55 protein-coding genes (1 of these 55 running past the window's edge) are annotated in these 57,671 nt (G+C 48.3%); 47 read left to right on the forward strand and 8 right to left on the reverse strand.

Annotated features, from left to right (window positions below; all coding sequences use genetic code 11):
• Positions 1–224: 224 nt before the first annotated feature.
• Together AN477_RS24875 and AN477_RS22685 are read right to left on the reverse strand one after the other, a co-directional pair.
• Positions 225–368 (reverse strand): hypothetical protein, encoded by a 144-nt coding sequence (locus AN477_RS24875; protein WP_157062133.1) that lies wholly within the window; start codon positions 366–368, stop codon positions 225–227.
• A 106-nt stretch (positions 369–474) separates the two neighbouring features.
• On the reverse strand, positions 475–1,098 hold the full coding sequence (locus tag AN477_RS22685; protein ID WP_054971453.1) for a recombinase zinc ribbon domain-containing protein: 624 nt from the start codon (positions 1,096–1,098) through the stop codon (positions 475–477).
• 209 nt (positions 1,099–1,307) lie between these two features.
• Here AN477_RS22685 and AN477_RS22690 point away from each other — a divergent pair, with 209 nt between their 5' ends.
• The 4 genes from AN477_RS22690 to AN477_RS22705 all read left to right on the forward strand — a co-directional run bounded on the left by AN477_RS22690 (position 1,308) and on the right by AN477_RS22705 (position 5,989).
• A complete protein-coding gene (locus tag AN477_RS22690; protein WP_169787945.1) occupies positions 1,308–1,931 on the forward strand; it encodes a primase-like DNA-binding domain-containing protein in 624 nt (207 codons plus the stop codon).
• 310 nt (positions 1,932–2,241) lie between these two features.
• Positions 2,242–3,369, forward strand: a complete 1,128-nt coding sequence (locus AN477_RS22695; protein WP_054971455.1) for a glycosyltransferase — start codon at positions 2,242–2,244, stop codon at positions 3,367–3,369.
• A 71-nt stretch (positions 3,370–3,440) separates the two neighbouring features.
• Positions 3,441–4,826 carry a glycosyltransferase family 87 protein gene (locus AN477_RS22700; RefSeq protein WP_054971456.1) on the forward strand — a complete coding sequence of 462 codons (1,386 nt, stop codon included), beginning with the start codon at positions 3,441–3,443 and terminating at the stop codon, positions 4,824–4,826.
• A gap of 206 nt (positions 4,827–5,032) precedes the next feature.
• Positions 5,033–5,989: a glycosyltransferase family 2 protein gene (locus AN477_RS22705; RefSeq protein WP_054971457.1), complete on the forward strand. Its 957-nt coding sequence runs from the start codon at positions 5,033–5,035 to the stop codon at positions 5,987–5,989.
• 268 nt (positions 5,990–6,257) lie between these two features.
• On the opposite strand, the gene AN477_RS22710 is transcribed toward AN477_RS22705, so the two are convergent.
• The 5 genes from AN477_RS22710 to AN477_RS22730 form a co-directional block, all read right to left on the reverse strand.
• On the reverse strand, positions 6,258–6,590 hold the full coding sequence (locus AN477_RS22710; RefSeq protein ID WP_054971458.1) for a hypothetical protein: 333 nt from the start codon (positions 6,588–6,590) through the stop codon (positions 6,258–6,260).
• Between the two features lie 1,411 nt (positions 6,591–8,001).
• A complete protein-coding gene (locus AN477_RS22715; protein ID WP_054971459.1) occupies positions 8,002–8,487 on the reverse strand; it encodes a VanZ family protein in 486 nt (161 codons plus the stop codon).
• A gap of 55 nt (positions 8,488–8,542) precedes the next feature.
• On the reverse strand, positions 8,543–8,731 hold the full coding sequence (locus tag AN477_RS25980; protein WP_054971460.1) for a small, acid-soluble spore protein, H family: 189 nt from the start codon (positions 8,729–8,731) through the stop codon (positions 8,543–8,545).
• Positions 8,732–8,805: 74 nt separating this feature from the next.
• Complete coding sequence (locus tag AN477_RS22725; protein WP_054971461.1) at positions 8,806–9,468, reverse strand: YveK family protein; 663 nt, start codon at positions 9,466–9,468, stop codon at positions 8,806–8,808.
• A 32-nt stretch (positions 9,469–9,500) separates the two neighbouring features.
• On the reverse strand, positions 9,501–10,178 hold the full coding sequence (locus AN477_RS22730; protein ID WP_054971462.1) for a CpsD/CapB family tyrosine-protein kinase: 678 nt from the start codon (positions 10,176–10,178) through the stop codon (positions 9,501–9,503).
• Between the two features lie 381 nt (positions 10,179–10,559).
• Between AN477_RS22730 and AN477_RS22735 the strand changes: the two genes are divergently transcribed.
• The 43 genes from AN477_RS22735 to glnA all read left to right on the forward strand — a co-directional run bounded on the left by AN477_RS22735 (position 10,560) and on the right by glnA (position 57,330).
• The gene (locus AN477_RS22735; protein ID WP_054971463.1) at positions 10,560–11,753 is read left to right on the forward strand and encodes a glycosyltransferase family 4 protein; all 1,194 of its coding nucleotides are present in this window, start codon (positions 10,560–10,562) and stop codon (positions 11,751–11,753) included.
• 78 nt (positions 11,754–11,831) lie between these two features.
• Positions 11,832–13,022, forward strand: coding sequence for a glycosyltransferase family 4 protein (locus tag AN477_RS22740; protein WP_054971464.1), 1,191 nt, complete (start codon positions 11,832–11,834; stop codon positions 13,020–13,022).
• Positions 13,023–13,042: 20 nt separating this feature from the next.
• Positions 13,043–14,188 (forward strand): glycosyltransferase, encoded by a 1,146-nt coding sequence (locus AN477_RS22745; protein WP_054971465.1) that lies wholly within the window; start codon positions 13,043–13,045, stop codon positions 14,186–14,188.
• A gap of 89 nt (positions 14,189–14,277) precedes the next feature.
• Complete coding sequence (locus tag AN477_RS22750; RefSeq protein WP_054971466.1) at positions 14,278–15,720, forward strand: hypothetical protein; 1,443 nt, start codon at positions 14,278–14,280, stop codon at positions 15,718–15,720.
• Positions 15,721–15,772: 52 nt separating this feature from the next.
• On the forward strand, positions 15,773–16,951 hold the full coding sequence (locus AN477_RS22755; RefSeq protein ID WP_245631940.1) for an acyltransferase family protein: 1,179 nt from the start codon (positions 15,773–15,775) through the stop codon (positions 16,949–16,951).
• A gap of 236 nt (positions 16,952–17,187) precedes the next feature.
• Positions 17,188–18,066, forward strand: a complete 879-nt coding sequence (locus AN477_RS22760; protein WP_054971468.1) for an SP_1767 family glycosyltransferase — start codon at positions 17,188–17,190, stop codon at positions 18,064–18,066.
• Positions 18,067–18,671: 605 nt separating this feature from the next.
• Positions 18,672–19,841, forward strand: a complete 1,170-nt coding sequence (locus AN477_RS22765; RefSeq protein WP_054971469.1) for a mannosyltransferase family protein — start codon at positions 18,672–18,674, stop codon at positions 19,839–19,841.
• Between the two features lie 91 nt (positions 19,842–19,932).
• Positions 19,933–20,472 (forward strand): acyltransferase, encoded by a 540-nt coding sequence (locus AN477_RS22770; RefSeq protein WP_054971470.1) that lies wholly within the window; start codon positions 19,933–19,935, stop codon positions 20,470–20,472.
• A gap of 220 nt (positions 20,473–20,692) precedes the next feature.
• Positions 20,693–21,802, forward strand: coding sequence for a glycosyltransferase family 4 protein (locus AN477_RS22775; protein WP_054971471.1), 1,110 nt, complete (start codon positions 20,693–20,695; stop codon positions 21,800–21,802).
• Between the two features lie 44 nt (positions 21,803–21,846).
• The gene (locus tag AN477_RS22780) at positions 21,847–23,142 is read left to right on the forward strand and encodes a glycosyltransferase family 4 protein (protein WP_169787947.1); all 1,296 of its coding nucleotides are present in this window, start codon (positions 21,847–21,849) and stop codon (positions 23,140–23,142) included.
• Positions 23,143–23,241: 99 nt separating this feature from the next.
• A complete protein-coding gene (locus AN477_RS22785; RefSeq protein WP_054971473.1) occupies positions 23,242–24,423 on the forward strand; it encodes a glycosyltransferase family 4 protein in 1,182 nt (393 codons plus the stop codon).
• A gap of 194 nt (positions 24,424–24,617) precedes the next feature.
• Positions 24,618–25,988, forward strand: coding sequence for a lipopolysaccharide biosynthesis protein (locus tag AN477_RS22790; protein ID WP_054971474.1), 1,371 nt, complete (start codon positions 24,618–24,620; stop codon positions 25,986–25,988).
• 226 nt (positions 25,989–26,214) lie between these two features.
• The gene (locus AN477_RS22795; protein WP_054971475.1) at positions 26,215–27,438 is read left to right on the forward strand and encodes a glycosyltransferase family 4 protein; all 1,224 of its coding nucleotides are present in this window, start codon (positions 26,215–26,217) and stop codon (positions 27,436–27,438) included.
• Positions 27,404–28,474, forward strand: coding sequence for a glycosyltransferase family 2 protein (locus AN477_RS22800; RefSeq protein ID WP_054971476.1), 1,071 nt, complete (start codon positions 27,404–27,406; stop codon positions 28,472–28,474). The genes AN477_RS22795 and AN477_RS22800 overlap by 35 nt, the downstream gene beginning before the upstream one ends.
• The gene (locus AN477_RS22805; protein ID WP_054971477.1) at positions 28,471–29,511 is read left to right on the forward strand and encodes a glycosyltransferase family protein; all 1,041 of its coding nucleotides are present in this window, start codon (positions 28,471–28,473) and stop codon (positions 29,509–29,511) included. The genes AN477_RS22800 and AN477_RS22805 overlap by 4 nt, the downstream gene beginning before the upstream one ends.
• Before the next feature lie 353 nt (positions 29,512–29,864).
• Positions 29,865–30,089 carry a GtrA family protein gene (locus AN477_RS25985; protein ID WP_157062135.1) on the forward strand — a complete coding sequence of 75 codons (225 nt, stop codon included), beginning with the start codon at positions 29,865–29,867 and terminating at the stop codon, positions 30,087–30,089.
• 198 nt (positions 30,090–30,287) lie between these two features.
• On the forward strand, positions 30,288–31,277 hold the full coding sequence (locus AN477_RS22810; RefSeq protein WP_054971478.1) for a glycosyltransferase family 2 protein: 990 nt from the start codon (positions 30,288–30,290) through the stop codon (positions 31,275–31,277).
• A 282-nt stretch (positions 31,278–31,559) separates the two neighbouring features.
• Complete coding sequence (locus tag AN477_RS22815) at positions 31,560–33,503, forward strand: asparagine synthase-related protein (RefSeq protein WP_054971479.1); 1,944 nt, start codon at positions 31,560–31,562, stop codon at positions 33,501–33,503.
• Positions 33,504–33,521: 18 nt separating this feature from the next.
• Positions 33,522–33,659 carry a paeninodin family lasso peptide gene (locus tag AN477_RS24885; protein WP_157062136.1) on the forward strand — a complete coding sequence of 46 codons (138 nt, stop codon included), beginning with the start codon at positions 33,522–33,524 and terminating at the stop codon, positions 33,657–33,659.
• 147 nt (positions 33,660–33,806) lie between these two features.
• Positions 33,807–34,742, forward strand: a complete 936-nt coding sequence (locus AN477_RS22820; protein ID WP_054971538.1) for a phosphoenolpyruvate carboxykinase (ATP) — start codon at positions 33,807–33,809, stop codon at positions 34,740–34,742.
• On the forward strand, positions 34,714–35,004 hold the full coding sequence (locus tag AN477_RS22825; protein WP_054971480.1) for a lasso peptide biosynthesis PqqD family chaperone: 291 nt from the start codon (positions 34,714–34,716) through the stop codon (positions 35,002–35,004). Before AN477_RS22820 ends, AN477_RS22825 begins: the two co-directional genes overlap by 29 nt.
• Before the next feature lie 38 nt (positions 35,005–35,042).
• Positions 35,043–35,474, forward strand: a complete 432-nt coding sequence (locus tag AN477_RS22830; RefSeq protein WP_054971481.1) for a lasso peptide biosynthesis B2 protein — start codon at positions 35,043–35,045, stop codon at positions 35,472–35,474.
• Between the two features lie 461 nt (positions 35,475–35,935).
• Entirely contained in the window at positions 35,936–37,768 is a 1,833-nt protein-coding gene (locus AN477_RS22835; protein ID WP_054971482.1) for an ABC transporter ATP-binding protein, read from the forward strand.
• A gap of 158 nt (positions 37,769–37,926) precedes the next feature.
• Positions 37,927–39,033, forward strand: coding sequence for a nucleotidyltransferase domain-containing protein (locus tag AN477_RS22840; protein ID WP_157062137.1), 1,107 nt, complete (start codon positions 37,927–37,929; stop codon positions 39,031–39,033).
• A complete protein-coding gene (locus tag AN477_RS22845) occupies positions 39,026–39,817 on the forward strand; it encodes a hypothetical protein (RefSeq protein ID WP_054971484.1) in 792 nt (263 codons plus the stop codon). The genes AN477_RS22840 and AN477_RS22845 overlap by 8 nt, the downstream gene beginning before the upstream one ends.
• Positions 39,814–40,089 carry a PqqD family protein gene (locus AN477_RS22850; RefSeq protein ID WP_054971485.1) on the forward strand — a complete coding sequence of 92 codons (276 nt, stop codon included), beginning with the start codon at positions 39,814–39,816 and terminating at the stop codon, positions 40,087–40,089. Before AN477_RS22845 ends, AN477_RS22850 begins: the two co-directional genes overlap by 4 nt.
• 76 nt (positions 40,090–40,165) lie before the next feature.
• A complete protein-coding gene (locus AN477_RS25990) occupies positions 40,166–40,561 on the forward strand; it encodes a signal peptidase I (RefSeq protein WP_425388205.1) in 396 nt (131 codons plus the stop codon).
• 27 nt (positions 40,562–40,588) lie between these two features.
• Positions 40,589–42,478 carry an ABC transporter ATP-binding protein gene (locus AN477_RS22860; protein ID WP_054971487.1) on the forward strand — a complete coding sequence of 630 codons (1,890 nt, stop codon included), beginning with the start codon at positions 40,589–40,591 and terminating at the stop codon, positions 42,476–42,478.
• Between the two features lie 70 nt (positions 42,479–42,548).
• The gene (locus tag AN477_RS24890; RefSeq protein ID WP_157062138.1) at positions 42,549–42,713 is read left to right on the forward strand and encodes a hypothetical protein; all 165 of its coding nucleotides are present in this window, start codon (positions 42,549–42,551) and stop codon (positions 42,711–42,713) included.
• Between the two features lie 131 nt (positions 42,714–42,844).
• The gene (galU, locus tag AN477_RS22865) at positions 42,845–43,744 is read left to right on the forward strand and encodes a UTP--glucose-1-phosphate uridylyltransferase GalU (RefSeq protein WP_054971539.1); all 900 of its coding nucleotides are present in this window, start codon (positions 42,845–42,847) and stop codon (positions 43,742–43,744) included.
• Positions 43,744–45,132, forward strand: a complete 1,389-nt coding sequence (locus AN477_RS22870) for a sugar phosphate nucleotidyltransferase (RefSeq protein WP_054971488.1) — start codon at positions 43,744–43,746, stop codon at positions 45,130–45,132. The genes galU and AN477_RS22870 overlap by 1 nt, the downstream gene beginning before the upstream one ends.
• A gap of 67 nt (positions 45,133–45,199) precedes the next feature.
• A complete protein-coding gene (locus tag AN477_RS22875; RefSeq protein ID WP_245631942.1) occupies positions 45,200–45,460 on the forward strand; it encodes a PqqD family protein in 261 nt (86 codons plus the stop codon).
• Between the two features lie 46 nt (positions 45,461–45,506).
• Complete coding sequence (locus AN477_RS22880; protein ID WP_169787948.1) at positions 45,507–47,342, forward strand: ABC transporter ATP-binding protein; 1,836 nt, start codon at positions 45,507–45,509, stop codon at positions 47,340–47,342.
• A 185-nt stretch (positions 47,343–47,527) separates the two neighbouring features.
• On the forward strand, positions 47,528–47,860 hold the full coding sequence (locus AN477_RS22890; protein ID WP_054971492.1) for a hypothetical protein: 333 nt from the start codon (positions 47,528–47,530) through the stop codon (positions 47,858–47,860).
• 5 nt (positions 47,861–47,865) lie between these two features.
• A complete protein-coding gene (locus tag AN477_RS22895; protein ID WP_245631943.1) occupies positions 47,866–49,926 on the forward strand; it encodes a YcaO-like family protein in 2,061 nt (686 codons plus the stop codon).
• Positions 49,927–50,073: 147 nt separating this feature from the next.
• On the forward strand, positions 50,074–51,066 hold the full coding sequence (locus AN477_RS22900) for an AAA family ATPase (RefSeq protein ID WP_054971494.1): 993 nt from the start codon (positions 50,074–50,076) through the stop codon (positions 51,064–51,066).
• Positions 51,063–51,683: a GTPase domain-containing protein gene (locus tag AN477_RS22905; RefSeq protein WP_054971495.1), complete on the forward strand. Its 621-nt coding sequence runs from the start codon at positions 51,063–51,065 to the stop codon at positions 51,681–51,683. Before AN477_RS22900 ends, AN477_RS22905 begins: the two co-directional genes overlap by 4 nt.
• Positions 51,664–52,491: a UbiA prenyltransferase family protein gene (locus tag AN477_RS22910; RefSeq protein ID WP_054971496.1), complete on the forward strand. Its 828-nt coding sequence runs from the start codon at positions 51,664–51,666 to the stop codon at positions 52,489–52,491. Before AN477_RS22905 ends, AN477_RS22910 begins: the two co-directional genes overlap by 20 nt.
• Positions 52,478–52,714, forward strand: coding sequence for a hypothetical protein (locus AN477_RS22915; protein WP_054971497.1), 237 nt, complete (start codon positions 52,478–52,480; stop codon positions 52,712–52,714). The genes AN477_RS22910 and AN477_RS22915 overlap by 14 nt, the downstream gene beginning before the upstream one ends.
• Before the next feature lie 73 nt (positions 52,715–52,787).
• Positions 52,788–54,191, forward strand: coding sequence for a GTPase HflX (hflX, locus tag AN477_RS22920; RefSeq protein WP_083486599.1), 1,404 nt, complete (start codon positions 52,788–52,790; stop codon positions 54,189–54,191).
• Positions 54,184–55,440, forward strand: a complete 1,257-nt coding sequence (locus tag AN477_RS22925; protein WP_054971498.1) for a methionine gamma-lyase family protein — start codon at positions 54,184–54,186, stop codon at positions 55,438–55,440. The genes hflX and AN477_RS22925 overlap by 8 nt, the downstream gene beginning before the upstream one ends.
• A gap of 108 nt (positions 55,441–55,548) precedes the next feature.
• On the forward strand, positions 55,549–55,941 hold the full coding sequence (locus AN477_RS22930) for a MerR family transcriptional regulator (RefSeq protein ID WP_054971499.1): 393 nt from the start codon (positions 55,549–55,551) through the stop codon (positions 55,939–55,941).
• Positions 55,942–55,992: 51 nt separating this feature from the next.
• Positions 55,993–57,330, forward strand: a complete 1,338-nt coding sequence (glnA, locus tag AN477_RS22935) for a type I glutamate--ammonia ligase (RefSeq protein WP_054971500.1) — start codon at positions 55,993–55,995, stop codon at positions 57,328–57,330.
• Between the two features lie 120 nt (positions 57,331–57,450).
• Here the strand turns inward: glnA and lexA are convergent, their stop codons facing one another.
• Positions 57,451–57,671, reverse strand: partial view of a transcriptional repressor LexA gene (gene lexA, locus AN477_RS22940; RefSeq protein ID WP_054971501.1) — the final stretch only. The gene runs 439 nt beyond the window's last position; the window shows 221 of its 660 coding nt (coding positions 440–660); the start codon falls outside the window, past its right edge — the gene reads right to left on this strand; its stop codon occupies positions 57,451–57,453.

The raw sequence follows: 57,671 nt of genomic DNA on the forward strand, positions 1-57,671 counted from the left end.
GAAGTCCCTGATACGAGCGGTTATAAAGAAAATTGAAGTCGAACCCAATCGGAAGGATATTAAGAAAATCACCTTCTGGTTCGACTATGACGACGCTTTACTACTTAGTAAGACGGGGGGAACCGTATCACAAGTAAATGCAACCCTTTTCGCGGTTGATGGCTCGCAAAAGCGGGAAGGCCCGATGCACGAGCCCAAACGGCATACACAGGTTTTGATGAACATTAGTGGAAGATTCTGCGAAGGATTCGGTCAAAGGCGTCCGAGACAGGCTGCTTGTCGTTTCTCACTTTCACCTTGGTAGGGCCAAGGCTGGCCGTCGCTTCGAACGTTTTCTTGGATTTCGGTGTGGGCTTACGTGTCTGCACTTTAGTCACCTCCTTTCCAGTACAATGGTTTCTCTTGTCACAGAGAGAGTGTCAGCGGAAACACCCCCTCACAATTAAACGCCCCCTCCGGCGAACCGGAGGGGCCTTATCTTAAAAAACTCTGTTGTATCCTTTCGTCAATCTGAAGCCCAATCTTGTCTATCTTGCCTCGGTCCACCGTGATCCTTCGGATGAGCAGGTGAAGCAGTGCCTTCTGCCTGTCCGGTGGGGAGGAGTCCAACAGTCGGTCAAAATACGAAAGGATGGCCTTCACGACAACCAGAGGAACAGGAGCGGTTCCGTGCCCGTCTAGCTTAAACGATAGCTCCGCCCTTCTCGATGACAAGCGGTCGAACTGTTCCTTGAGTTCGTTCAGCCGGGTCATTAACGCGTCCTTGTCAATTCCGTCCTCCTCAAAAAGGCTGTACAGTTTAGCCTGCTTCGCTTTGAGGCCGTCGAGCGTCTTTTCTACCGACTTCAATCCAAGCTCCAATGGCTTGGTTCCGGCGGATCGCTTCTCGTTAATCTTTCCGGCGACGTCACGCAGGATGGATGGTTTAGTCAGGGCCGAACGCAGTCGGTCTGTGAAAAACATCTCTGCATGGTCGGCGTTGGCTCCGTTTGACTTGCAGACCGCACTCCCTTTCGTGTGGAAACTGCCGCAAACGTAGTACCTCCGAATGACCACTGAGCCGTCTGCCCGCTTCTTCTTGTTCCTGTGTGCGACCATCCCTTAGCCGCACTGTGGGCAACGCATGATTCCGGTCAGAGGGTACCTGCCAGAGAAGACACGGGATGGCTTCCCACCCTTCACGTCGTAGAGGGGCCCGTACCTTGTCCAAAAGCTCCCGGTCGATGATTGGGGTGTGATTTCCCACGAGGATGGGGTTCTTGTTGGTTCCCTTTCGGAGCTTGGTCGACCAGCCCGGAGCGATCTCTTTGGCAAGCGACCCGATTCGTGCCAACGTCAAGTACGAGAAGGCGTTCACGTTCCGCCCGACGGTCAAGATGGTGTTTGCGGCAAACAACCTGCCTTACAGCCGTGACCGCTCCTCAGGTTTTCTGCAGGGCATGATCGTGCTCCCATTCAACCGCAAGTTCCTTGGCTCGAAGGCAGACAAGGGACTCACAGAAGCGCTGCTTCCGGAGTTTCCGGGCGTACGGAACATGGCACTTACGGGGCTGGCGAGGCTCCGGTCCCACGGCTACGTGTTCACCGAGTCGGCGGCGGTTGAAGCCGCACTGGACGAGTTCAAGGCCAATCTGAGCCTGGTGTTCGCGTTCGTGGGAGAGTGCTTCACGGTGAACCCGGAAGGGAGAGCCAGCCACAGGTCGGTGAGTGACGCGTACACGAAGTGGTGCCGCACGAACGGGCACGAGAACTCGGGCGGCATCCCTCACAAGAAGTTTTGGGAGAGTTTCCGGACGGCCTGCAGGGAGGAACGGATCGAAATCGGCCACGACAAGAGCAACGGAGCTGACCAAGTTGTCGGCGTCACGCTCAAACCAGAACGTAGCTGGAGCGATAGCGAAGTGCGACAACCTAGCAAAGAGATGGAATAGACGTTCCGAAGCGTCGAGGGGTTCGCCCAGCTCCGCCGAGGTCACACCAACAAAACGGAGATCTCCGAGTGGTGGAGGTTTTGAAAAAGAACGAAGGGAGTAACAAAAAGTCCCCCCTGCCCGAAAAAAACGTAGTCCAAGAAAAAGCCCACGGCGAACTTCCACTCTCCGCCACTGCATGTGGTTTGGGCATGAGCAGGAGGAACATAGACTTGTTGTTGTGCGAGCGCTCTAAACCCTGTTGTGTTCTATTGACAGTGTATTTTTGTTCTTTATAATGAACTATATGACAATGATTGGAGGTTAATCGTTGGACATCAGCGTGATTATTCCAACTTTCAATGAATTTGAGAATGTTGGTCTTATAACTACGAAGATACGAGAATCGCTTAGTGTATCGGAAAAGACATTTGAAATTTGGTTTATAGATGATAGCACAGATAACACGCAAAAGCGGCTAGATGAATTATCTAAGACTTACACAGAGGTTCATTACATTCACCGCGATTGCAAGTCCGGACTAGCTACTGCAGTCGTTGAAGGCTTTTCTCATTCATCGGGGACGTACATCGTCGTGATGGATGCTGATCTCCAGCATCCACCGGAACTTTTGCCAAAAATTCTTGAGACCCTGGATAAGGGAACAGAGGTAGTAATACCTAGTCGCTTTATTGATGGCGGTTCTGACGGTGGTTTGAACAACTTAAGGAAACTGGTCTCCTGGACCGCCAGAGTGATAGGGAGATTAACCATCCAAAGGCTAAGGAACATCTCTGATTGTACGGGTGGATATTTCGGCATTAACAGAAAGGTTATTGAAGGCGTGACTCTAGACCCCATCGGATGGAAAATCCTTATGGAGGTACTCGTTCAGGGAAACTACTCTACTGTTCATGAGGTACCCTATAAGTTCGTTCAGAGAAGCGTTGGCGAATCTAAGATGAGTCTTCAGGAACAATGGAACTATTTGAGACATGTAGTTCGAATGGTGCGACGTAGCCCGGAGGACCGTCGATTTTTAATGTTCTGCTTGGTTGGTGCGACGGGGGTATTAGTTAACTTAATTGTTCTAGCCATTCTACTTCGGCTCTTTCACCATCATTATGCCGCGTCTTCAGTGGGGGCCTCACTGATAGCAATGGGGAGCAATTTCTTTTGGAACGACAGATTCACTTGGAAAGGGTACACCCATAACACAATGTGGAGACGCATATTGAAATTCCCAACATTTGTTGCAATCTCAGCTTTGGGAATTGGGGTAACGGGCTTATTCGCCCAAATAGCGGTATGGCTCCACTGGAATGAACTTGTCGGGCAATTTGTTGGAATTATAGTTGCAACGGCTTGGAGTTACTGGGCAAATAATAGGTTTACTTGGTCGGGGAACGAAGGGAAGTTAAAAAAGATTATTGTAACAAGAAATGCCAGTTCCACTTAAAGGCTTATGTGTTACAAGTTGAGATTTCAATATTGGACTTTCATAAAAATCAATGCCATAGAGGTGTCAAAATGAACAGTAGTCTTCTAGTTCATAAAAAATCTCGAACTACAATAGTAACAATAGCTTTTCTTATCTTATTAGTTGGCTTCTTGGCCCGATTTATTCATAGTGCATTTTTTACGACTCGGGATTTCTCGGCATTTTGGATAGCTGGGAAAGCGCTAAACCTTGGTCTAGACCCATATAGTGCACTGTCCAAAATTCCGTTACCTATAGAATTAACTGGGCATACCATGGATTTCGTCAGTCCGATATTTCTGGCAGAGTTGATGCGTTTGTTTGCGTTCATGCCTTTTCACATTGCAAAGTTAATTTGGTTGGTCATTTCTTTGATTTTAATGATACTTAGTCTCTTAATCATCATGGAGATTTCCAATATACCGCGGAGTTATTTCTCTCTTATGATTGGAGTAATGAGCTTAATTTCGTTTAATCCCATCATATTTATCTTCGATAATGGACAAACAGACATGGTTGTAGTTTTCTCTTTGCTGCTGAGCTGGATGTTGATGCGGCGTAAGAAGTTATTTTTATCGGGGTTGGTCCTTTGTGTCAGTTTCATTAATCCACATCTGGTTCTGGGTGTCGTGGTTTACTACATTTATCGTATAGTGACTCGACGGGAAACTGCTCTGCTCATGGGACTCGCGGTCGGTGGAATATGTCTTATTATCGTTTCGCTTCCTTACACTCATTATGTGTTTGAATGGATACGCACCATTCTGCCGGACAAGCAGCAGTGGGCATTGACTGCTTCAGGTCAGATAACATGGCTTAATCTATTGCACGAATTGCTTGGACCTTACAAAACATATGCTAAGGGATTAGTAGGAATAATAGATATTGGAGCATTGCTGTTGTCTATTAGGTCTTGGCATAGTTCAAAAGGAAGAGAACTCGACTTAGATTTTGGGATAGCAATTACGCTTGGCCTGGTGACAACAACGTTCGCTTTCAATCAAGACTATTCCGTGCTAATCTTAATATTCCCTATAATAGTTCGCCTTCGTAAAATGCAAATTTCTGAAAACATAGTCGCTTTTCTAGTCCTATGTAACTCTTTTCTATATTCAGGCATAACTGGGTTCCTCACTCCACTGCATCAATTATTGCTGGAAGTGACTGCGCCAATCATCTTAGTACTTGCCTTACTTTTTACCACGCAAGGTGACCGCTCTGAGAAACAAAGAAAATTTGCATGGGCCTTTGTTTGGCTCTTTCTCACCCTAGGAGGATACGCAATTTCATTGGAGTTCAGATCTATTATAGTTCAACAAGTGTTAGTTCTCGTAGGGCTACTGTCATTCATGAGTGCTCTTTGTCGTTCTTACCCGAGCGATAATGGTTCGCTACAAAAGCCTTTAGAGAAACTTGTTCGTCCTAATACTATCTGAGTTAATAAAAATCAAAGATAGAGGGATAAGGGAGCCATATGATTACTGCTCAGTAAATACCGTAGGCCAGCTTCACAACAGATTTTGAAAAAATGGGAAGAAGACGAATGGATAGTGCCTGTCATTGACGAGTGCGTTGCGAGACAAAAGCGCTTATCAGTGTTAAGTATTCAAGCAACATAACGAATTGCGAAAGGGGGGTTTGCATGTGTGAGGTTAGTGTCATTGTGGCCGTTAAGAACGGAGAAAAATTTATGGAACGAACATTAGACTCAATTCTTTCGCAGACGTTTCGAGACTTTGAGGTGATTATCGTTGATGATGGCTCAACTGATCAAACTCTTCAAATTGCGGAGAGATATTCAAACGAATATGAAAAGGTGCAATTGCTTAATAATCCTGGTCCGCATGGCAATGCAGGAGCCTATGCAAAATCTTACGGAGTAATGAACGCGAGAGGTAATTGGATAGCAATTTGTGATGCAGATGATTTGTGGTCAGAGGATAAATTACAACGACAAATCGACTTCCGAAACAACTGGTCGCATCGAGAACCATTAGCAATCATAGGAACGGCTGGGTATATTGTTAATGAAAAAGATCGCATTATGGCGGACCTAGACGCGAATCCCAAAACATATTCAGAGTTCAAGTCGCTGAGGAAGAATTACCAACCTATCGTACTACATCATTCCTCTGTGCTGTTTGATAAGCAGCTCTTCATCAAGGTCGGGGGCTATACTGATACGTACACTGGAGCCGAAGACACTGAGCTTTGGACCCGCATGGCTGATCATGGCGTAGCGCTTAGCCTTGCAGACCAATTGTTCTCATATAGAAAACATCTTGACAGCTTCCAACTGGCCAATACGGAGAAACAAATGGTTAATTTTATGCGAATTGCAGAGAATGCCCGGAGAAGGCATAAGGGAATACTTGAGCTCAATTATGAGGACTTCGTTAACCAAATTTTTTGTAAAGAAATGTCTCTATACGAGCAGAAGGCTTTCAAGAGACGGTTGCGCGGAAAGTACTACTATAGGATGGGAGCAACGTGTGCAGCGAACAACCATTACATTCTTGGTGCACTGTATCTTTCACGAGCGATGCTGTATGACCCAAGCATTGTAACAAGTGGTGTGAAGAGAGCAATTTTTCGATAAGTCGCTACTGGCTATCGATTATCGTCGGAGGCCAGTGGTACTCAATTTCACCGTTCGGATTCATGAGGGAACGTCATTGTCATCCCTCTCTCTTATAATCGCCCTCTTACAGTGTCACTGCGGAAGAACCTGTACGTATGGGTGCCTAGAGTGTCTTGGATTGGTTCTCTCCAGTTCACGAGTTCCACACAGTCAGAGTAGCGTCCCCAACGTATGCGGAGAAGGGCTTCGTCCAACCACGGGAACGGTGGGTATGTTAAGTGGACGGTTAGACACTCGACGACTCTTGACTCGGTGGCTCGCAGAAAGTGTCCGGGAGAGGAAACTCAGTCGAGTCTTCCTCGGTGTGTTCTTCGAGCCACCTACGCAAAGCCTCGTCTGAAGGTCTTTCTCCGTTAGAGAAGAGCAAAACGGGCCTGGTGGGCCGCTCACCAGTGGTTCTAGGAATTCCATACCAGTCGGTGTTGCTCTGCTCTCCGTCGGGCAACAGAATAAAAAGCACGCTGTCGAAGTCTCGGTGGCGCATGCCCACCAGAACGTGGTCTCCGGGTTCGTCGGCGTCGGAGATGTGACACAACGACCATTGAGCTGTGTTAGTCATTTCCTTGTGTCCTCCTTTTGCCTTACCGCCGCCCTAAGGCACGGCGGTTGTATGCGTTGTGTGCGTCGCAAACGCAAAAGACCCAAGCCGTTAGCCTTGGGTTCTGGGGGTTAAAACAGGATTTGTGTCCGATGCTAGGTGCTGTTTGGCTTTTCGGGACCCAACGGTGAGAAAAGGTTGCACTTAGAGGCGTTACGGTGAACCCTATCATTAAATAAATGCATCGTGTATCTACGTTGAAGCTGATCTTTGACAGTGCCATAGTCGCAGCAACGGATTGGTATTTTGCTCCTTCATGATTCGTTCGCTGCGGCCAGTCGGTTTCTCAGGTTCTGCAACATTGTCCATCTGCGGTGCTTTGCGGGAGCGAATATGGAAGCCCCCTACTCATCGTCGTTAACGCTTTCTGTACCGTTTCTGTGTCGCCCATTCTCTTGAATCCGGTGAGTAGAACCCGATGCTACTCCGTAACCCTCGTTGCCACGCCAAGGGCACCTGTCGATGCATGCCGTGACGCTGGCCGTGACTACATAACTGCCAGTTGGAAATGATGGCTTCAAGACAAGGAATCACGAAGCGGAGTTTTACGAAATACGTGACAAATTACTTTCCACGGCAAACTGGCCAGAAAGCCGACCTACCCGAACAAATAGAGTATGTGGCGGAACTTGAGCGTGCACTACCTGCGGTTGTTTGCAGATGAGCGCTACAACCGAGGGTCCAACATTTGCAAGGGCTTATGAAGTCTTATACGAACAATGCATCGATCTTCGCAACTCTTACGTTGGGGCGAGGGGGATCCTTGGACAAATAATTGAGGATGAGCGAACCGATATACGTAGATTTTGAATCGTACTGTGAATACGTTTTGGAATGTTCGGTCCAGTGAAATCGACACAGAAGTGTCTTCACACTTTGGAAATTAAACCTGTCTACCATCATCATGAATTCCCTGAATAGTTCTGCGGGTGGTTTTGCGTTCCTGGAGGTCACTTCCATGAAAGGAGCAGGAACGGGGTGATCCATCTCAACCATCGGCGAGAGTTGAGTTGGAGAACGCTGTCAAGTTGCTAGAAATGGTAGCGAGAATGCGCGCAGCCAAAAGACCACCCAACAGCTTGACGGCAAGCGTGGTCTACGGGGGCAAGTGAATTCTTCGACCTCTAGTTAACTTACGATATGCATGACCATGTGCGTTTGGTATTAGCGGAACAGAACGCATTATGTTGCCAAGCAAAAGTACACCCTCATGAAAGTATTCATGGTACCAAGCGGAGACCATCCAGAAGGTGATTCAAGGGTGGACGAGCCCAACGCAGGGTATGAACCAACAACTGGCAACGTAACACCCATAAAGCAAACCAACAAGGCCACCGACACAGATTCAACAGTTGGTAACCGCAGAGGGACGCTATGTCGTATTTTTTGAGTCGCGTGTCGGCCACAGCGTCCCGAAAAAGCCAAAGACCGCAATACCCATCGTATCAATGTACACATCGTACAGGCGTCCATCACGACCGAACGGAATCTGCAACAGTTCCGTCGTAACTGCAAATAGGAATGCGAGGAATGGTGACAGGTTCGGGCGCCTGAATGACAGGGTGATGAGTAAGTCCAGGATGCCAAAACCAACAAAATGGCCAGCTTTTGTAATAATCCAGCCACGGTTGTTTAGATGGGCATAAAAGTCCATTGCGAAGAATTGTGACCAGTGCGGCCGTGGGTCAAGATGAAAGCTTAGGGAAGAAAGATGCATCAGGGCCACCACACTTGATGCAAACACGCCAATCAATAATAACAAACACCAGAGTAGCAGCAGTAAGAGGAAGCCAATATGAATTTTTCGCGCTGTTGTTGGTTCCGCAGTTGCTGTTCGCGAGCTTGTTTCAGTTGACATGACGATGCCTCATTCCGAGCGAATTGGTTTCCAATCAAAATTGGGCTGAGATGTCTCAGCCCTCTTCTTCCTTTAGCTCCTGAACAGGGGCGTTAACCACCGTTCCATCTTGGTAGTGACCCTTCACATAGCCATTCATCTCAAACACTTTATCGAGATGTATGGAATGTCCGCGAAACATGACAGGAATAATGCTTGGTGATGCGATAATGTCTTTTGCTCGTTGAATGTCTATCGTAAGCACCCCTTAACCGTGAAATGACTACTTATATCAAGGATGCTTAAAAACAAAGGAAGTATGCAGGAACACGAAATGTCTCAACCAGTTTCCTTGGCCGATTTTCGTCTTCGAGAGGGCTTTATTTTGTACTCCGCGACGGTTCCGAGAACAGGTATATTCAAGAACTTAGACAGATCTGCTTCAGTCTTAATCCTCATATCAAGATATTCTCGGACAAAAGCGATGCCAAGTGCCAAAATGAGCCCAATCGCGGACGACATAACAATGGTCTTTTTCGAACTCTTGAACGTCGGAGGAGCAGTGCTGCTTGCTGGATTGATGATGCGCGCACTGGGGAGTTGAAAGACGCTTCCTTGATCAACCAAGGTTTGTGCAACGTCATTGGCCACGACGGCAGCAAACTGCTGATTGGGGCCAGTGGACGTAATGTAAATCAAGTTTCCACTGCTGTTGGCCTGAATCAAACTACCAATTTCTGAGGGGACCAAACTTAGTGTTGGGAATTGCTGAACCACAGCTTGGTCGAACGCCTGGCTTGTCACAATTGCAGACAAAGTCGTTGAGTCCAATCCGGAGGTTGGCGATGCGGACGAGGTAGTAAGCATGGTCGCCGTGGCCAAGTAGGTTGGCCTTTCCGATTTGTGTGCGTAGTAATACGTCACCGCACCTGCAATAAGCGGCATAAGGAGAACTAGCCAAACGCTTCGCCGGATAATTCTCCAATACTCCCGAAGTTCCATAAGTGATGCCTCCTGTCGTTAGTCAGCTACAGTTAGATATCGCTTGAACCATAATAATAGGAATGGTCGTTTTCAAAAGAACCGCGGTTCAGAATACCTCCGATAATGGTTCCATTGACTTTGTGGAGTTCTTTCAACGCTCGTTGAGCAACCAGACGATTGGTAGTTCTTCCGTCAACCACGAAAACGATGCCGTCTACATTCCTGCTCAACACCAATGGGTCGCTTACAGGAAGGACAGGCGGGGCATCAAAAACCACCAAGTCGTATTTGGACTTTAACCTATTCACCAGAGAAGTGAACGCTAAGCTGGATAGGAGGCTCGGAGAGTTGAGTCCGACGGCCCCGCTGGGCAACACGTGTAACCCTGGAATTTCAGTCGGGACAATCACGTCTTGAGCGTCACATCCCTGTCGAAGGACCTTAGTAAGTCCTTCTTCATTCGCAACCCCAAATCGTTGGGCAAGTTGTGGGTGGCGCAAGTCGGTGTCTACAAGAAGCACCCGCTTAGAAGCTTGAGTCGCAACGATGGCAAGGTTTGCGGCTGTTGACGTTTTTCCTTCTCCTGGGTGCGCACTTGTGACCATGATGCTCTTGACGTTTATGGACAGCAACTCGATATTGGTAAGTATGCTTCTATACGATTCTGCATAAGAGGACTCCGGGTGCGTTTGGGAGATTGGCCAAGCTCGAGATGTCTTAACAGGCAAATCATTCACTCCGATCTATGTTCTTTATAAAGAACAACGGTTATTATAGTACTTGTAAATGCTGGCCAAGTCAATGTTCAATATTGAAAACGAGCTAAAAGGGAAAGTTCTTGCGAGGCAGTGATTTGCGATCCGTTTGTCTGCTATAATTGTACACAATAACGCACGATAATACTACCTACTAGGTTTAGGAATTCTGTCTGTAAGTAAAGCCAGACGAACCCTTTCATTGAGTTTGGCTGATTTAGACGGATTTCCGGCAGTAAAAGTAATCAACAATGGTGCACAGTCGGTCTGGTTGACGTGTGCCAACAATAATCGGATGTGTTGTGCTTAAATAAGAACAAATCTGGTATTCCGTGTTTCAGGGAGGGCGACTCGTTGAGAGTTCTGGCAACAGGTATGGAATGGTTTCATGAAAATCCAGGGGGATTACCCCGCTATTTCGCAGACTACTTAGACGCGTGGCGTCGTCATGATGGCGATTTTAAAGCGGTTGTTCAGGTACGAAACCGCGCAACACTCCAAGACCTGCCGACGGACGTACGTGGAGTGTACTCAGAGCAAACAGATACCTTATCGATACGTCGACTGTGGAAAACAGAGATTGGGGCAGAATTAGGGCAGGGAAAGTATGATGTTTGGAATCCTCACTTTGCGTATTACGCGTGGGGGGCCATGAGTCACCCGGCCTTGCGTGATATGCCAGTCGTGACTCATTTCCATGGTCCCTGGGCTTATGAATCCGCTGTAGAGTACAGCGGTGTCCTCAAGCAAGTTCGATTTATGCTGCAGAAGAATATCGAGAGGCGCGTTTACCGACAGAGTGACCGCTTTATTGTGCTCAGTGAATCATTCAAACAAATCCTGATTGACAACTACCATGTGCCTCCTCGTCAGATTCATGTCATTCCAGGAGGAGTGGATGTTGACAAATTTCACCCGGTGACCGACAGAGAGAAAGTTCGTTTTGAACTGGGGTTGCCAACACATCGAACCGTTTTAGTCTGTGTTCGCAGATTAGCACGTCGAATGGGTTTAGAAAGGCTCATTCAAGCGGTGTCTAGTTTAGCGAAGGACTTTTCAGAGATACTTCTGGTGGTTGTTGGTACGGGAGAACTGGCAAGCGAGCTGAGAAGGTTGGTTGATGAGTTGCATCTTGAGAAACATGTCATATTTGCCGGGCGTGTTTCAGATGACAATCTCACGAAATATTATCAGGCTGCCAATTTCTCTGTTGTACCAAGTATATCGTTCGAGGGGTTTGGTTTGGTTACGACGGAATCACTGGCGTGCGGGACGCCGGTTGTTGGCACGCGTGTCGGCGGAACCCAGGAAATTCTCCAGGGATTGAGCCCAAATCTCTTGGTTTCTGGCACAGAAATTTCAGACCTCGTCGAAGGTCTCGGAACAGTTTTGAGTCATCCATCGGAGATGCCTGGGCCAGAGCGATGCCGGGAATATGTCTTAGAAAATTACACGTGGGATGTCATTATTCCACAAATCCAAAGCGTGTTTCATTCAGCTATTGGAGTATCTGCCAAACAGATGGCGTACGTTGCTGCCGAGAGGTAGAGCTACGCGGGTTTGTTGGGCTCGAGTCCGAGGAGTTGGGTGCTCCGGCTGCTTGTGAGTAAGAAAGGAGGTTCACGAATGAGTATGAGAAAAACAATTGTGCTTGTTGCTAATGATGTTGGCGGAGTCGGCGGCATGGAGAAGCACCTTGAAGAGATGATTCACCGCATGAAACGTGATTACGAGGTCGTTGTGGTCGCTTCGACATTGCGCCTAAAGGATAAGGAAGGGGTGCGGTTTGTCCGCGTACCTGCACCTCATCGACCTTTTCCGCTGATGACGCTCGTTTTCTCTATCTATGCGTCAATTCGTGTGTGGTTGTTAGGGAAGAACGTCATCGTCCATACCACCGGTGCCATCTTGCTGACGAAGGCCGACGTATCTACTGTCCACTTTTGTCACGCGGGGTGGCAACAGGCCGTTGGCGACAGCCACAGTTTTCCTTCCCGGTTGCACAGGATAAACCATCTGATTGGGATGAAAATCAAATTATGGATGGAAAAATTAAATTACCGACCAGAACAGACCAAGTACCTCATTCCGGTATCGCAGCGTGTCGGCCAGGAGCTTGCGGATTTCTACCCATATCCAGATGGCAAGGTTAAGGTTGTACCGAATGGTGTAGACGTGGACCGATTCTATCCGGCCACCCAGATGGAGAAGAGAAAACTGAGACTGCAACATGGTATGCCTGGTAGTGGAATGTACCTGATTTTTGTCGGCGGGGATTGGGAGCGAAAAGGACTTCGATTCATGCTTGAGGCATTTAATGATCTCGCTCCCTCCCACCCAACTCTCCATGCTTTAATTGTTGGTTCCGGAGATGTGGATGGATTCTCCCAATCCGTTCGAGAGATTTACAGAAACCGTGTTCACTTTGTTGGTAGGCAAAGCAACCCTGAAATTTGGTACCGGATGAGTGACATCTTTGTTTTTCCATCTAACTATGAAGCCTGTTCTCTCGCCGTGTTAGAGGCTGGGGCAAGTGGCTTAGCCATGGTTGTCGCGAATGTGGGAGGGGCGGAAGATGTGATTGAGCACGGGATTACGGGGTACTTTGTGGAGCGAGATAAAGACAATATTACACGAACCCTGCAACGTATACTTGGCTCTCCGGACGAAGTAAAACGGTTGGGAAAAGCCATCCGAACCCGTATTGAGGCTTACACCTGGGATAAAACGTACCGATCGTTTGCTGCACTGTATAAAGAAATTACCGATAGTGAAACGAGAAACTTGAGTGATAATCCACTGCTCAGCAGGGGTTGATGGGTTGGGAGGAAACGCACGTGCCAGAGACTGCAATGTCCATGGATGCAGCGGTTAAACCACACAGAAAAAAGGTACTCGGTTTTGCGACTCAAGGAAGCCAAAGTAACGATGCTGTGCGTCTGTCGATGTTACTGAGTACCACTGGAGTGGAGATGTATCCGTTCGAGAAGTCACGAAGAATGCAGTCATTCCGTAAGTTGCTAAAGCATTTAAAGACTTCTCGCCCAGACCTCGTCGTGATGGAAGGGACCGGAATTGCTGGAGGGCTCGCTGTAATTTTGGCCAGAGTACTCTTTGGTACTCGCTACGTAGTGAGCAGCGGGGATGCGGTCGGTCCGTTCGTTCGTATGTTTCACCCAGTCATTGGGATTCTGTTTGCCGCATACGAGCGAATCCTGTATCGCCTGGGGGCGGGGTTTATTGGTTGGACTCCGTATTTAACGGGCCGGGCATTGACATTTGGTTGTCGGCGAGCCATGACAGCACCCGGATGGGCACCTTTCGTGAGAACATCACAGGAGATGAACCAAGCACGAGAGACGGTTCGTCAAAGACTTGGAATCTCGGATGATACCATTGTATTTGGCATTGTCGGCTCATTAGACTGGAACGAAAGGGTTGGTTACTGTTACGGGGCAGAACTTGTACGGGCCATTTTAAAGATCTCCCGTCCTGACGTGGCCATACTTGTGGTAGGAGAAGGTGATGGCAGGCATCTCCTCGAAGAAATGGCTGGTGATAGTCTCAACCAACAGGTGTTCTGCGTCGGGCGAGTGGCTCGTGACGAGGTTCCCAATTATCTTGCTGCAATGGATGTAGCCAGCTTGCCACAGTCTGTTGATGGGGTCGGAAACTTTCGCTATACCACAAAGATCAGTGAATATACTGCGGCTAAACTGCCCATTGTAACTGGTCAACTGCCGATGGCGTATGACTTACCGATAGAATGGTTCTGGCGTATTTCTGGAGCGTCCCCTTGGAATGAACGATACATTCAATCTCTTGCAGATTTCATGAATCACGTGACCCAAGATGACATTGCCAGAAAGCGACAAAAGATGAGAGATGGCGAGTTCTTTCATAAAGAGGGGCAGATTCACAGCACAGGTGAATTTATTGCCAACCTGTTGGACGAAATAGAGGTTGATCGACAAAATAGTTGATTTCGTACTGCGTTGTTCTTTATAATGAACAATAAGGAACGGAATATCGGCTTAGAACTCGCGTTGTTTCAGTTTTAGGGGGCTAAGTATTGCTGTTAAGAATTCGGTATCCAGTTGGTTTAAAGACGGTTTTTCTTAAAGTGACTCTTGTCGCTATAACCATCGGAATGAGCCTGTACGTTGGACACTCGGTGTTACACCCGGCAAGCATCCGCACCCTCCTTGGGCTGACAATGCTGTTTTTGACACTCGCCATTAGCATCACACGGCCAAACGCAAGCATCATTCTTGTGATGGTGTACCTTCCGCTGCTTGGCTTGATTCGCCGAATTCTGATTCCTATTGCTGGATGGGGCTCCTTCGATCCGCTCGTACTCGTGGGTCCCTCTGTGGCGCTTCTGACCGGATCATATTGGTTTTACCGATACCTGTTCCTGCGTGAACCGCTACTCAACGACACTCCAGTATTCAAACTGGTTCGGTGGATGGTGCTCATTGACTGTGTGGAAATCGTGAATCCCAGGCAAGGAAGCCCCATGGTCGGTATCATGGCCATCATCTTCTACGTAGCACCATTGTTTTGGATGGTGACAGCGCGTACGGTGATGACAGAGCGAGCGATGAAGGTAATTATTCACACCGTGTTTGTGATGGGTATTGTCGCAGCACTCTATGGCCTGAAGCAAACATATTACGGTTTCTATCCATTTGAGAATGACTGGATTGCTATCGTAAAGATTACCGCCCTGCACGTGGGCAACCAGTACCGTGCACTGTCGACGACGGATAATCCGCAAGAGTATGCAGAATTTTTGGCTCAGTCTATCTGCGTGGGGTGGTTATATGTGCTCCGTGGAAATCTGCTCGCAAAAATCTATGGATTAGTGGGCGCCTCTGTGATTGGATGGGCATTATTTATGGAGTCTGCACGTGGACCCCTTATCTTGGCGGCTGTTGCAATTGCTGTGCTAACAGTCATGTCCGGAAAGACACCGCAAATTAAAGTGATTTTGGGCATAGTTGTATCCCTTGTATTGGTTGGTGTGCTCGTCAAAATAAATCATATGCATTCGACTAGTAATGCACTGGTAGAACACCAGATTGCGGGTATCACTGGGCAAAATTCAACGTTGAGTGGTCACATTTCTACATCATTTGCAGGGATATGGAGAGGAGCCAAGTCTGTCATTGGCTACGGACTTGGAAGTACCACGACTGCTGCGAGTAAATTTTCTTCTGCGAATACGGGAACAGAAGCAGACTTTAGCAATATGTTTGTTTCTGACGGTTTGGCTGGTGGTATCATCTACCTTATTTTGATGGTGCGCATGTTGATATTGGCGTTTAGAGTTGCTCTGACGCGCTCCTTAATTGGCTTGTTTGGGCTTGGGGTGCTGCTTGCGACATTTGAACAATGGATTAACGGAGAACTCTACGTGACGGCTACTGTAGTGTGGATTGCTGTTGGGTACTTGGACAGGGTAAACGCAGACCAGCGCTATGCTGGGCCATTGACAGCGAACTCTGGATGAGTAAGGTGTCCATAAATGTGCTTAGTCAAAAGGAGGTGCGTGCGTGCGGATTATGACGTTAAACCGTTCAAGTCAGGCGTCTGCATGGTTTGACTTACTTAGGTGGTTTGCCGCGTTGTATGTCGTGGTTTTTCATTTGAGACCGGTTTTGTTCGTGGGCAGCAGTGCTCTTACGGCCCATCAGTTCGGTGCCAAGTTGGTGTATGGACTGACTAGCCTTGGCTATCAGTTTGTCATGCTCTTTTTCGTCCTCAGTGGTTTTTTAATTGGATCCAGTGTTCTTAAAAGGGTACAGAATGGGACGTGGAGCTGGTCAGATTATTTGCTACAGAGATTGACAAGGCTATGGATTGTGCTTCTGCCAGCTTTGGTGCTCGCCTGGATATGGGCCAGAGTGGAGGTCGGGATTTTTCATGACAATAATTACTTCGTCTCCACAACCAATTTACACACCTTCGTTGGAAACCTGCTATTTTTGCAAGGAGTTTTCGTTCCAAACTTTTCGCAAAACCTTCCGTTGTGGAGTCTAACCTATGAATTTTGGTATTATATGATGTTCCCCTGCGTCATCTTGATGATTCGTTCAAAGAACTGGAAAAACAGATTGCTATATGGTTTGGTATTGATGCTGATGATTGGCATGGTAGGAAAATCTATTGTGCTATACTTTGCTATTTGGTTGTTGGGCGTGTGTATTGCAGTACTGCCGACGCCAAAGTCTGCGTCGAAATCGACAATGGTTGTTTCGCTCAGTCTCTTAAGTTTCATTGTGGCACCGGTCGCACTGCTTTTTGGAAAGATCTATATCACAAAGTACCACGTCGCCAACTTTGATATGGTGCGCTCGTTTCCAGCTGATTTTGTCGTCGCGGCCGTTTTTGCCGCTATATTGTATCTGGTGTTTCATCTATCGAATAGTCGCATCGCATCGCCTGGTTTTAAGCATACTTCCGTATCTCTTGCTGGATTTTCGTACACCTTGTACCTCACACACTATCCAATTATAAACCTCCTGAGGGTCGCAGTTGGGAACGGTACCTGGGGCGTGTGGCATCCTACACTTGTGAACTTGGCTACTGCGCTCGCAATTCTGGTAGGAATCTTATTCTACGCATGGTTGATTGCACAGCTGACTGAGGCACGGACTACTCAGTTTCGGGATGCGACCAAACTTATGATTCGCTCAGGATATCGTGCGGCTAGAAGATTTGCTTCCATGGAAATCCGCTAAATAGTAGGTTATTTAACCGATAGAACCTCGGCGCTGCAACGCCTGTGCGCAATTATGAAAGTAGCTAATACCAATAGTTTGTTCAGTCACTGTTTTGCACTAAATTGTTCTTGATAGAGAAAAATTTAGGATATGATGTCGTCGACGAACATACTCATTATCATGTTGATGGGAGAGTTTGGTGGGGGAGCAGCGTTAGATGCTGGAACAGGATTATTGTTGAGGGAGAGGCACAGATGAGCAGATTCTTTTGTAGGGTTCAGCGTTTCATTACCGTTCGGATGTTCAATTGGCTTCTTTCTTTATTGGTTAAGCCTCGGGTGAGGAACACCGATGAAACTCTTAATAAGGTAGCTCACGATAGGGTATCCATCAGTCGGTTCGGAGACGGCGAGTTCAAGATCATGGAGGGAGAGAGTCTCTTTTTTCAAGAAAGTGAACCTATATTAAGGATGAGGCTCCAACAAGTCCTGAGAGCCAAGCTGGATAATCACATTGTTGGCATACCCGATGTATTTGGGTCAATAGAAAGGTTTACAGATAAATCCAAATATCATTGGAAACGTTATCTTCGGTACAATCGATTTACAATTTATAAGATGCTGGATTGGAAAAAGGAATATTACGATGCTCTGATGACACGACTATATATTGACCATGAGGACAAGAGTAAAGCTAGAGAGCGTTTTGATAAGCTTAAAAAATTGTGGGATAAGCGTGAGGTACTCATTATTGAGGGATCACTGAGTAGATTAGGGGTTGGGAACGATCTGTTTGCTAACGCTAAAACGATAGAAAGAATCTTGTGTCCCTCGAAGAATGCATTTTCGATGTATCAGGAAATTCTGAGGGAGGCAACAAAGAATAGTAAGAATAAGCTAATTCTGATTGCACTGGGGCCGACAGCCACCGTGTTGGCCTATGACCTGACCAGATATGGATTTCAAGCTGTTGATGTAGGCCATATCGACATAGAATACGAGTGGTTTCTACGCGGGGTGGTAGATAAATCCGTTGTGAAGAAGAAATATGTCAACGAAGTTCCGTTGGGGGATCAGGTGGAGGAAGTTTGCGATAACAAATACGACAGTGAGGTCATCAGCAGAATATCGTGAGGTGCGCTTCGACTGCAATTATGAAATTAAACAGCTCTGTGGTCTGTTCCTAGGCATATATAGGGTAATACTTTACGAGATCCTCGAAAAACTTTCTGGGCATTGATTTAAGTACAGGTTCTATCCCTAATGCATCATTTAGCCACCGAAAGTTGACACACATTTTGTTGTTCTTTATAATGAACAAAAACCTGTCGTAAGGAACTTGACGGCAAAGACCAGTAAGTTCGTTTTCTCGTTCTCAAAAGAATCAGTCGAAACAATTCAATCGAGCTGTAGGGCAAGATTATCCAGAGATGCAACTGATCTACTAGGGGGGAATTGTCTGAGGTAAGCTCGCCAATCTAGGAAGGGGGTGTGTCACACGAGGAACGGTAATACATTAGTGGATTATTATCGACGAAATTGTATGTGATTATCCTGTAATCCGTCCACCTCCTGAGTTCACAGGTCTATCAGCCTAATGCGCGTGTATTAAGGCTGTGCTAGGGTGGGACGCTTCGTCCGCCTTTTCTCGTTGGTAGTGCAAGCGAGTAGGCTTAAGTAGTTGATGCAAGGACAGTGCATTACAGGTTCATACATAGCTCACTGAAAGGCGGACACAAATGGATCCCGTGCTCGTGCTGAATCAAAGCTCCAAGCTGTCCCGTTTTCGAACATTCCCATTCCTGAAACTGCTGCGGTTCGTCGCGCCAATATTGGCCGTGCACGATTTGTTGCTAACCGCAGCAACAGTCGTGCCGTTGCACATTAGTCCGAATAAGATGACATTTCAAAAGCAAGCTCATCTGTGGTTTCAGTACGACAGCCTGTGGTTCATTCAGATAGGGAGATATGGCTATGGATCTATTCCTGGTATCCACAGTTTAGGAGCTACAGCGTTTTTTCCACTGGTTCCTTTATTAACGCACGTGTTTGGAAAGTGGACTATGCTGGTGCTTGAACAGATTATAATGGGACTGGTCCTTATTTTACTTTCTGGTTTCTTCCGGAGAATAGGGCTTTCCGAGAAGCGCTCGCGAATTGCTGTTTGGCTGTTTGCGGTGAATCCGGCGTCCATTTATTACACAACAATTTACGCTGAACCTTGGACCGTCCTTTTTGGGCTTCTCTCGCTGCAATCTGCTTCTAAGCAACGTTGGTGGATTGCTGCGATTTGGGGAGCAGGGGCATCTCTCACCCAAGGGACCGGTATAGTCCTTGGATTATTTCCGTTGGTATTGTTCATTCGATCTATCATCCGCCGTGATACCAGATACGTTTGGTCGTCGTTGGTATGGGGTGTTGGCTATGCTATAGGCCTAGGACTGTACATGACTTATCTACTCGTTAGGTTTCATCAACCACTTGCTTTCTCGACGACTCAGACAACATTTTGGGGAGCTCACTGGGCCGCGCCTTGGGTACCAATTAGACAATTACTTCTGTGGGACGTATTTGGGCATCACAAGTTCACGACGTTGCTGACTGCTTGCATCTTAACGATCGCCATTGGCATTTTTGCCTTGTGGACCAAGCTCAGTAGCAGCGATTCATGGGAGTTGTTAGGGGCTAGGTGGTACGTCGCTGTTGGTTTTTTAATATCCATCTCGTTCATCCCAGGGACCAATTTGCCACTACACAGCGCAGTGAGATTCGCGACGGTTTACTTTCCTGTGTACGGCGGCATAGCTTTAGCCTTCAATAAGCGCTTAATATGGGGCGTTTTCTTGCTGTTTGCACTCGTCGCTGCAATCGGTGCTGCATTATTTTCTCATGGACTTTGGTTCCAGTGAACTGAGTCCTTTTCACAGCAGTCAGGTGTACGTTGAGTTCCCGAATAATTGAATCGGTTATCGATAAGGCTGAATAGATTGGGTGGATACTATGCAGGCAAGAAGAATTGCGTTTGAGTTGCTAATGTACGCTGCCAATCATTGGGTTAATAGAATCCCATTTTATACTGTTAGGAATTTGTTTTACCGCAAGCTTCTTAAGGTAGACATAGGCACGGGTACTGCTATGCAGATGGACGTTCTTCTCATGACGCGCGGCGGTATAAGAATTGGAGACAATTCGGTTATTAATCGTGGTTGCATGTTAGATGGCAGAGGGGGACTGTACATCGGAAACAATGTAAACATTTCTCCTGAGACGATGATATTGACTGCGGAACATGATGTAAATCATCCTCTTTTCGGTGGGAAAGAGGCACCGGTTGTGATTCATGACGATTCCTGGCTAAGCTCTCGGTCAATGATACTGCCTGGCGTGATAGTCGGTCGGGGGGCGGTCGTTGCCGCAGGTGCCGTCGTGACTAAGGATGTTCCTGAATACGCCATAGTGGGCGGAGTACCTGCTCGAGTGATTGGAACACGGGCGAGCAACCTTCAGTACGAACTCAACTATTTCCGATTGTTTCAATGACCACACCTAGGACCACAGTTCCCTGTGTAGCTCGACGGTTGATGCGCAAGTGGTATGTGTGGCTAAGCCCACGGTTGGAATCTATTAATAATCTGTAGCGTTTACTAGAACCGTGATCCAAACTAAAAAACATGTTATTGCCTTTTCAGATTAAAGGTTGATTGTTGGTATTTCGTTCTTTATAATGAACATATGACGCTAGTCGACAAGGGTGACTTTGGTGAATGTACTAGTTGTGATGCCACTAGGGGAGTTCGGCGGTGGGGCAGAACAGATGTTGGCTACATATCTCAGCGCAGCGAGGGATCGGTCCAATGTAGTCCTTCATTTCCTGTTTCTAAGAGATGGAAGTTTGGCAGAAACGGCTCGAAACCACAAATACGCGGTCAAAGTCATCGACGTAGGTCGACTGCGAGACACTAGGAAGTGGCTTTCCTCTCAGGTACAAATATCAAGGTTGATTGACGATTGGGAGATAAATCGCGTGCTTGCCTGGATGCCAAAAGCTGGTGTGTATGTCACCCTTCCAGCGCGCAAAAAGGGTATTCCGCTTTACATGTGGCGTCACGATATTCCACGCGTGTTATCTCGACTTGACCGATGGGTTATACGGTTCGGAAGGGTACAGAGTGTGGCATGTTCAAGCGTCATCGCGCTTCATGCCTTGCGCAAGAGCGTTCCGGACGTTCGAAGCTTTGCCATTCATCCTGCGGCTTCCCAGCTACCGGCAAGCCGCGAGCGAGTTACAGAGATTCGGCGATTATTGTTGGGTGGAGAGAAGGGACCTATCGTCGGAACAATAGCGCGCTTACAGCCATGGAAGCGCATTGACTTATTTCTCAAGGCAGCAGTTGTGCTAAAGCAGTCCCTTCCAGGGCTCCGGGTAGTTGTGGTGGGAGGGGAAACCCATGGGCTATCAGCTGGTTATGGGGATGAACTCCGACGAATGGGGCAGGAACTCCTCGGAGAAGCCGTGCAGTTTGTCGGAGAGCAACGGCAGGTCGGAGATTGGCTACAATCCATGGACCTATTTGTTCTTCCGAGTCAGGGGGAACCGTTTGGGATTGCGCTTGTCGAAGCGTTGCTAGCTGGTAAGCCCGCAGTAGCCTGTGCAGGGGGCGGTCCTGAGGAAATAATTACAGATGGAGCTATTGGGTGTGTGGTGTCAAGCAATCCCACACCCGAACAGATGGCGGAAGCGATGAAAAACTTGCTCGATACAGGCGTAATTGCGAAAGCTCAATCTGTGAATGCTGCCGTGGCCGCCTCTAGGTTCTCGCCAAACAAGATGGCGGCAGACATTGATTTGTGGCTACAGGATGCCCTGTAGGAGTTAGGGATGTAAACATGGACGAAATCAAGGAGGCGTTACCGGTGCGGATTGCATGGATTGGCCCCATGCCCAGTAATGGAGGAGGCGCTGGCGGTGTCTCAAGCCAGTTGCTGAAAGAGTTAGACAGGCTTGGGATTGAGGTCGACTGCTTTGTTCCAGGGCATCCCAACTCCATACCTGAGCACTTAGGAAGCCTAGAACATATACGCTTCATTTGCGGTCCTTCATCGTGGCAGTGGGGAAAGTGGTATAGCCGAAACCGGCTGCTGAGCTTTATCACAGGACAAATTGCGAACCTGAGGGCTGAAAATCGCCTAGCATTCCAACTTCTAAGGTTACACCAGACTCGTTCCTATGATGTGGTCTACCAATTTTCACACATCGAGTTTTCAGCGTTAAAAAGGTTCCGAAGCAAACTCCCGCCGATTGTGCTTCATCCTTCTGTCCATGCTCAAGGAGAGCTGCGTTGGCATAAGGCGGAAGACCATTTATCCAAGGCATCTGAATCGTTCGTAATGCGGTTTGGAGCGCGAATCATGTTAACTGTTCGTTCCGTGATTCAAAAACGCCATATTCGCTACCCTGACCTCATTCTTGGCTTAAGTCAGAACTTTGCCCAGGACGTCATGGAAGATTACAGAGTGCCATCGAGGAAGCTAAAAATTCTGCCAAACCCCATTGATCTCGATTACTATTCTCCTGAAAGTCCCCCTCACGTCAGAAGGCGTCTGGTAATTCTGTTTGTATCTAGAATTGCGGTCCGCAAGGGGGTAGAGATGGTAGTAGAGTTGTCTCACCGACTAGATGACCTAAAGGATGATGTGGAAATCAAGGTCGTGGGAGAAAAGTCACAGTGGTCTGACTATAAAGGACTGCTACAGAATCTCAATCTACGGATAGCTAAGTATGTGGGTGAGATTGGTCTAAAGGATGGTGGTATGCGTGGAATCTACCGCCAGTCAGACATATTGGTCCAACCCAGCCATTACGAACCATTTGGGCTCACAGTGGCTGAGGCTCTTGCTTCCGGCATTCCTGTAGTTGTCAGCGATAAGGTTGGAGCGGGAGAAGGGGTCCATGAGCTCGCATGCAGAAGGTTTCACGATGGTCAAATGGAAGAATTTGAACACGCGGTCCGTATCTTGGTCAATGACCTGCAAGATGAACGCAAGCGCGTTGATATTCGAACCATCGCCAGACAGGAATGTGAACGTCTGTACTGTGGCGAAGTAATTGCGTCACGTTTGATGGAGTATCTAACGTCCTGCGGTGTAAGCTCAAACAGTACTGACTCTGAAACTGTGTCACCCTTACAGTTGCATCAGTTGGAGGGATAATTACCTCAACCCCTGCCAAGAAAACGCATGGTTAACCATTGAGGACGGAGTGTTGTGTCGGTATGTATGCCGAATACTTATATGTAAGGATGGGCGGCGATGCCTAAATTAATGATCGTGACTCGATTTTTTCCGCCAACTAATAACGGATTAGCGGACCATAGCGCATTGTTGGTCAAGTGCCTCAGCAAGGACTTTGATTCAATCACCGTGGTCTGTGAGAAAACCGAACAACCAGTTAAACAGAGTGCACCCGGATGTGACAGAACCGAGGTCGATTACTGCTGCTTTACCAACATGAGAAAGTTTGTGAGTGTTGTCGACAAAGTTATCGAGGAAACTCGTCCTGATGTTGTTATCTTTCAGTATGTACCGCATATGTGGGGGCGTGCGGGAATAGCTGTCTTGGCGTGCACACTACCGTTACGGATTCGTCTGAAGTTTGCTGTTCCGGTAAGTACATATATACATGAACTGTACTACGACTGGAGTCTATCTCCAAAGAAGTTGTTGTTAAGTGTCATACACCGAATGCAACTTGCAATAATCGGGTGCGGAAGCAGTGCGTTGATCGTAACCAACGAGCATCGGAGGAGGATTTTGGCGAGACTGTGGGGGGCAAAAGTTTTTCGTGTGCCTGCTGGAAACGTGAGTGCTCGTAAACCTGACAACGAACGCAGCACAGTTTATCCTTGGCCGTACATTACCTGGTATGGAACTTTAAGCGACGGGCAGCAACTAGAAACCTTAGTCGAAGCGTTCTGTCGCGTCGCGCTACGATTTGTCTCTATACGTCTTGTCCTGGTTGGTGCATTTGACGTTTCTTCCCCAACAGTGCAAGCGCTTCGGTCTATGTGCGCGAGTCATGGGTACGAATCCCGGTTGGTGACCTATGGATTTGCAGAAGACGATAAGCTGAGTGACATCTTATCCGGAAGCATCCTGAATCTCCATGCAAATGAATCTGGTCCCTCAGGTAGGAGGGGTGTCATTGCAGCGTATCTGCGTAGCGGGAGACCATTTATTTCGGTGGACGGAAAAGAAACAGATCCAGAGTTCAAACAAGCAGAGAACGTCCTCTTGGTGCCTGGAAGTGATTCAAATGCCTTGGCAGAAGCCATAGAAGCGGTGCTGACCGATGAATCACTTAGACAAAGGTTAGAGCAGGGAGCAAGGGAGCTTTTTAAGAAGGATTATTCAGATGAGGCTATCCGTTCTAAGTTACTGAAGGCCGTCTCTTCGCACTTCTCTGTGCAGGACGTACCAGGCCTACGCATATAAATATATCCTTGTAATTTGTCCGGAGGCATATGGTGTAGGTCTTAATAAGAAAGGTTTGTTAGAAGCGTGATGATATCCGAGTCTAAATTACTTGACGGGCAACGATACTTCAAACGGAACAGTTCCCGCACTGGTTTCGTAATTCGCCGTACTCCCAAGCACAAGGAAGTATGGTCACAGGGAGGATACACCTGTTGGGTGCTTTAAAATTTAGCTTAAACCGCACTGGTGAGAAAGGTAAAGTATCATTTTTGCTCCAGACTATGCAGACGTTTTTGAGCATGTTTATGGTTCTTGGCATAAACGTGGTGTCTGCAATTGCACTATCTAGGGGGCTCACAGCTCAGGACAGAGGACTTTACGTAGAGGTGATGATGTGGAGTAACTTTATACTAGGGTTATGCGATATCGGTATATACGACGCAACCGTGTACCTCTGGGCGTCATCTGAGCAGGTAAGGCGTAGGGATGTTTTTTCGACCATGATGCTGTGGGCTATATTTACTGGGGTTATCGCACTCACTGCTGTGGAGCTATTGTCTATGCACGTATTAAAGGGGCACTATACGCATGGACAAACAATTGCAGCTCATATTTATTATATTTCGTCGTGTTTAGGTCCCATAGCCGCGGTCTTCAATGGCATATTGAATGCTGAACAAAGGTTCTCCTTAGCAAATTTCGTTCGAGTGGCTGTACCCGCAACGCTCACGGCGACTTGGGTAGTACTTTTCGCGGTGCATGCACTCAGTATTGTAGCCTGTTTATATACGGGAGCTGTCGTGTCGGTAGCCAGCGCGTTGCCTTTTCTTTGGCCTTTGAGGTTGTACATAGCAAAACCTGGGCGCATTTCTGGGAGAATACTGAAAACTGGAGTTTGGTATAGCCTGAAAGGGTACGGAGGTTCCCTGATCCTAAACTTCAGTGGCAACGCAAATCAGATGATTTTATTCTCGGCCTTGTCACCGTCTGCACTTGCATATTTTCAAACAGCCAACAGCGCAACCGGAGTGCTTTGGACGGTGCCAAATTCAATCGCAATGACGACTTTTCCACAGATGATAGGCGATGATGCAGAGGCTCTGCACATGCGCGTATGTAACTACATGCGAAAGAGTACAATGGTGGTCACTGGATTTGCACTACTCCTAGGGCTTGCTGAACCGTATTTGATCCCACTTCTCTTTGGCCATAACTATTCACCTGCAATCGTTCCTGCGATTCTTCTATTGCCTAATGCAATTTTCGGCGGGCTTATTGTGTTGTTGGCTAACGCCTTAAGCAGTACCGGCCGTACACTGCATAATACCGTGGGGAGTGCCATAGGCGTAGGAACCACCCTTTTGTTTATGGCGCTGACTGTTCATACTTGGGGTTTGGTCGGGGCGGCTCTTGCTGCCGTAGTTGGTCGAATCACAGATCTCTGTGTACGATATGTCTGGTACCACGTAACTGTGCATCGTATTTCAGTCCTGGATATGATTCCGAGAGTCGTCGACATGGCTGCTGTCTTCAGTCACCTTCGCAAAAATAGCAAGGTCTTGGTGAGGAGAAACTTGGGATGAGGGCTAGTTTCAAGATTGAATTTTTGGGTCGCCATTACTCAACTCTGGATGAACACTGTTGGAGTTGACCCTTGCTTTGCTGTTCTTTATAATGAACATTACGCTGGCATCGAACACGTGTGTGAGTCTATCCTAAAAGTCCGTGTAGGGCTACCTATGAGGTTCTCGGAGTAATACGTTCTTAGTGTTCTTAATCTAGCTTGCGCCAAAAAAAGGGGGGGACTGTGTGAATATTCTTATGTTTGCTGATCTCGTAGGGACAGGAGGTACTGAGCAGGCTTTTCGCGTTCTTGTAAATGAACTCATGAAGGATGGTCACAAGGTGACGTTGATTGCATCAAGGCCCACACCTGGCTACACCCATGTTGTAATCCCTCAGGCCTTCGCTGATAATCCATTTCCCTTTGTTGCTAAAACATTGCAGAAAGGGATTCAAACCATTTTAGATGCAAATAAATTTGACGTGCTTGTTTATGGGCTCATGTTTAATTATGGTCTTATCCGATTTGCGCGGAGATACGGTATTCCTGCCATCAGATACTTACACGTAGCAAGCTGTGTATGCCCAAATAATCAAAAGTATCGTTTTGGCGTAAGTAGCGTCTGTAATGAGGCATTTGGGCTTCACTGCGTTGTACATAGAAAGGCGCGCGGATGTCACTTCGATGGTGGGCGGAAGCAGTACTCTTTCCTCGGTTTCTTGCGGAGTTTGATGACAAACTATGCAGCTAGATACTGGGACAGCAGGCTTGATAGGATTGTCGCGAATTCAGAGTATGTTCGCTTCCTCTACATACAGTCAGGATACCCAAAGGATAGGCTAGTGCTAAGTTATCCTCCAAATCGTTTTTTAGGTATGGGGACTGCGAAGAATGTATCGAAAGAAAAATTCGTGCTGTACTCCGGAAGAATTGAGGGGGTTAAGGGCTTAAGTGAACTTCAACAGATTCTTGCCCAATTGCCTGAAAACGTAAAGCTGCATGTGGCTGGGGTTGGTGGTCAAGTGGACGAACTGCAACAGTTCGCACAAAAACGCAACCTGAAGCACAAACTCGTGTACTTGGGGTTTCTTCAGGATATCGAACTGAAAGAACAGCTTGAACTTGCAACAGTTTGCGTAATGCCCAGTCACTTACCAGAAACTTACGGGCTGTCAGGCGCAGAAGCCATTGCGCTTGGTACCCCGGTGGTAGCCTACGACGTGGGTGGAGTTAGAGAATGGTTGGTGAGCGACCAACATGGAAAGCTGGTCTCTCCTGAATCTTCAGAGAAGTTTGTTTCTTCTGTGCTCGAAATCCTTGGGGCACCTTGGCGAGTCCATCAAGACAGCACCGTTGTAAGTAGCGGGCGCAGGTACGTCAACGAGTTCTACCAGTACGTTCATACGTTGCTTAATGAGAGAGGTGAGACGCAGCATGGGAACGCCACCGTCCGTCTCCATCATCATTAACAATTTTAACTATGCGAAGTACGTTCGAGATGCAGTTGATAGTGCATTACACCAGACCTATGCCTTGGTAGAGGTTATCGTTGTGGATGACAAATCGACGGATGACTCGTTGGAGGTACTTAGGCGGTACGGGTCTAGCATCAAACTCGTTGCGCTTGATAAAAATTTAGGGCAGGGAGGAGCTATGAATGCAGGATATGAACAATCAACAGGTGACATTGTATTCTTCTTAGATGCTGACGACAGACTTGCTTCAGATATTGTGTCGCGCGTCGTTGAAGTGATGCTTCATCACGATTACTCAAAAGTACATTTCCCCCTGTCCACGATACACGAAGACGGTACTGAATTTGAGCCGATTCAGTTAGTGCCACAAACGACATTGCCCTCGGGGAATGTCACTAGAATGTCTGTGTCTCAAGAGAGGACTTGGCCACCTACATCTGGAAATGCGTACACCAGGAAGTCCTTACGGAAAATCATGCCTATTCCAGAAGTTCCGTTTCGGATTGCAGCAGATGTTTGGTTGAATGTTCTCGCTCCTTATACCGGACCCATCAATGCAGTCCATTCAGTAGGAGGCTTTTACCGCGTTCACAATGAGAACCACTCAAATTTTAACAGGATTGTTTCCATTGAGGAGCAGGAACAACTAGCGCTAAACGTGATGTCTCGTGCACACGTTGTAGAAGCTTGGGCCAACAAAAACGTGAAACCAAAGTATCGGCACCGCTTGGTTGATCCTTGGCCTGATTCTGTACGCCTACTGTTTTTGCTTAGTGCCATTAAGTCTCCCTGTCCTGCAATTACGAATGTGACTCCGGTCCAACTATTTGTACGGGGTATAAGGGCATCACGAAAAACAAAGGTCAAATTCGATATCCGCTCAGTGCTGTGGTTTCTATTTTGGTTTGGCCTGCTTCTGCTGCTTCCTCGTAGTCAGTTCACGGACTCTCTTTCGCGAGCATGTCTTACTGGCCAGAAGTCGTTTAAAGCGAGTTTACGAAGTGCATTGAGTGGGAGGGAGGCTTCGTGAATATCTTGGTAGTAACTGGCTACCACGTGGATGATGACTGGGTTCGATTAAAGTTATTCGCCCATCTATCTAGCCACGGACACCAAGTGTATAGACTTGATCAACCATCGTTTTGGATTAAAAATTTGCGACACCATAACTCACAGAAAATGATCGTTCCGAATATACTTGTCCCTTCAAGATTTGCTTCCGAGTCTCATACGCGTCGTGCGCAGGTCGCGGCTTTGCGTAAGTGGACTGACACGATAGACCTGGTGTGGATTATGCATCCGGACTCTCATTGGATATGGTCCAATTTTCCAAAGGCATTAAAAGTTTACGACGCTTTTGACCATTTTCCAGCTCTTGAGCCACAGAGGTATGATTCTCTCTACCTGACCGAACAGCACGTAGTTGAGAATGCTGACCTTGTGCTTTGTGCATCGAATGCAAATTATAATCGTTTGCGTAGTATCTCTAGGGATTGTATGTATCTTCCAAATGCTGTTGATCCAGAAACGATGTTTGCTCCTTCCACGCAACAACGTGGTCCAATTTTAGGGGTTGTGTCTTATTCGGAGTCACGCGTGAATTGGGACCTTCTTGACAGCGTGTCTCAATGGAACAGTTCTTTCACAATTGAAGTCGTGACCCACTCCACGCGTTCTACTAGGGGCAACATTCGTGTGCTAGGTCCTGCGCCTGTAAAACAACTTCGGAACGTCATGTGTAACTGGCAAGTGGGGCTGATTGCTTATCCAGAAAGTGAATTCAATCGATATGCTGGTCCCTTGAAAATTTTCGAATATGTTGCCGCTGGTTGTAATGTCGTTGGTATTGCAAACCCTGAGGTGAAGGAATACTCGCGGCGGTATCCATTTATTTTCTACGCAGATAAAGGTACAGAATTTCTGGACTGCGTAAGTACGGCATTGGAACATCCTCTGTTAGCGGAACAGCAAGGAGATTTCTTGAGTAAGGAGAACTGGGCTAAACGCGCAGCTGCTGTAAATGGAGCTATTGCAAGTATTCAGGGAAGAAGCGCCGCCACGTTCTGAAACCATGTGTTCGCCGACCACACACCTTGCATCGAGGACATAGAACACAAGTCTCAGTTGCTTCCCTAAAATTTTGTTTGATCTAAGGCGCTTTTGAGGTTCTCACAAAGACATGCTTTGGGGGATGGTACTATGAACTTGGGTATTGTGGTACCTACAACAAGATCCGACAATTTATCTCTTGCACGGCCAGAGTCATAGGACAGATCTCTATTAAGTGTCTGCGCAATATGTCAGACTGTACTGGGGGATACTTTGCTTTCCGTCGATCCTTTGTTGAGGTCGTACGCTCGACCCCATCGGATGGAAGAGTATGATGGAGATTTTCGTTGAAGGTTGTTATGCGACCGTAAATGAGCTCTCGTATAGTTTTGTTCCACCTTCGCGAGCATTTTAGCTACTTGCGGCATATTGATCGACTCGTGAAAAGCAGTTCTGAAAAGAGACGCTTTTACTTGTTCTGCTCGGTCGGGGCTCTTGGCGTCTGCGTGAACCTCTTAGCGTTAAGCGTGCTGTTGCATTGGTTTGATATGCATCCTCTTGCATCATCCATCGTTGCGTCATTCATTGCATGCTGAACAACTTCTTCTGGAACGACAGAGTTACGTGGAAAGAGCATCATGGCTCCGTTCTTTATGAGGAATTAGTGCCAAGTGACGTGGCCATATAATAAGTGAGGGTGCTTTGAGATGCTGGTAGGTGAGTCGAAGACGAGTTTTCCACGACCATGCTTATCAAATTCAGAGATGGCCAACAGTAGTACGGAGGGCTGAGTCATGAGGGTGTCGGTAGTTATCCCGTCATATCAACGACCTGACATGCTAATACGGTGCTTGAAGGCCATTGATGCCCAACAGAGGCTACCAGACACAGTTATCGTTGTTTGCCGGGCTACGGACGCTGAATCTATTCAAAGAGTACATACATGGAGAACAGAAACGAGTGTGGTATCTCGGCTAGAGTTGGTGTCTGAGCCGGGGCAGATAGCTGCTCTGCGTGTCGGACTTGCGGCCGTGAAAAGCGAGATCGTCGTCTTCACGGACGATGACACCATCCCTACACCCGACTGGATGGCTCGACTGTTGTCTTATTATCGTGATCCGTTAGTTGGAGGTGTTGGGGGAAGAGATCTCATTGGTGGTGTATTCACAGAGCCCACCTGCCGTAAGGTCGGGACCTTGACCTGGTACGGTAGACTGCTCGGAAATCACCATTTAGGGTGTAACGGGGTACAAGAGGTCGATGTATTGAAAGGGGCGAACGCCTCATTTAGAACGCATCTCGTATCATTGCCGGATTTCTTCCGCGGTACCGGGGCTGAAGTTCATAACGAAGTCTTCGTCTGTTTTCGAATTCGAAAGTTGGGCTACAAGCTCATCTATGACCCATCTATCTGTGTGGAGCACTACCCCGCACCTCGTTTTGACATCGACCAAAGAGACATGGTCGTCCCACAAGCCATTCGTAACGCCTCATTCAACGTTAGCGTTACTGAAATCGCTCTGCTACCTTTGCATAAATTGGTAGTCCGCCTATGGTTTAGTTTATTCGTAGGTCAAAAGGGATCCCCAGGATTACTTCGCTACCTCGTAGCGGTTCTGCGAAGAGAAGATGGCGTGCTGGCTGAGTTTGCACCGACGCAACTGGGTCAATTTGATGCCCTGAAGTACTGTCTTAAGCGCAGGGTGAGAGGGGCTCAAAACGTAGATATGAGGATGACGAAAGAACAGTTCAAGACAGGTCGAACATGGTCCGGTTCCCCGTAATTTGTGCAAAATTTGTACAGGCACAGCCATGTATAAAACGGGTCGGGGGATGTAAAATCAGCTGCGCGCTTAGGGCACATTAGAACTTCGACTTTCTTCGACAGTGCCCTTCTCTTAAAGAAGCTCGCTCAGCCGCAAATGGTCTGTATTCACCATTGTACGGCCGCAGTCTGAAGAGAATACGCAAATAATAACGGATTAAAATTGTTCGTTTTAATACAAATTATTGTTCTCAATACAGAATGAATGTGTTATACTCGTTCTATGGGGAGGTGATCCACAATGAGCGCCATCGCTGGTCTTTATAACTTAAATGATGAAGAGTCTGTTTCAATTGAACAACGAAACGGCATGATGAAAGCCTTGGAAAGATTCCCGGCGGACGATATTCGGGTCTGGCAAAAAGGTCCTGTGTTCTTGGGCTGCCACGCTCAATGGATCACACCAGAATCCATCGGGGAACAACTTCCGTTTTATGACTCTGAACGGAAATGTGCCATTACGGCTGATTCTATCATAGATAACCGTGAGGAACTCTTCGAAGCTCTTCAAGTCGGGCGTGAAGATCAAAAAATCATTCCTGATAGCCTGCTTATACTCCTCGCATATTACAAGTGGGGAGAAGACTGCCCAAGGCATCTCATTGGTGACTTCGCTTTCATGATTTGGGATGAAAGAGAAAGGAAGTTTTTTGGGGCGAGGGATTTTTCGGGCACGAGAACACTTTATTATACGATATCTTCAAGCCAGTTTGCCTTTTGCTCGACGATGGAACCATTGATAGGACTACCAGGTTCAGATAAGAGATTACATGAACAGTGGCTAGCGCAATATCTGGCTATATCAGTGCCTGTTGATGCTGTAGATTGCTATATAACACCATATGCATCAATCAAGCAAATTCCTCCTTCCCATAGTTTTTCGGTCAGAGAGGGTAGGATTAGGTTTAATCAATATTGCACTTTAACTCCGGGTAAACGATTAAAGCTTAAATCAGACGACGAGTATGTTGAGGCTTTTCGGGATGTTTTTCAAAAAGCCATCACGTCACGTTTGCGCACTTTTCGCGGAGTGGGATCTCAATTAAGTGGTGGATTAGATTCTGGTTCTATTGTAAGTTTTGCGGTAAAAGCTCTAAAGGGAGAAAAGCAATTACATACATTTAGTTATATTCCCCCCAATGATTTTGTTGATTTCACGTCTAAATACTTATTGGCTGATGAGAGGCCGTTTATTCACAAGACAGTGCAGCATGTCGGTGGAGTTGCTCCTCATTATCTGGATTTAGAAGGAAAGAACCCCTTCACTGAGATTGACGATGTGATTGGAATAATAGAGACGCCATACAAATTTTTTCAGGCTGCATTTTGGGTGAAAGGGATATTTGAGAAGGCTAAAGAGGAAAATGTTGGTATAGTATTGTCTGGCGCAAGAGGTAATGTAGGCATATCCTGGGGGCCGGCGTTAGACTACTATTCCCTGCTTTTAAGAAAAATGAAGTGGTTTCGGCTTATCTCAGAATTAAATCAGTATAGTCAAAAGGCCGGGGGATCAAGACGCAGAACAATGTCTTTGATTACAAGAACAGCATTCCCTATTTTAGACCGACTGTTTTCCTCGGATGAGCCAACTGAAACAGAGCCGCAGTTGATTAACCATGAGTTTGCAAGGAGAAGTAATGTTTATCACAAACTTAGTGATTATGGAATAGACGAAACAGGCTGGTTATCTTCAACGAATGTTTATGAGCAAAGAAGGAGACATTTTCAAGATGTTTTTCATTGGGACACGACGAACAAATTTACAGCAAAATTATCATTGGTTTACGGTTTGCAGTTTCGAGATCCATCAAATGATTTAAGGGTACTACGTTTTTGCTTATCAGTCCCAGAAGAGCAATATGTTCAGAAGGGATTGGATCGTGCTTTGCTAAGAAGGGCTACGGAAAAATATCTACCAGATGGAGTTAGATTGAATCAAAGTTACCGAGGAATACAAGGTGCCGATTGGGTTCACCGGATGGCTCCATATTGGGAAGCATTTCTTAGTGAAGTAAGAGAGCTCATTAAGGATGAGCGAATATTAGAATATGTAGACGGCCAAGTAATAAAGGAAGCTTTATCAACGGCTGAAATAGGGCCTCAGTGCAATAATGCCTTCAATATTCATTATGTTTTGTTAATGCGAAGTGTTGTTTTGTATCGGTATTTAAAAAAATCAGCTTGAATGAAGGGGGGTGAAACCATGAAAAAGAATTGGAAAAAACCGGAAATAGAAGTATTGGATGTAAACATGACAATGACATCCCTGACCGGGACCAAAGTGACTGATCAAGTCTATCCGGCAGATACTTACATTCCGTCAGAGAGGGTTATTAGTTAAGTTCTATAGGATAGTCTACTTGAATTTCATACAAATGAAGCGAGTAGATTATCCGGGATTTAAGCCCTTATACGAAAGTTTAGGTATAAGGGCTTTATCTCTATTAAGTGTTTCCAGGGGTGGAAAACATTGAGTTTCGAAAGAGAAATGTTCTATAAAGCCTTTGGGTTAACGGTTTCAAGTGAAATTTACTTTTCGGAGTTAGAATCTATTCGTGGGAACATGGAGTCCCCAGATATTCGGATACAAATGGGGAATTTGACCGAGCTGCATTTTCCAGCTAACCGAGATCCAATTAAGTTAATTGTTCAGGGAAATGTAGTGGCTTTTCAATTTTACGATATGGTTAGGTTTGCTATTGAAGAAGGGAAAGTAATCACTGTTTCACCTATGGAAGAAGCAGACGAAGATCTCATCCGACTATTTATACTCGGAACATGTATGAGTGCCATATTAATACAAAGAAAGATACTACCGGTACATGGGAGCACGGTCCTCATCAATGGAAAAGCATATGCATTTGTGGGTGATTCCGGGGCAGGAAAGTCAACTCTGGCATCAGCTTTCTTGAACCAAGGATATCATTTGCTGACGGATGATGTGGTAGCTGTGACGTTTCCCCAAGAAAATGTACCTTTTGTTGTGCCTTCTTACCCGCAACAAAAATTATGGGAGGAGAGCCTAAATCAATTCGGTTTAGCTTCATCAAATTATTCACCTCTATTCAAACGGAACAATAAGTATGCCGTTCCGATTCCATCCAAGTTTCACAATCAAACGGTACCCTTAGCGGGGATTTTTGAGTTAGAAATCATCGAGGGTGGAGATATTGAGGTTAGAGAAATGAAAGGAATTAACAAATTAAGAACGTTAAGTACTAATACTTACCGAAATTTTATTATTCCCCAATTAGGCCTTATGGAATGGCATTTTAATCAGATTAGTAAAATTGCGAATTCAACCAAAATTTATAATTTGAAGCGTCCGTCTGATGTTTTCACAGCACATGAATTGGTGGGAATCATTTTAAAAACGATTGAGGGAGGAAACGTCGATGTTAGTAAACTCGCTGCCGTTAAATAGTAAGGTTGCGCAAAAACCAGGTAATATCGTGACGGATATGGATGGAGACAAGGTCATGTTAAGTATTGAGCAAGGAAAATACTATAATTTAGGAAGTATCGGTGGGGAAATTTGGGATTCCATGAAGGAACCAGTCCAAATAGACGCTATTATCACCCATTTATTAAACGAGTATGAGGTTGAGGTCAGTGTTTGCAAGGAACATGTGCTTACGTTCATTTCTAATCTACTTAAAGAAGAACTTGTAGTCATTGAAGATTAGAACGGTATGGGAAGGTTTGGAATAACGTGAGGAAATTAATGCGATTTTTCAGATCTAGTAATGAAACCAAATTCATGCTTTTTGAAGCCTTCGTGTTGTTGGCTTGGGGGAGAATCCTCAAATCTGTACCATTTTCAAAATTAGCACCTAAGTTGGGAAACAGAATGAGAGAAACCTCTTATGAACCGGTGGAAGAACATCATAAACTTCTCAGAGAAATCTCACATGTGGTCTATCTGGCGAGTAAGTACACATTCTGGGAAAGTGAATGTTTAGTTAAAGCGCTTGCAGCAAGACAAATGCTAAAGAGACGTGGAATTGAGTCAACGCTTTATTTGGGGACTGGAAGAGATGAGCAAAGAAAATTAATCGCACATGCCTGGTTACGGAGCGGTCCATATATTGTAACAGGTTCAGAAGGGATGGAGCAATTCACTATGGTGGCGGCGTTTGCCAATTTCCATACGTGAGGAGAGTGCTAAATATGCTTAATTTCTAGTCGACACCCGACAAATGAGATGCCTTCCAGTGTTCGAGGAAGGTTTTTTTGTGCTCCGTGTCAGTTTGTGAAATCTAAAATACGAGTCGCCTGAAATTGGTGAACAGGTTGTTTTCAGGTTACAACTGAACGGCTGCGGCTACATATGTGGCTGGAAACTGCCTTTGTACAGAACAACTATAGTGACGTGGAGAGACGAAGGGGCGGCGGTTCAAATCGATTCGTACTGATAGCGGATGAATATGGAAGGTCGTTTGAGGGTTTTGATGTAGATAGACAAATAGTGCTGTAATTGCTCCTGAATACATCCTCGTGAGTCGTGGTCATTGATAAGAAATGCGTTGTTCTATATAATGAACAATATTACCTGTTTGCAGTGTGTGTTTGCTCGAAGTGAGAGTGCTAACTGTATTGATGTAAAGAGGTGGTTCTATGCAAGGTGTCGGACAATTGCTACTTGTCTTATCGAAAAAATGGGACGGGTTAAAATATACCCGAACGCATTTTCACATGCTCCGCCCTTATGCGATTCGTTACTGGAGAGCATATGCCTACCAGGTCATCTTCATATTCTTACAAACTGCAATAACACTGTTCAATGCATGGTTTCTCAAGGGTGTCACGGAGGCTGCTGTTCAACATGAGTTGAGCAAGCTTGAGTGGCTCATTGTGGCCAGTCTTATTGTCTCGGTCCTGAGTAGCGTGGCTACGTATTGGAACAACTATTTCAGCTTCATGACTACGAACAAGACATCCCGTGATGTGATGCAAGCTTTGTATCAGAGGACTTTGCAATTACCGGTTTCTGTGTTTTCCCAATACCACTCGGGCGACTTGGTGTCACGTGTGACCAATGACGTTAAGACCGCGGTAGGATCCATCGGAGGGCAACTTCTCAATTTGTTCCGTCTTCCTTTAACGGCTGGGGCGGCGTTTTTTTATTTGCTGAAATTAAATCCAAAATTCGCAATGATATGCCTGTCGTTTGGTCCGATTGCGCTGTGCGCTGGTCTAATCCTATCCAAATTGTTGCGGAGAAACAGCAAACAAATTCAAGATTATTACGGGAAGATGCATGGGTTTTTGAACGAATCTTTTGCGGGTCACATCGTTGTTCGTACGTTTGGTTTGCAAGGTATGTTCCGGCAAAAGTTCATTCATGACTTACATGACCTGTTGAGACTAGAGCAAAGGGAGGTCAAACTGCGCGGCCGGTTTCAGATTATCTCGCAATTGGGGGCGACTGCTGCCTTTTTAATTTGCATGGGATTGGGGGGATACTACGTCGCACAGGGGAGCATGTCCATTGGTTCCTTGCTCGCCTTTGTTACATTAATGTATCAACTGATGGCTCCTTTCACGGAAATGGGCACTCAGTTTGGAAATTTCCAACGTTCACTCGCCGCGGGAGAACGGGTCTGGAAACTTTTCGAAGAGCCTGTGGAATGGGATACCCACTCAGATGCGCCAGAGTTATCTCAAGCCCTCCCTATCAGTTTGAACCATTCTGTGACATTGGCGAATGTGTCGTTCTCTTATGATGGAGAGACCAATGTCATCCATAGCCTAAATTTATCTGTGCCTGCTGGTAAGGTGGTGGCCCTTGTTGGCCCAAGCGGTGCCGGAAAGAGCACATTGTTGAACCTGTTACTAGGCTTCTACCGACCCACTTCTGGTCGAATCTACTTTGATGAGAGACCAACTGAGCTTTTGAACCCAACGGAATTGCGGTCATTCCTCACCTATGTTCAGCAGGATACATACCTGTTCAGCGGTACGGTTAGACAGAATTTGTTGTATGGCAACCCAAATGCTTCCGAGTTGGCAATGGTTAGGGCTGCAAAGGATGCAAATATGCACGATTTTATTTTGTCGTTGCCTGAAGGATATGATACTGAAATTGGCGAACGAGGGATGCGACTTTCTGGGGGACAGAAGCAACGGATTGCTATCGCTCGTGCCATCCTAAAGGATGCACCAATTTTGCTACTGGATGAAGCCACATCAGCCTTAGACATGGAGACTGAATATGCTGTCAAGCAGGCTTTGGACCGTTTGATGAAGAATCGAACTACGATTGTAGTCGCACACAGGCTGACCACCATCCATCATGCCGATTTGATTGTTGTACTGGACAAGGGAAGGGTTGTGGAGCAGGGTCAACACCATGAACTACTTCGTAACAATGAATTGTACGCTCGACTATACCAGATGCAGTTTATCGACAATGAGCAGACTCAAGCGCGTCTACAGACAAATCCTTGATACGGGGCCGGTGTCCTTGCCGGCTTGAGAGTTGATTTGAGGTTTGTTGTTCATTATAATGAACGTGATTGAATGATTCTTTATGACTGCTCTCCTTGAAGTAAGCACCCATCAGAAATCTATGCTTCTGGGTAGATCAAATACGGGTAGAGAGTGAAGTGACAAGCCGACGTATGCTTACACAGTTTATAGACTGGATATACGCAGATTCCACCTGTTTCGGTTCTGACGAGTTTTATCGACAATGTCTGACAGAGATTGAGCTGGAGCATGTGGCACCTCAGGTTTTGTCTATATTAAGACAAAGTCAAAAGATCGACAGCATTCCGAAGGACTTTGTCGAAGCACTACAGCATTTGTACCGCAAAACGGCAGGACAAAATCTGTATATACGATTTTATCAGCAACAAGTGTTTGCGGCGCTTGAGCAAAACGGGATTTATGCTATACCCCTAAAGGGTGTAGTGTTTGCAGAACGTTATTTTGGTAGTTTTACGTCCCGACCGACTTCTGACATCGATATTCTCGTGACACGGGATACATTGACGAGAGCCATCGAGTGCTTACGTTTGTTAGGGTTCACTGGGCCGTATGAGTTTAATCCGATACACTTTCATTGCGTCATGACAAAGCCGATTTATCCCGGTGGTGTTGTTCTTTATATAGAACTACACTGGTCCTTGGTTCATGAGAATACGGCTATACCAGAGTGGGATAGGTTCTGGCAGAATGCCACTTCATTCGAAGGGTATGAGTACATTAAGGAATTAACCCTTCAAGATACGTTTTACTCGATTTGCTTACACGGTGCGAATCATAAGTTAGAGTCCCTAAAGTATCTTCTTGACGTGGCGCATCTCATCTACACCCGCGGAACAGAAATCGATTTTGACCGTCTTCTGGAAGTTGGCAAGCGAGATAAGACCTTGAGACGGGTCAAGGCAGTTCTGAATATCGTATACAATGAGTTTCCGTCCCTTCATCAGTGTAAGCCACTGCCTTACAGGATTTCGAACAGTAAATGGTTGGACAGAGCGGTGTTGAATGCTCGTGTATTGACCCCCGATTCGTGGGGGTTGAGATTCCGTGTCGCGAAGGAATGGTTGTGGCCAATGCGTGAAGTGGCTCTCTGGCATTTACGCAGTGACCCAGGGGTAACGTCCACAAATGTTTATCGACGGTTCTATCGACAACGTCTGATTCATTTAGCAAGAACTGTGTACCCAAGTAACAAAACATCAGAGGAGAATGAGTTACATGTTTGAAGCAGGAAGTAAGATTGCGGAGCACTTGCTGCATTTCAAGACGAACTCAGAAGAAGTGCTAAACTGGCTCAGGCAAACGTTTGATATGGATGTCAGACATGGCAGCGACTATGTACGCCCCGACCTGACAGTAACAATTCACGATGCGTACGGAAAGCCGTTTGAGAGCTTTGAGGTGCAAATTTCGGCAACTGGCGATAGGGTCGTTTTTGACCGTGTCGACTATAAGCTCAAGGTGGATAAGGCGTATCGCACCGCTGAGTTGCATGTATATGACATGTTCGCATTGAAACACGCTTTGATGAATCTTTACAGTGCCTTTATTGTTCACAACAAGTGGGGACTTTTGATTCATTCCTCATGTGTGATTGAAGGCGGAAACGCCTACATATTTTCAGGGAGAAGTGGAGCGGGAAAATCCACCATTGCTAGGCTCTCTCATCCGAGGCCTTTGCTTTCTGACGAAGCCACTATCGTGAAAGTGACGGGCGACGAGGTCACCGTGTACGATTCGCCCTTTCGCAGTGACACTCAACCAGAATTTATCCGCGAGGGAGTTCCGCTGGCAGCGGTGCATCTGATTCATCAGTCACCTCACGTCAGTCGGGAACGGACTGGGGGCACACACGGGGTGATTCAGTTGATGGACAAGGTCTTCTATTGGGCCTATGACAAGGACCAAACGAAAGCAATTCTCAGGATGTATGAGCAGTTGGCTCAAAAAGTTCCGATATATGACCTTCATTTTCAGAAAAACAATACTTTTTGGGAGGCGATTTCATGAATTTGACTCAGTACTATCGTTGGAATGAGAATGTCGAGGCAATAGAAATGGAAGGACAATGGGTGATTTTGCACGCTGAACACAACACCGTCACGAAGTTAAACGAAACAGGGGGCTTTATCTGGTCTCTGTTGCAGAAAGGCCAAGATGTGAATCTGATTGTTGACACTGTCACGGAGAAATTCGGCGTAAATCGGCTTCAGGCACAGACGGACGTAGAGGCATTCCTTTCGCAATTAGAGCAGGTCGATGTCATTGTCAGCGACGACTAATTTTGGTGTAACAAGGTTGCTTAAGAGGCGCCTGCAACAGTTTGGATGTGTCCAGCTTACGTCCCATGGGGTCAGCATGTACCCGTTCATTAAAGCTGGCGATAAGTGTCTTTTCAAGGCTGTCGAACCAAATGGACTCAGCGAGGGTGACGTCATTTTGTACCGCAGTGTTGACGACAACCTTGTGGGTCACAGGGTAGTCCAGATAATCCATGAACAGCAGGAGGTTTTGTACCTTTGTAAGGGGGATACAAACCGTTATCCTGATCCACCGATTCCCTTCGGAAATGTTCTGGCCAGACTCGTCGTCGTACAGCGTAGGCAAAAGGCGATTTATTTAGATAGCCACATTCGACGTTTATGGTCGTGGGCGGTGTTGCGGATACCGCTGGTTTCGCGTGCTTTTCGTTGGACTGTCATCCAACAGCAGATATGGAGGACGCGATTGCAAACGCTGAAAACCAGGTCATAACTCTTTCAATCAGGGAGTAGTCGTCCGATGCAGTTTACGAGAGTCATCGCACGCTGGTCAGGGAAGGCCGTACCGTCGTTTCGTGACAGCGTACGCTATTACAAGTTCTTTTTGCCATACGCAAAGCGGTACTGGGGAGCGTATTTGTTTTTGCTCTGTACTCTTGTATTGAGCGTGACCACGACATTGGCGTATGCATGGTTCTTGAAAAACCTTGTACAAGATGCGGTCACTCACAATGTAGCCGGCATCAGGTGGATGGTTGGATTTGGAATTGGGTTTTATTTCGTCAGCGTGACAGTCAATTTTCTAAATACATACGTTCGGACGGTCACGATGAACAAGGTTAGAAAGGATCTCAAGACGGCCCTTTGGACGCACTTAACCTGTCTGCCGCAATCCTTTTACAATCGTCATCAATCAGGGGACCTGATGTCCAGACTCAATAATGACACAGACGTCGCCGTAGGAGCCATTGGCACGAACCTCGTCAACATCATCCGCTTACCACTTACTGCAGGTGCCGCGTTTGTATACCTGTTTGGTATGAACGCAAAACTGTCATTGGTTTTACTATGCTTTGGACCCATTGCGCTTGTGTCTGCGACGATTTTCAGCAGATACATCCGTATTAATGGGCGGAAAGTTCAAAACCAGTTGGGGAAAATTTCAGGACTGGTTACCGAGATTTTAGCGGGTCACGCGCTGGTTCGTGCATTTGGATTACAGAAATTCTTCAGCGACAAATACGAAGGAGAGATGGAAAAACTGCTCGCTCTACAAACCAGTGCTGCACGGCTGGGCGGTGGTTTTCGCATTGGAGCACAGGTGGCTGGAGCTGCTGCACTGCTCTGGTGCATTGGAATGGGGGCCTATGATGTCGCGAGTGGTGTGATGACGGCGGGTTCCTTATTGGCTTTCATCAGTTTGATGAACCACCTCATTTCGCCGTTCACGGGGATGGCGCAACAGTTTGGCGGTCTGCAGCGTTCCATGGCAGCAGCTGAACGGTTGTGGGAGGTTCTCCAACAACCTGCGGAGACGACTCTCTCGAGCGATTCAGGGCCACTGAGGGAAAAGGAGCCAAGTGCTCTTGGTCTGGCGTACACACTTGAACTTCGGAACGTTTCGTTTAGTTATAATGGCGTCAGAGATGCTGTTCGCCAAGTAACCTTGTCGGTGCCGGCTGGAAAAGTCGTTGCTCTTGTGGGACCAAGCGGGGCAGGGAAGAGTACACTGTTTCAGTTGATTATGCGTTTCTACAATCCCGCGACCGGAGAGATATTGATGAATCATCAGCCGTACGGGGTGTTGCAGGCTTCAGATATTCGCGACTCTATCGCCTATGTGCAACAGGAGCCATACCTGTTTAGCGGAACCGTCCGTGAAAATATCTTGCTTGGCAGCCTCGTGGCTTCAGACCTGGACGTGGTCCGTGCAGCGAAACGGGCGAACATTCATGACTATGTGCTCTCGCTCCCGCAAGGATACGAAACCCAGGTCGGAGAACACGGCGTTCAACTGTCAGGGGGGCAAAAACAGCGGATCGCTATCGCTAGAGCACTACTAAAGGACGCACCACTGCTTCTTCTTGACGAGGCGACGAGTGCACTTGACAGCGAATCAGAGTCCTTGGTACAAGATGCGTTATCGCGGCTCATGCAGTCGAGAACGACTCTGGTCATCGCCCACCGCTTGTCGACAATACAACATGCGGATGTGATTGCGGTTATGAACGAAGGAGAGATTGTAGAGATGGGATCCCATTACGACCTTTTGTCGAGGGGGGGGGTTGTATTCTCGCTTACATCACCTGCAGTCGAACGCTCTGCATTCAGGTCATCAAAGGGCAAAGGCGTAAGTTGGTTGTATCACTATCTAGAAACTGAAATACTCAGAAAACATTGTTCCATTTAAAGAACAGCACTGTTATCATAGGTTTTGCGGAGGAGACAGGTGTTAAACCTCACGACGAGGAGGAATATTGATGAGAAGCAAACCCTATCTCGCACCATGCATTCTGAGTCACACCAACCTGCAGTTTGAAACGCACGTTTCCGGGTGTGACGATAATGGTCAGGGAGACGACATTCACGGTCATGACCATGACCACGGCCTGGGACTCTGTCACACATCCAATCCCAAAGACTAATCAGCGCTGTCGGAAATCCTGTTGTGATGGCAGCTCCATTCAGAGCTGTCATCATAGTCTTATTGCTATCTCCATGTCATTTTGTTCGTTAAAAAGAACAAACAAACTTCAGGGGGAATTGGGTCATGCTCATGAAAAAAGTCCGAAAAGCAGTCATTCCAGCAGCCGGTTTAGGTACGAGATTTCTGCCGGCGACAAAGGCAATGCCAAAAGAGATGTTGCCTATCGTGGACAAGCCGACGATTCAGTACATCGTCGAAGAGGCCGTGGCCTCCGGAATTGAAGACATCATTATTGTGACGGGGAAGGGCAAGCGGGCCATTGAGGACCACTTTGACCGTTCCGTGGAGCTGGAGGAACTGCTGCTGAGTAAAAAGAAGTACGATCTGCTTGACGAGACACGACAGATTGCTGGCATGGCTCATATCCACTACATTCGTCAGCGTGAGCCACTGGGGTTGGGTCACGCAGTCTGGTGTGCCAGAAGGTTCATCGGCGATGAGCCTTTTGCGGTGCTTCTTGGCGATGACATTGTGCGAAGTGAGACACCCTGTCTGAAGCAATTGATGGATGTGTACCAACAATACGGAATGTCCACGATTGCTGTACAAAACGTACCGAGGAGTCAGGTTCATCGGTATGGCGTGGTCGATCCGTTCCCGCTCGATGCGCACCTCTCTCGGGTTCGAGGACTTGTGGAAAAACCGGCTGTAGAGAAGGCACCGTCTACACTCGCGATTACCGGGCGTTACGTGTTGACACCGAAGGTGTTCGAGTTTCTTGAACACGGAAAAATTGGAGCAGGGGGCGAGATTCAACTTACGGATGCCCTTGTTGAACTCAACAGCGCTGAGGGGATTATGGCGCTGGAATTCATCGGACGCCGATGCGATGTCGGTGAGAAGTTTGGCTTTATTGAAGCAACACTTGAGCTTGCGCTCCAAGTCCCAGAGCTTCGAGGCGCTGTCAATGAACTGATGATGCGGCTCATCGGTCAGGAACAAGTTGCTGTGAGCCAGGGGGCAGACTGATGAAACTTGTCTTGTTGTCGGGTGGCGCAGGAAAACGGCTGTGGCCAATGTCTAACGACAGCCGTTCGAAACAGTTTCTAAAGGTGTTGCGCGACGCAGACGGTCGTCCTGTGTCAATGTTGCAGCGGGTGTGGTCGCAACTCGACGAAGCAGGATTGAAAGAGAATGCCTATATCTGTGCCTCGAGGGCTCAACACGAGATGATTGAGCACCAGTTGGGCAATGTGTCTATCATTGAAGAACCGGACCGAAGAGATACGTTCCCGGCGATTGCGCTCGCATCTATGTACCTTCGTGACGTTGAATTTTGTGCAGACAATGAAGTCATTGTCGTGATGCCGGTCGATCCGTTTGTCGATCAAAGTTTCTTTACGACTTTGCAGCAACTGCCGAAAGCACTTGTTGCTGCAAAGGCAGATTTGGTGCTCATGGGTGTGACACCAACCGAGCCAACTAGTAAGTTTGGTTACATCCGGACTGTACCGTCCCTAGGGAATCCATCGGTGGATGGGAAAGTGTATTGGCACGATGTGAATGCGTTTGTGGAAAAACCAAAGAGTTCTTTGGCTGAGCAGTTGATTGCGGAAGGGGCACTCTGGAACTGTGGTGTGTTTGCCTTTTCGGTTGGGTACCTCCGACGGGAACTGCGGCGGCTTGGGTACCCCGCGTCATTCCACGAGTTGCAATCTGCCTTTCATGATCTGCCCAAACGGAGCTTTGACTACGAAATCGTGGAGAATGCAAAGCGAATCGCGGCAATTTCCTACCAGGGAATGTGGAGCGATCTCGGTTCTTGGGGAGCCCTCTCTGAACAAATGACCGAGTCATTTGTTGGGCGTGGTTCGGCTATGTCCTGCAAGAACACACATGTCGTCAATGAACTGGGGATTCCGCTCGTTGCCATGGGGTTAGAGGACGTAATGGTTGTCTCTACGCCGGATGGAATTCTCGTAGCCGATAAGTCACACGCTGCCAACGTTAAGGAGGCCATCAAAGGATTCGGCGGCCGCCCCATGTGCGAAGAGCGCCGTTGGGGCTCATCTCGCGTACTGGATTACCAGAAGCTTGATGACGGTTCGGAAGTTCTGACCAAGTGCATTGATATCCTTCCGGGTCGCCATATCACCTATCAGCGGCACAGTAAGCGCACGGAGGTCTGGACGGTGGTTGAAGGGAGAGGACAGCTTGTGCTCGGGACGAACGTGGTAGAGGTTTCTGCAGGGGATGTTGTCAAAATCTATCCGAACCAGTGGCACGCTATCTTTGCACTGTCTGGACTGCAGGTCATTGAGGTCCAACGGGGAGAGGAACTGGTCGAGGAGGATATTGAGCGCCGCTTTAAGGGGTGGGAAGAGGTGTTGGATCATTGTGCCCGTGTCCCAGTGTAGCAGTGAGCTCAAATCAGGGCAGCAGTGAACTTAAATTCAAGTCCTGGAGGGATAGTCCTTGAGCTGTGTGTATCGCTGGGGAGCGCAAGTTGAGTCTGTGTCAGTGGACGAGGAATGGCTCGTGATGGACCCTGAGAACATGTCGATGACCAAGCTGGAAGACGTAGCGGCGTTCATATGGTCGCGACTGCAGATGCCTTGCACCATAGATGCACTCGTCTCTCGAGTGGTGGTTGAGTTTGACGTATCGCGGGCACAAGCGGAATCAGACGTGGTTCAATTTCTCAACGAGTTGCAAGTGATGGGGCTCGTGGAGAGAAATGATTAAGCATGAGTTCGTCGATTATATTTTCAGGCTTTTCTCGAAGGAGTACATGTGGATTCCATTGCGCCGCCTGGCTCCGTATGTATGGAAGCATAAATGGAGATACCTGTGGCTTGTTGTCCTAATGCTTCTTAATGTCGCCAGTTCACTCTGCCTGGCAAGGTTTTTGCAATCTTTTACGAATGCAGCCCTTCACCATAACATGGTGACCATTCCATGGATGTTTGCCATTGGCGTTGTCCTCGCGGCCTCGGCCGGGCTGTTGACATTTATGGAGTCCTATATTCGGGATACGGTGATTCAAGCCGTAGAAAGGGATGTACAGAACGACTTGTATGCACACATCCTTCGGGTAAGGCTCGGGCGGCTTGAAGCTTATCAATCAGGGGATGTTGTCACTCGAATTACATACGACATTCATCGGATTGGGGCAGCCGTCGGTTTGCATATGTTGCACTTCTTTCGGCTTACGATTATGGCCATCGGTACCCTGGTTTATCTGGTGTTGATGAATGCGGAGCTCACCATAGTGGCCATATCCATTATTCCACCAGTGCTCATTTTTTCGCTCATCACCTCTCGCGTGATTCGAGCAAACAGTCTCAAAATCGCCCAATCCGTGTCCGACCTGCAAAGTCTGACATATCAATCTCTCCTTGGGTTGCACGTCATTCGTGCGTTTAAACTCGAAGCCTTATTCAAAGACAAGTTTCAACGGGAAACTCGCGAAATTTATTCACTCGGCCAACGAAACTCACGGCTGGCTGGTGGCATGATGGCTGCCGGTACTTTATCGCACTTTGTGTCCTTCCTTTTGAGCTTTAGTGTTGGCGCCTACTACGTAGCAACAGGTCACATCTCAATGGGGGACCTCATTGCGTTTATGACCTTGATTCAGTATCTCGTTGGACCGATGATGGGGGCCCCCAAGGAACTGGGGGGATATCAGGCAGCCATGGCAGCGACAACTCGCATCTGGGCCATTATGGATGAGGCAACCGAAGCAGCGGCGAAGTCTTTTGAAATGGAGGCTCAAGCAAAGTCGGTACCTTGTAAACGAAACCCTGACAACCATGCGACGCTCGCGTCACTCCCGCTGCTTACGTCAGCAAGTCAGACAAACAAGATGGAGGTGGAGATTGATCACGTATCTTTTACGTACCCACAAGGAATTCGTGCTCTTCATGATATCAGTTTTTCGGTACCAGCTGGTTCAACCGCAGCTCTCGTCGGAGCCAATGGGGCAGGAAAGAGTACAGTGTTTAAATTATTGCTGGGTTTTTATGACGTAGACGAGGGGGACATCCGATTCAATGGGACATCCATTCAACAGCTTGTTCCCGACCAACTGCGCTCCCTCATCTCGTATGTTCCTCAAGAAACATTTCTGTTTACAGGGACAGTACGGGACAACATCCGATACGGGATGGTAGGAGCTTCGGATCGAGCGGTTATAAGAGCAGCAATGGCCGCAAATGCGCACGATTTCATTTGTGCGTTACCACAAGGATATGACACAGTGGTTGGGGAATCGGCTTTGCATCTATCTGGGGGACAACGTCAACGAATCGCTATTGCACGGGCTTTCCTTCGAGATGCGCCGATTTTGCTTTTGGACGAGGCGACATCATCTCTCGATGCGGAATCGGAGCACTTGGTGTACGAAGCAACGAATCGTCTCATGACAGACCGAACCACGTTTGTTATTGCCCATCGCTTGACTACCGTTCGTAACGCTGACCACGTGTTTGTGTTGGACCAAGGGCGCATTGCAGAACATGGCACACACGAGAATTTGCTGGAACGTCGTGGAATTTATGAACACTTGTATCGGTTGCAAATCCCCGGATCGAAAATGGAAATCGACCAGATAGATTTTGTTTAGTCTTTTTGTTCACTGTTGTTCTTTGTTAAGTTATTTAATGTTACTATATTAAGAACAAAAAAGAGATTGGGGACGGGTAGATATGGGAACTCGGGTATACCGAACACCGAAGGTGTCATTTTATCGAGAAATCTTCTTTGAGACGGGAATTTCCAATGTTGGATGTGGCTCAACAGGAGGTTCATGTGGATTCACCTGGCCCACGGGTTCATGTGGATCGACTGGTGATTCCTGTAGTTATACGACGTCAACGGGTGGGTCATGCACTTACACTTGGTCAACCGGAGACTCATGCAGTTACACGAGTTCTACGGGAGACTCATGTAGTTACACAAATTCCACAGGAGACTCATGTAGCTATACCACTTCCACTGGAGGCTCCTGTAGCTATACTTCATCAACCGGAGAGTCGTGCAGCTACACAGGTTCGACAGGCAGCTCGTGCGGATCAACGACGTCGACTGGCTGGTGAGTACGTGATGTTTGGGAGCCATTTTGGACGGAGGGATCTTACGTGACAACAATGACCATCGGATCGTTGACACGAAGAATCGTGTTTATTACGAACGGTTCTGTCCTAAGTGGCCAGATTCACAAGACAGTAAGTGTGACAAACGATGTCGATTGCGACGATTCACCTTGGGACTATATATTTTGGACACAAGCCCCGAAGTCTGAAACATTGCGCAGAGTTCATCCAACGCTGGTTGTCTTGGTAACTGACGAACCAGACGATGAATTTGAGAGATCGGTCCTGGACTCCTGTCGAGAACTCGAGGTCCCCATTCTTCCGATATTAGGGAGAGGCCCCGTGGTGCTCTTGGGTCCTTTCGAGGCACCTGGTCATACGGGGTGTGTCTCGTGCATGCAGTATAGATGGGAGAACTCTGTCCGGCGAACACGTCTTCGTCATGCTTTTAACAGTCAGGTGGGGCACCAACGTTCAGCGAAGCTAGCGTTATCAGTTTCGAGTGAAGAAGTGGAGGACGTAGTCACTCTGTTACTTGAAGAGACGGAAGGAATAGCAAGTCTCATAGTGCATGAGGACAGCTTACATAACGGCGGCGTCAAGGAAGCAATGGATGGGAACATTCGGAGTGTAGGGCGCGTTGGAATTTACCACCGAGCTCACGGTATTCGGTGGACAACACTGGTTCCGAGTCACGAGTGTCCACGATGCTCCACACTGCCGTTGGACGCACCAGAGACAGCCAAGTTTAATGTCTTGTCGCAACCTGTGGTTAACGAAGCAGCCTTACGGGTAAGAAATATTCATTCGGACCACTTGATGGATCTCTATGTGGACCCGGATGTGGGATTTATTTCGGTTCTAGAGGATATTACACTCTCGGAAGGGCAAGTGCGATCCAGCGCTACGATTCAGCTTCGGTCTAGGCAGGACATAGGCTACGGGTCTGCCATGTCCACCTCTGGGGCTCGTTCCACAGCTATCCTTGAGGCGGTGGAACGAAACTGTTCGATTACGGCGAGCAATCGTCGTCCTGTTGTTTTCGGGTCCTATGATTACTTGCGGGATCTTGCTGTGAATCCCAGAAACTTTGGCCTGCATCGCGATGTTATGTATCAGGGTCATTCTTACCTTGAACCCTATCATTCTTCCAAAAACTACTCCTTTGTGTGGGCTTATTCCACTCGTGAGCAGAGGCCGATTTTAGTTCCGGAGCAAATCGCGTATTACGGGGCCACGCGCGACGCCAAGCGATTTGTCAACGAGTCTTCGAGTGGGTGCGCACTCGGTGGTTGTTTCGAAGAGGCGCTCTTGCACGGGATCTTTGAGGTCCTGGAACGAGATGGACTTTTGAACATGTGGTACGGCAAGTTGCGTGTTCCAGAAGTAAACTTGCCTGACTATTCTCCAGAAGACGTCCGGAAACTTGTACAATTCATAGAGTGCAGAGGCTATACAGTGCGTCTCTTAAACATCAGTTTTGATATGGGGATTCCCGCCATCATGGCAGTTGCTGTGAACCACCGAAACTTGACACCGAAGGTAGTTTGCGGGTCAAGTTGCCATTTGAACGCCTTTGAAGCGGTCAAAGGTGCATTGCGGGAGTTGGCTGTCCAGGTCTTGCATATGGAAGGAATAACAGGTCGGAGGAGGCAAGAAGGCCTCGCAATGCTTGAGGACGCATCAAAGATTAGGGCCATTCTCGATCACGTTGTTGCCACGGCACTCCCAGAGGCGTACTCAAAGTGGGAATTCCTTCTTGAGAACCGAGACAGGCAGGTAGCAGAGCCAATCGATAAAGCTTTTTCTGGGGTTTCGGACAAGTTCGGGTTACACTCACGGGACATTGGAACCATTTTAGAGCACGTCCTAAAACACATCCATCGGCTGGGGTTCGATGTTCTGGTGGTAAAGCAGACGAACCTTGAGGCCTCTGCAGGGGGATTCCATGTGGTAAAGGCCATCATCCCAGGTATGACACCGATTACATTCGGCTATCAATCTGAGCGCTTTGTTGGACTTACCCGCATTCTCGAATTACCCAAGCGCCTCGGATATACATCCACGACGTTAACCCTAGATGATTTAAATCCCCATCCCCACCCTCTCGCATAAGTTTGCCTGCTCTGCTCTCAGTTGTCTGAAACGATGCACTTCAATCGGATATGTCCCCTAATTTGTCCCTGGGCATTCACCCAGTAACGGGTTTCGGCATAGGCTAACGCACATACCGACTAATCCGTCATACTCGAGGTGATTGAAGTGCCTGCAGGTTCCAAGAATCCTGCCTTGCAAAACCCACCAACAAAGACCCAGGTTAACCAAATCATCACCCAATATAAAGATGGCGAGCTCGCACTTGCTGAGGCACTGCGCATGTTGTCAGGGAAGCCGGGACCGGCATCAGACAACGCCCCAACTGCGCTGAGCAAGGAAAGGCTCTTGTCTATCTTTACGCAACTGGATGAACTCGTAGGGTTAAAGAACGTGAAGTCCGTCGTGCGTGAGGTGTTTGCTCTCCTCTATATGCAGGAACGGCGGCGCGCGATGCACCTGAAGGTGGAGCCGGTTGTTCTGCACATGGTGTTCAAGGGCAACCCGGGAACAGGGAAGACCACGGTCGCAAGGCTTCTTGCGCAAATGTTCCACGCTTGCGGGCTGCTCGAAAAAGGTCATCTTGTTGAGGTTGAACGGGCCGATCTCGTTGGCGAATACATCGGCCACACAGCCCAAAAGACGCGAGAGATGGTGAAGAAGGCCCTCGGCGGCGTGCTGTTTATTGATGAAGCGTATTCGCTCGCCCGTGGCGGGGAGAGGGACTTTGGCCGGGAGAGCATTGATGCGCTGGTCAAGGCGATGGAAGACCACCGCAATGAGTTTGTGGCCATCATCGCGGGGTATGAGCGCGAGATGGATTGGTTCTTATCGACCAACCCTGGGCTGCCGAGTCGGTTTCCCATTCATCTGTCGTTCCCGGATTACACGGTGAATGAGCTGCTGCAGATTGCCAAACAAACGGCCAACGAACGCCAGTACACCCTCAGTGTCGGGGCAGAGTCCAAGTTGCGGCACTACTTTGAAGTCGGGGGCAGTACGAAGACTGCTGCGTTCAGCAACGCGAGGATGGTCCGAAACGTCGTTGAAAAGGCGGTTCGACGACAGGCTGTTAGGCTGTTTGACATTGATTCATTAACACGATCCGCTGCGATGACCCTGAACCCCGAAGACTTCGACCTGAAGGAGGTCTCGCCGTGAAACGCAGTCTGGTGATTGGAAACGCCAATGTGGGGAAGACCCTGTTCTGTCTACGGTTTGCCTATTACATGGGATTGCGTCAAGTACGAATGTTTGTTGAGCGGACAGACGGAAAGTCTGAGGAACGTTTCCTAACGATCGATGAAGCAAAAAAGCTGTTGTCCAGTCCTCAAGCTCATCATACCCGGGACCTGCAGACCATTGTACTTGACGTTCCACGAGGTAAATCCAGTCGACAGTTGCTGCTGACCGACACAACGGGTTTGACAGAGGGGATTCATCCTGACGCCAACATTCGCCAAGCGATGGCACAGACTCTGGAAGCCCTTACCGGCGCACAGGTGATATTGCATGTTGTCGATGCGGCTAAGCTTGGCAGCGAATCGGGGGGGACGGGGAAGTCACACGCGTGGAAGCCAGTCGATGAGCAACTGGCGGAGTACAGCCAAGGCAATGGCGGGTATCTGATCCTTGCCAACAAGATGGACCTTCCTGGTGCCAAGGCCGGCTATCAACAACTGGTGAAGCGGTTTTCCAAACACCGTGTCTTCCCGGTGTCGGCGCTCTACGGCGACGGCTTCCGGGAGGTGAAGCAGTATGTTTGGCGGTTTGCCTGAGTGGGTGCTGCAGCTTGCGGCGATGATTTTCATCGGATCGGCCATTAAACTGCTCGATGACCACTTGGACAGCGAGTACGACATCTGTCGTGGAGAACGTACCCTTGCCGTTCGGCTCGGGCGATCCGTTCTGGCGTATGGGCTGGTCACGGCACTTCTGGCTGTCACGTTCGACAAGTCTTTGGCGATAGCCTTGTTTTTTTCCAGTTACGCGGTCGGGATGTTTATGGAGCCGAAGGAGAAGATGCCGACACGTGTACCTGCTTTTGTCGAGTCTCTGGCGGCCATTGGTTTGTCATTTCTCATCACGGGTTGGCGAGAGGGTTTGTTTGCCTTGGCGTTTGTAGCGACGGTGGACTGGTTGGATGACATCGTGGATTACGCCCGCGATGAACAGACGGGACAGAGGAATCTAGCTCGACGCGTCGGGCTCGTCGAGGCTACGCTGCTTATTCTGCTGGCTTTCGTGATATCCGTACTTCTGGCGCCCGTTACGACCATTCTCGGCTTTCTTGCGTTTGCCGTCGTGACCGCCGTGTCAGAGTTATCCACGCAAAACCTGTGGCAGCACGGAGAAAATGGACTCGGCCAAACCGAAGCAAGTAGCCTTTCTGACTCTGGCGATATGACAGATGCCAGGCATCTGACAGCTATGGAGGCGGGAGGGAACCGCGGTGCCGGAAAGATGTTCTCTGACAAGGCGACAGATGCCGAGGCCACGGACAAAGAGAAAGACGATATAACCACCCAGCATGAGGTTGCAGATAATCCCAAATACCTCGGAGGTGACACGGATGGGCGCGATTGAGACGATCATGCTTTTGGTTTTCGTGGTGTTGGCGGCCCTGTTGATTGGTTATGCCACAGGCCGACGGTATGGGCTGGTGCAAGGTCGTCGGCTTGGCCGAGCGCAGGCGCCGCTGTTTCTGCGCAGGCAGGTATTGGCGACGGGGCACTGTCCGATTTGCGATGCAACGTATGACGAGGGGGGACGGCGGCAACCATCTCACTCAGGGTTGAATTTGGAGTGAAAGGCGTTTGCGACTATCAAGTGGTACAATGGTGGCTAAATAAATGGTGGCTAATTAAAGGAAGAAGCGGGTGATGGTTTCGGAACAGCAGACACAGATTCAACAGGTTATTGCTGTCTTGCGGAGAGATCCTTCTGAAGGTGACGAGCACTTTACGGACCGGGTCGAGGAGCTTGTTGGACTTTGCGAAGCTGCAGGTGGAGAGGTTAAGGTGCGCATCGTTCAAACGCGTGCCCGCGTTGACGGGGCTCTCTACTTGGGCAGCGGCAAGATTGAGGAAGTACGGCTGGCCGTGGAAGCCCATGACGCTGATGTCGTGGTGTTTGATGCTGAGCTGAGTCCTGGACAGGTGCGCAACCTCGAGGGGCGGCTGCCGTGCCGCGTGATCGACCGGACGCAGCTTATCCTCGATATCTTTGCTCAGCGAGCCCGGTCACGGGAAGGCATGCTTCAGGTGGAGATTGCACAGTTGCAGTACCTATTGCCAAGGCTCACAGGCCGTGGGGTAGAGCTGTCCCGCCTCGGTGGCGGCATTGGCACGAGGGGCCCTGGTGAATCAAAACTGGAGATGGACCGGCGGCGCATCCGTGAGCGCATCAGCCACTTGCGCGAGCGCCTGAAAGGACTTGAAAGCCGGCGTGATGTACAACGAAACCGACGGGCAAGGTCTACTCCGGCAGTGGCCCTAGTCGGATACACGAATGCGGGGAAGACGACGCTTTTGAAGCGTTGGACCGAGGACCGCGGTTCGATACCTGTCACATCTGGCCAAAACCGACTGTTTGATACGCTCGATCCGTTAGCACGACGAGTCAAATCTGGTGCAACGGGTGAGATTGTCGTCCTCGATACGGTTGGCTTCGTGCAAAACCTGCCGCATCTGTTGGTAGACGCGTTTCGGGCAACGTTGGAAGAAGCGACGGCGGTCGATCTGGTTATCCACGTGGTGGATGCCGTCAACGTAACGCACGAACGCATGGAGACCACGTACAAAGTGCTCGAGCAACTTGACGCGCTGAACCGACCTGTCATTACTTTGTTTAACAAGGCCGATCTGCTGCCAGCCGGGACAAACCCGCCGCCTGATGTTCGTGCGTCGGCCTCGATTTATGCTTCTGCCGAGACTGGGATGAACATGGAAGCCTTTTATCAGTTGATCGATGAATACCTGGGCATGGACACGGTCCGTCTATCGGTTGTGGCCAACAACGGGGAAATGGACGGACTGTGGAGTCAATTGGCGCGCATGGGACGGATTGTGGATGTCGATCACGATCCGATGGCGGTTCACCTGGATGTAGAGCGCCGTATCGCGGACAGAACCAGAAACCAACTGCTTGCTCGCTATCCGGACCTGTTCGTTCAGATTGAGCAACGAGAGGGCGAAAGCACTCTCACTCCTGGGGCGGGGCAAGGGAGCCAGTTTATGCTCGACCCCGATGGGGAGAGTCACCAAGAAGGAGCGCATCATGACTGAGGAGCGTCAAACGAGACAGGTGAATGTACAGGATTTGATGCGAGAGGCAGAGGAGAGACTGCGGACGCGGTTTCGTCAGATCGATGCCATCGCATTGCGCAATCAAAAGAAGGTGCTCGAGGCGTTCTGGGCAGAACGGGTGAGTGCGCCGGACTTATCAGGATCGACTGGATATGGACTCGACGATGCTGGAAGAGACAAGTTGGAACGTGTATACGCGAACGCCTTTGGCGCTGAAGCAGCGCTCGTCCGACCGCAGATTGTGTCCGGAACCCATGCCCTGCGGCTCGGTTTGTTCGGTGTCCTTCGTCCTTTAGATGAGATTGTTTTTGCGACGGGAAAACCGTATGACACCCTGGAAGGCGTCGTCGGGATTCGTCCGATGTCGGGGAGCTTGGCCGAGTGGGGGATTTCCCACAAACTTATCCCTTTGCTCGGGGACGGGACAATTGACATGCCTGCCGTGCTCGAAGCCATCGGGCCTCGGACAAAGGTGGTCTTTTTCCAGCGCTCACGAGGCTATGCAGATCGGCCGGCGCTGTCCATTTCTTCGCTCCATCAGTCGTTTCGTGCGGTGAGAGAGGCGGCCAAGGATGTCTTTATCCTCGTCGACAACTGTTACGGCGAATTCGTGGAAGACCTGGAGCCGAGTGCGGTCGGTGCTGACCTTGTGATGGGTTCGCTGATTAAAAACCCCGGAGCCGGCATTATGACAACAGGCGGCTATATCGCGGGAACAAAGACAGCGGTAGAGCACGCGGCTGAACAGTTGACGGCACCCGGAGTCGGGGGAGAGTACGGACCCACGCATGACTTTTTGCGTCCCCTTTTTCAGTCGCTGTTCTTAGCTCCGCATGTTGTTGCACAAGCGGTGAAAGGCTCATTGCTTGCAGCCTATGTGTTTGAGGCCCTGGGACTGAACGTGTCACCACGCTGGGAAGAGGGGAGGAGTGATCTGATTCTGGCCATCACCTTTGGCGACCCGGAACGGTTGTTGGCCTTCTGCCGGGCGGTACAGTCCACCGCACCGATTGACTCCTTTGTCCGGCCCGAAGCAGACGCGATGGCAGGGTATGACGATGAAGTTGTGATGGCGGCAGGCACTTTTGTTCAAGGCGGGTCGCTTGAAATGTCCGCGGATGCTCCGATGCGTGCACCGTTCATCGGGTACTTGCAAGGTGGGCTGACCTATGAGCATGTTTACATTGCTGTGGAGCGCATAGCGTCAGATATTATGAGTCTGATGTAAGCTATATTGCAAAAGTTTCTATGTTGTGTAAGGAAACCTTACATACTGTGTTGAGAGAAGAATGCTTACATGGTACCCTCCATATAAATGCTCCGTGGGGGTGCGCGGATGGACCTCGAATCCCGTAAGCAACTACCCTTATTCTCCATCGGAATTGTGGAAAAGCTGACCGGATTGTCTGCCCGGCAGATCCGTTATTATGAGCAACACGGATTGGTTCAACCCGCCAGGTCACAAGGCAATCAGAGACTGTTTTCTTTTGTGGATGTTGAACGGTTGATTCAGGTCAGTGCGCTGCTCGATGAGGGTCTCAACATGGAAGGCGTGAAGGAACGGATTACGCGCCTAGCCAAGGCTGAAACCACCAAGGAGAAGAAGTCGGTGGAACCAAGCGACCACCAGGTTTACGAACGGATGCGTCAAGAGATGCTTGAACGCCCTGGGCTTGGCGGGGCATCGGAGTTCCAGGGGGACCTGTTCCGCTTTTATCGAAAGCGCTAGGTTCTTTGTGCTTGTTTGTCGCATTGGTCAACCAAGATGGGAGGAATATTCATGAGAAGAAACTACACCAAGGACGAGATCCTAAGGTTTGCAGAAGAGGCTAATGTCAGGTACGTCCGCTTGCAGTTTACGGATTTGCTCGGTGTTATCAAGAATGTCGAGATCCCGGTTGATCAGTTGGGCAAAGCACTTGATAACAAAATCATGTTTGATGGCTCATCTATCGAGGGTTTTGTCCGCATTGAGGAGTCTGACATGTATCTGGTTCCAGACCTCGCAACTTGGCTCGTGTTCCCGTGGGGCCATGAACTTGGCAAAGTGGCAAGACTCATTTGCGACATTCATCTTCCTGACGGATCGCCGTTCCCTGGAGACCCGCGCGGTGTGCTGAAACGGGTTTTGCAACAGTCTAAGGACCTTGGATTTGACGCCTTCAATGTTGGACCGGAGCCTGAGTTCTTCCTCTTTAAGCTCGATTCCGAGGGCAAGCCAACCACTGAAGTCAATGATGAGGGCGGTTATTTCGACTGGGCGCCGCTCGATCTTGGTGAGAACTGCCGACGCGATATCACCCTGACGCTTGAATCGATGGGCTTTGAAATCGAGGCCTCTCATCATGAAGTCGCACCAGGTCAGCATGAAATTGACTTTCAGTATGCGGATGCACTGGAGACGGCAGACAACATCGCGACATTCCGTCTGGTCGTCAAGACGATTGCGCGTCAGTATGGATTGCATGCAACCTTCATGCCAAAGCCGGTCTATGGCATCAATGGTTCTGGCATGCATTGTCACATGTCTTTGTTCCGAAATGGCGGCAATGCATTCTACGCAGCGGAAGACGAGATGGGCCTGAGCGAAACTGCACGCCATTTCTTGGCTGGCATTCTGCAGCATGCAAAGGGATTTACGGCTGTGACGAACCCGCTGGTGAATTCCTACAAGCGTCTGGTTCCGGGGTTTGAGGCACCTTGCTATGTGGCTTGGTCCCTGAAAAACCGGTCACCATTGGTACGAATTCCTGCAGCGCGCGGTCTCAGTACCCGGATTGAAGTTCGGAGCCCAGACCCGTCCGCAAACCCATACTTAGCGATTGCAGCGATGCTGGCGAGCGGACTCGATGGCATCCAGAACGGGACGCCGCTGGCTGATCCTACGAATCGGAACATCTACATCATGACCGCTGAGGAGAAAGCCGAGGCTGGAATCCACAGTTTGCCGGAAAACCTCGGCGATGCGATCAATGAGCTCAGTCGTGATGAAGTCGTGAGGACAGCACTTGGCGATCATGTGTTCCACCACTTTGTCGAGGCAAAGCGTCTGGAATGGGATATCTACAGGACACAGATCTCCAAGTGGGAGAGCGACCAATACCTCAGTCTGTACTAGAGCCACATATTGCAAACAGCCGCCCGGGGAGTTCCATCCGAGCGGCTGTTTGCGATTTATTCAGGTGTTCGTTTGATTTGGGGCATGACTCATTGAACATGGTTCGGTATTTCAATGACATCAGGACAGCGTTCGGAAAACACCGATGACTTTGCCAAGGATTTGAACGGTTTTCACACGTATCGGCTGCATTGTTTGATTTTCAGGTTGAAGCCGAATGTGATCTTTTTCCTTGAAGAACCGTTTGACCGTCGCCTCGTCTTCCTCTGTCATCGCAACAACAATTTCTCCGTTTCGGGCATCTTGCTGCTTTCGGACAATCACGTAGTCTCCGTCAAGGA

Source organism: Paenalicyclobacillus ferrooxydans (assembly GCF_001399675.1).
Classification (GTDB): Bacteria; Bacillota; Bacilli; order Alicyclobacillales; family Alicyclobacillaceae; genus Alicyclobacillus_B; species Alicyclobacillus_B ferrooxydans.

What these genes read in the sequence shown, in the direction of transcription:
- AN477_RS22685 (WP_054971453.1), bottom strand. Translation starts at nt 1,098, where the DNA reads ATGGTCGCACACAGGAACAAGAAGAAGCGGGCAGACGGCTCAGTGGTC.
- AN477_RS22700 (WP_054971456.1), top strand. Translation starts at nt 3,441, where the DNA reads ATGAACAGTAGTCTTCTAGTTCATAAAAAATCTCGAACTACAATAGTA.
- AN477_RS22705 (WP_054971457.1), top strand. Translation starts at nt 5,033, where the DNA reads ATGTGTGAGGTTAGTGTCATTGTGGCCGTTAAGAACGGAGAAAAATTT.
- AN477_RS22710 (WP_054971458.1), bottom strand. Translation starts at nt 6,590, where the DNA reads ATGACTAACACAGCTCAATGGTCGTTGTGTCACATCTCCGACGCCGAC.
- AN477_RS22715 (WP_054971459.1), bottom strand. Translation starts at nt 8,487, where the DNA reads ATGTCAACTGAAACAAGCTCGCGAACAGCAACTGCGGAACCAACAACA.
- AN477_RS22725 (WP_054971461.1), bottom strand. Translation starts at nt 9,468, where the DNA reads ATGGAACTTCGGGAGTATTGGAGAATTATCCGGCGAAGCGTTTGGCTA.
- AN477_RS22740 (WP_054971464.1), top strand. Translation starts at nt 11,832, where the DNA reads ATGAGTATGAGAAAAACAATTGTGCTTGTTGCTAATGATGTTGGCGGA.
- AN477_RS22755 (WP_245631940.1), top strand. Translation starts at nt 15,773, where the DNA reads ATGACGTTAAACCGTTCAAGTCAGGCGTCTGCATGGTTTGACTTACTT.
- AN477_RS22760 (WP_054971468.1), top strand. Translation starts at nt 17,188, where the DNA reads ATGAGCAGATTCTTTTGTAGGGTTCAGCGTTTCATTACCGTTCGGATG.
- AN477_RS22765 (WP_054971469.1), top strand. Translation starts at nt 18,672, where the DNA reads ATGGATCCCGTGCTCGTGCTGAATCAAAGCTCCAAGCTGTCCCGTTTT.
- AN477_RS22770 (WP_054971470.1), top strand. Translation starts at nt 19,933, where the DNA reads ATGCAGGCAAGAAGAATTGCGTTTGAGTTGCTAATGTACGCTGCCAAT.
- AN477_RS22785 (WP_054971473.1), top strand. Translation starts at nt 23,242, where the DNA reads ATGCCTAAATTAATGATCGTGACTCGATTTTTTCCGCCAACTAATAAC.
- AN477_RS22800 (WP_054971476.1), top strand. Translation starts at nt 27,404, where the DNA reads ATGGGAACGCCACCGTCCGTCTCCATCATCATTAACAATTTTAACTAT.
- AN477_RS25985 (WP_157062135.1), top strand. Translation starts at nt 29,865, where the DNA reads ATGAGCTCTCGTATAGTTTTGTTCCACCTTCGCGAGCATTTTAGCTAC.
- AN477_RS22810 (WP_054971478.1), top strand. Translation starts at nt 30,288, where the DNA reads ATGAGGGTGTCGGTAGTTATCCCGTCATATCAACGACCTGACATGCTA.
- AN477_RS22815 (WP_054971479.1), top strand. Translation starts at nt 31,560, where the DNA reads ATGAGCGCCATCGCTGGTCTTTATAACTTAAATGATGAAGAGTCTGTT.
- AN477_RS24885 (WP_157062136.1), top strand. Translation starts at nt 33,522, where the DNA reads ATGAAAAAGAATTGGAAAAAACCGGAAATAGAAGTATTGGATGTAAAC.
- AN477_RS22820 (WP_054971538.1), top strand. Translation starts at nt 33,807, where the DNA reads ATGTTCTATAAAGCCTTTGGGTTAACGGTTTCAAGTGAAATTTACTTT.
- AN477_RS22825 (WP_054971480.1), top strand. Translation starts at nt 34,714, where the DNA reads ATGTTAGTAAACTCGCTGCCGTTAAATAGTAAGGTTGCGCAAAAACCA.
- AN477_RS22830 (WP_054971481.1), top strand. Translation starts at nt 35,043, where the DNA reads ATGCGATTTTTCAGATCTAGTAATGAAACCAAATTCATGCTTTTTGAA.
- AN477_RS22835 (WP_054971482.1), top strand. Translation starts at nt 35,936, where the DNA reads ATGCAAGGTGTCGGACAATTGCTACTTGTCTTATCGAAAAAATGGGAC.
- AN477_RS22845 (WP_054971484.1), top strand. Translation starts at nt 39,026, where the DNA reads ATGTTTGAAGCAGGAAGTAAGATTGCGGAGCACTTGCTGCATTTCAAG.
- AN477_RS22850 (WP_054971485.1), top strand. Translation starts at nt 39,814, where the DNA reads ATGAATTTGACTCAGTACTATCGTTGGAATGAGAATGTCGAGGCAATA.
- AN477_RS25990 (WP_425388205.1), top strand. Translation starts at nt 40,166, where the DNA reads ATGTACCCGTTCATTAAAGCTGGCGATAAGTGTCTTTTCAAGGCTGTC.
- AN477_RS22860 (WP_054971487.1), top strand. Translation starts at nt 40,589, where the DNA reads ATGCAGTTTACGAGAGTCATCGCACGCTGGTCAGGGAAGGCCGTACCG.
- AN477_RS24890 (WP_157062138.1), top strand. Translation starts at nt 42,549, where the DNA reads ATGAGAAGCAAACCCTATCTCGCACCATGCATTCTGAGTCACACCAAC.
- galU (WP_054971539.1), top strand. Translation starts at nt 42,845, where the DNA reads ATGAAAAAAGTCCGAAAAGCAGTCATTCCAGCAGCCGGTTTAGGTACG.
- AN477_RS22870 (WP_054971488.1), top strand. Translation starts at nt 43,744, where the DNA reads ATGAAACTTGTCTTGTTGTCGGGTGGCGCAGGAAAACGGCTGTGGCCA.
- AN477_RS22880 (WP_169787948.1), top strand. Translation starts at nt 45,507, where the DNA reads ATGTGGATTCCATTGCGCCGCCTGGCTCCGTATGTATGGAAGCATAAA.
- AN477_RS22895 (WP_245631943.1), top strand. Translation starts at nt 47,866, where the DNA reads ATGACCATCGGATCGTTGACACGAAGAATCGTGTTTATTACGAACGGT.
- AN477_RS22910 (WP_054971496.1), top strand. Translation starts at nt 51,664, where the DNA reads ATGTTTGGCGGTTTGCCTGAGTGGGTGCTGCAGCTTGCGGCGATGATT.
- AN477_RS22915 (WP_054971497.1), top strand. Translation starts at nt 52,478, where the DNA reads ATGGGCGCGATTGAGACGATCATGCTTTTGGTTTTCGTGGTGTTGGCG.
- hflX (WP_083486599.1), top strand. Translation starts at nt 52,788, where the DNA reads ATGGTTTCGGAACAGCAGACACAGATTCAACAGGTTATTGCTGTCTTG.
- AN477_RS22925 (WP_054971498.1), top strand. Translation starts at nt 54,184, where the DNA reads ATGACTGAGGAGCGTCAAACGAGACAGGTGAATGTACAGGATTTGATG.
- AN477_RS22930 (WP_054971499.1), top strand. Translation starts at nt 55,549, where the DNA reads ATGGACCTCGAATCCCGTAAGCAACTACCCTTATTCTCCATCGGAATT.
- glnA (WP_054971500.1), top strand. Translation starts at nt 55,993, where the DNA reads ATGAGAAGAAACTACACCAAGGACGAGATCCTAAGGTTTGCAGAAGAG.